The organism is Rathayibacter sp. AY1E3 (assembly GCF_002932235.1).
Lineage (GTDB): Bacteria > Actinomycetota > Actinomycetes > Actinomycetales > Microbacteriaceae > Rathayibacter.
On record NZ_PSVN01000008.1, the window covers coordinates 114,729 to 171,705 of the forward strand.

Genomic DNA, 56,977 nt, shown 5'->3' on the forward strand with positions numbered 1-56,977 from the left:
GCTCTGCTCGCTCCCGTAGTAGCGGCGCGGACCGCGGGCGCGGATCGCGCACAGACCGGGCCTGATCAGCTGGACGCCCGGGGTGATCTCCTCGAGCGCCTGGATGATCGGCTCGAACGCCCGGTGGTCGAGCACCGGGTCGTACGGGAGGACGGCGAGACCCGTGCAACGGGACTGCGCCTCGCGCACGCGCATGCCCCGCCGGACCCCCTCCGCCCGAGCAGCGGGGGAGGAGGCGAAGACCAGGCTCTTCTCCGTGAGGGCCAGGGGGTGCCCGGCGCCGAGGCCGGCGTCGGCGGCGGCCGCGAGGAGGGGCCAGTCGGGGCACCAGACGAGGATCGTCCGCCGCAGCTCGGGTGCGCTCGCCATCTCAGACCGCCCGCTCGTGCAGGCGGCCGTGCTCGACCCGGGAGCCGAAGGCGCTCTCGACGCCGGGCATGCTCATCCGCACCGTGCGCACCCGGGTGCCGGCCCGGCCGACCACATCGACCATCGCCTCCCGGGAGCGCAGGTAGCCGTGGCCGTCGCCGAGCCCCTCCCAGCGGCTGCTGCGGATGCTGAGCCGCGCCTCGGCCTGGGGCCACTCGCCGAGGACCACGAGCGCGGCACCCCGCTGGCGCAGTCGTGCTCCCAGACGCGAGACGTCGGCCGAGGAGACGGAGGCGGGCGGACGGGTGAGCACGACGGTCAGCACATCGACCAGAGCGGCGGTGACGGTGAGCCAGTGCTCGGCCGGTGCGGGCACGAGCACCAGGCGCTCGAGGTCGATCCCCATGCCGGCCGCGGCCTCGGCCCCGAACTCCGGGACGCCCACCACGCCGCACCACGAGCCCTCGGCGGACGGGCCGGCGAGCAGCCCCATCGCCAGACTCATCGAGCCCTCCACCGAGTAGGCGGCACCCTGCTTGAGCGAGCCGCCCGGGAGCACGGAGGAGAAGGCCGGCAGGGTGGCGAGGCTCCTGGTCTCGAGAGTGGTCGCCTGCATGTCCCGGATGCGGGACTGCAGCTCCTTCACCGACGCGAGCTGCCGCAGAAGGGGCTCTGCGGCCTCGGCCGTCTCCGCGGAGACGAGGGGTGAAGGGGGGCTCATCTGCCCATGTTCGAACATGTGTTCGAGTATGTCAATCGCCACCGACATCCACCGGCGAGCCGCTCGGACCCTTCCGCGACCGCCCGGCAAGGCGCACTGAGGAGGAGGTAACAGACGTCCCGGGCAGTCTCGCATCCGCCCCCGACATCCCCGTCCGGGGGCGTTCTCCACCGGGTCTCGGCGAGGAAGGGCCTCCTGCCGCGCCTCTACCATGGGAGCCATGTCCGACGCCCTGCTCGACCCCGCCGACTCCGACGCCACCGCCCCGGCCGCGCCGCGCAGAAGGACCCTCGTGGTCAAGATGGGGTCCAGCTCGGTCACCAAGCAGTCGGGTCCGGATCCCGTTCTCCTGGCCAGCGCGCTCGAGAGCGCCTTCGCCGCCCGCGCGCTGGGCTGGGACGTCGTGCTGGTCTCCTCCGGCGCCGTCTCCTCGGGTCGGGCGCTCTTCGCCCGCTCGCAGGAGGAGCCGATCAGCGCCCGCCTGGCGGCAGCGGTGGGCCAAACCGTCCTGATGGGCTTCTACCGCTCGGTGGCCGAGCTCTCGGGCGCCCTGATCGCGCAGATCCTCATCGGCGAGTCCGACCTCGCCTCTCCCCGGCAGATGGCACACGTCGCCGAGGCGATCCGCCACGCCCTCGACGCCGGAGTCGTGCCCGTGGTCAACGGCAACGACACGATCGACTCCGCCGGCTCGGACAACGACGGCGTCGCCGGCGGATTGGCGATGCTCCTCGGCGCGGACCTGCTGCTGCTGCTCACCGACGTCCCCGGCGTCTTCGCCGGCAGCATCGCCGAGGGCGTGCACCTCGAGGAGCTGGGCATCTCGGAGCTGCGCCGCATCGGCGTGCAGAAGGGCGGTACCGGCCGAGGGGGCATCCGCTCCAAGCTGCGGGCCGCCGAGCTCGCCGCGCACAACGGCGTCTCGACCAGGATCGCCGGGGCGCGCACCCCCGAGGTCATCCTGGGCGCCCTGGGAGGGCCGGGCCCGGGCACCCTCGTCCGCGCCGTGCACGCGCATCCGCCCGTGGAGCAGCGCTGGATCTCCGGAGTGGCCACCGGCCGCGGCCGCGTCGAGATCAACCTCGAGGCCGAGCGGAGCATCGGAGCCGGCTCGAGCCTGTTCGCCTCGGGCATCAAGCGCGTCTCCGGCGAGTTCGGCGGCGGCGACGTGATCGAGGTGCGCGCCCTCAGCGGAGAGCTCCTCGCGCGCGGCGTCTCCCGCGTCTCCTCGCGTCTGCTGACCCTGGTCCGCGCACTCCGGGTCGACGAGATCGCCCGCGTCTTCGTGGCGGTCCTCGGCCATGCCGCCACGACGGCGCCGTCGGCGAGTCCGGAGGGGGAGGAGAGGCCGCAGCTGACCCGCGCTCTGGAGTACGCGCGCACTCTCTCCTCCGAGCACGCGCGGGCCGTCGCGATGGAGATCGTCTCCCTCTTCCCCGCCGAGAGCATCTCGGCCCTGCTGGGGCAGGGCGCGGGGGAGGGCGAGCTCGTCGAGCGCTACACCCGCCTCGTCCGCACCCTCGCCATCGTGGAGAACGAGAACCTGGCCGTCTTCCGCTCCTGACCGCCGGTGGCGCGCCACGTCTCAGTGCATTTCGCGCCTTCGCGTCATGATCGCCGTTCTCCGGTGTCTTCCTGGTGATGGCGCCGCTCCTGGGCGCCCCCGACGGAACGGATCATCGATGAGCGTCCCCACTTCCACAGCCGGCCACTTCCGCGAGTCCGACATCACGCCCGAGAGCTTCGAGATCGAGCGGCTCGAGCGGCGGCTCGCCCTGCTCGAGGCCTCGATCGCCCAGGGGGAGCGGGCACTGCTGGGCCGGGTCGACCCGAGCACCGGAGATCCCCTCCCAGGCGCCTGCGGGGGGCACCGAGCCCAGCTGGTCAGCAACCTGACGACGGAGCGGGCCCTCGCCGACCGCATCCGGGAGATGCTTGCCGCTCGGAGCTGACGGGGTGCGTACGGCACCATGGGGCCATGGTCACCATCACCGTCGCCGGTCTCGCCCAGCACTTCCACCCCGCCGAGCGGGGCACCGTCCGCCTCGAGATCCGGCGCGAGTCGCGATCCCGACCCCAGGCGCTCGCCGAGGTCACCGCCCTGCACGCGCGGGTCCGTGAGGAGGCGGCCGCCGAGCAGGCGTCCGGCGCCGCCACCTGGTGGTCCTCCGATCAGATCTCGGTCTCCTCGATCCGCCGGTACATCAAGGACTCGGACGTCACGCAGCTGTTCCATGTCGCTGCCGCCGGGGTCCGGGTGAAGTACCGGGACTTCGCGGCTCTCGGGCGCTGGGTCGGCTCGATCTCGGAGGTGCCGGGGATCCAGATCTCGGGGGTCGACTGGGACGTGACGGCGGCACGACGTGCGGGCATCGAGCGCGAGGTCCGCACCGCTGCCGTCCGCGACGCGCGCGAGCGGGCCGAGGCCTATGCTGCGGCCCTGGGCCTGACCGAGGTGCGGGTGCTGACCCTCTTCGAGCCGGGACTGCGGCCGCACACGCGCATCGAGGGCGGCTCGGCGATGATGAGCCGCGCCAAGGCGTTCTCCTCTCCTGAGGAGCCGTTGGCCCTCAAGCCGGAGGACATCGAGGTCACCGCCTCGGTCTCCGCCGACTTCGAGGCGCACTGACGCGGAGACGCGACCGGGCGACCGTTTCCGCTGCGGACGGAGAGCGCCTGCCTGCACCTGCGACCCGCTTATCGTCTGCATGGCAACCCCGAGAGTCGCCCCGAGGCGACCGACCATCGGCTCCACGACGACCCCTCTCCGCCCCGATCAGCGGGCACGCGACCACCATACGTGTATTGAGTACTCCTCGGGAGCGCTGTCGCGGTTCGGCGACCGCCGTGCACACCCTCGGGGAATAGCGGGGGACCCCCGGGCGCTGAGGCAGGCATGGTCTCGCGCATCGGCTTCCTCTCCTTCGGCCACTACCAGTCCGTCCCCGGGTCTCAGACCCGCTCTGCTCGCGACGTCCTCCTCCAGACGATCGAGCTCGCGGAGGCGGCGGAGGAGATCGGCATCGACGGCGCCTACGTCCGCGTGCACCACTTCGCGCCGCAGCTCGCCTCGCCGTTCCCGCTGCTGGCGGCGATCGCCGCGCGCACCCGCCGCATCGAGATCGGCACCTGGGTCATCGACATGCGCTACGAGAACCCGCTCTACATGGCGGAGGAGGCGGCCGCCACCGACCTGATCTCCGATGGCCGGCTCGAGCTCGGGGTCAGCCGGGGATCGCCCGAGACGGCCCTGCGCGGGTCCGAGGCGTTCGGCTTCGTCCCCCCGGAGGGGATGACCGACGCCGACCTCGCCCGGCAGAAGGTGCGGATCCTCCGGGAGGCGCTCGCCGGAGCGCCGGTCGCGCAGTCGGATCCGGCGATGACGCGCCAGTCGCTCCCGCTCTCGATCGAGCCGCGCTCGCCCGGCCTCGAGGACCGGATCTGGTGGGGTGCCGGCAGCTTCGCGACCGCGCGCTGGGCAGCCGAGCAGGGCATGAACCTGCAGTCGTCGACCCTGCTCCTGGAGGAGGAGGGCGTGCCCTTCGACGAGCTGCAGGCCCGCCAGATCCGCGAGTACCGCGACGCGTGGAGCGAGGCGGGCTGGGAGCGCACCCCGCGCGTCTCCGTGTCGCGCAGCGTCCTTCCGATCACGACCGATCTCGACCGGCTGTACTTCGGCGGCCGCGGCGAGCAGGACCAGGTCGCCACCCTCGAGGGCGTCCGCGCCCGATTCGGCCGCAGCTACACGGGCGAGCCGGACGCCGTCGCCGCCGAGCTCGCTGCGGACGCCGCCGTGCAGGAGGCGGACACGCTGCTGCTCACCGTTCCCAACCAGCTCGGGGTCGAGTACAACGCGCGGCTCCTGCGCACTGTCGTGGAATCGATCGCTCCGGCTCTCGGCTGGTCTCCGGCAGCAGTGGGCGTCTGACACCGAGGCTCGGTCCGTGCGGGAGGGCCCTGCGGTGCAGGAGCGCCCGTCCGCTGCAGAAGCGCCCGTCCGATGCAGCAGCCGCCCCGTCTCCTCGTGAGGAGCCGGGGCGTCTGCACTCTCCGCCCACAGCATCCCTCCCGCCGGCGCGAGGAGGGGACGGTGCCGGGAACGACGGAACCCCCCGCCTCTCCGAAGAGAGACGAGGGGTTCCGATCAGTGTGTCCGAGGGGGGACTTGAACCCCCACGCCCTATACGGGCACTAGCACCTCAAGCTAGCGCGTCTGCCATTTCCGCCACCCGGACGAGTGTTTCCTTCGACCTGCGTTTCCGCGGCCGAAGAAGACATTAGCACGGTTCCGGGGCCTCTCACGCCACCTCCCGGCCCACCGTCCTCCGCGCGCCGTCGAGCCCGCGCCGGTACCGTTGCCCGCATGTCCGACAGCATCGACAGCGCGCCCGTGACCGACAGCACCCTCGACGAGACGGCGCTCATCGCGCGCGATCTCATCCGCTTCGACACCAGCAACTACGGCGACGGGAAGGCGGAGCCGGAGCGCCCGGCCGCGGAGTACGTCGCGGCGAAGCTGCGCGACCTCGGCCTCGAGCCCGAGCTGATCGACTCCGACCCGGGACGCACGAGCGTCGTGGCGCGGGTCGCGGGGGAGGACCGCGAGCGCGGCGCCCTCGTCGTCCACGGGCACCTCGACGTGGTGCCCGCCATCGCCGACAACTGGAGCGTCGACCCGTTCGGCGGCGAGATCAAGGACGGCATGCTCTGGGGCCGCGGCGCGGTCGACATGAAGAACATGGACGCGATGATCCTCGCCTCGCTCGGCGACATCCTCCGCGAGGGGAGGCGCCCCTCCCGCGACCTCGTCATCGCCTTCTTCGCCGACGAGGAGGCGGGCGGCGTGCGGGGATCGGGATTCCTGGCCCGTGAGCGGCCCGAGCTGTTCGCCGGAGCGACCGAGGCGATCAGCGAGGTCGGCGGCTACTCGATCGAGCTGGCCGGCAAGCGCGCCTATCTCGTGCAGACGGGCGAGAAGGCGCTGATGTGGCTGACCCTCCGCGCGCACGGCACGGCGGGGCACGGCTCGCAGATCAACTCCGAGAACGCCGTCACCCGGCTGGCGCAGGCGATCGCCCGCATCGGAAGCGAGGAGTGGCCCACCCGCCTCACCGACACCACGCGCGAGCTGCTCGACGAGGTCGCCCGCCTGCTCGGCCACGACCCTCAGCGCAGCACTCCGGAGGAGCTGGCACTCGCCACCGGCACCGCCTCGCGCTTCATCGCCGCGACGCTGCGCACCACCGCCAATCCGTCGATGCTGTCGGCCGGCTACAAGGCCAACGTCATCCCGGACACCGCGGAGGCCACCATCGACGTGCGCGTCCTCCCCGGCGAGGAGGATGCGGTGCTCGAGCGCCTGAAGGTCCTCGCGGGCGAGCACGTCGAGATCCTCGTCCAGCACCGCGACATCGGACTCGAGGTGCCCTTCGCCGGCCCCCTCGTCGAGAGCATGGCCGCCTCGATCCGCCGCTTCGATCCGGGCGCCGAGGTCCTCCCGTACCTGCTCTCCGGAGGCACCGACAACAAGGCGCTCTCGACGCTCGGCATCACCGGATACGGGTTCGCGCCGCTCCAGCTGCCGTCGTCCCTGGACTTCCCGGCGCTGTTCCACGGGGTCGACGAGCGCGTTCCACTGGACGCACTAGTGTTTGGCAGGAAGGTCCTGACCGATCTCCTGCTGAGCTCCTGACGGCGCCGCGGACCGGGTCAGCACCGACCGATCCCGACCGACTGCTGGCCGACGACGCCCCAGCCCTCCTCGAAAGTGACGCATGGGCCTGCTCGACGCGCTGATCCTGGGACTCGTCCAGGGTCTGACCGAATTCCTCCCCATCTCCTCCAGCGCCCACCTCCGGATCGTCAGCGAGCTGCTGCCCGGTCTCGGCGGCCGCGACACCGGAGCCGCGTTCACCGCGATCACGCAGCTGGGCACCGAGACCGCCGTCATCATCTACTTCTGGCGCGACATCGTGCGGATCGTGTCGCACTGGGCGCGCTCCCTCGTCGGCCGGATCCCGCGCTCGGACCCGGACGCCCGCATGGGCTGGCTCATCATCCTGGGCAGCCTCCCGATCATCGTCCTCGGCCTCGTCTTCCAGGACGCGATCGAGACGACCCTCCGCTCCCTGTGGGTGGTGGCCACCACCCTCATCCTCTTCGGCATCCTGCTCGGCATCGCCGACGCGGTCGGCGCGAAGAAGCGACGCCTGCGCGACCTGGGCGTCCGCGACGGCCTGATCTTCGGAGGCGCGCAGGCGCTCGCCCTGATCCCCGGCGTCTCGCGCTCGGGAGGCACCATCACCGCAGGCCTCTTCCTCGGGTACGAGCGCAAGGCGGCGGCGCGCTACTCCTTCCTCCTCGCGATCCCCGCGGTGTTCGGCAGCGGTCTCTACCAGCTGTACAAGAGCATCAGCGACCCGGTCGTGCTCCCGAACCAGGTCCAGGTCGGCGGGCTCGAGACCCTCGTGGCGACCATCGTCGCGTTCGTGGTCGGCTTCGTCGTGATCGCGTTCTTCATGAGCTACATCTCCCGCCGCAGCTTCCTCCCGTTCGTCGTGTACCGCATCGTCCTCGGCGTCGTCCTCATGGTCGCGCTCGCCACCGGCCTGATCGCCGCCTAGATGCGCGCCTGGACCGCCGCCGACGTCCCCGCCCTGCCCGGCCGGGGGAGCGCACCGCGCCTGCACGACACCGCGACCGCCGGCCCCGTCGAGCTCGACGCGCCCAGCGGAGTCGCGAGCCTCTACGTCTGCGGCATCACGCCCTACGACGCCACCCACCTCGGGCACGCGTCGACCTACCTCGCCTTCGACACGGTCCAGCGCGTCTGGCTCGACGCGGGCTACACGGTCGAGTACGCCCAGAACGTGACCGACGTCGACGACCCGCTGCTCGAGCGTGCGACGGCCACCGGTGTCGACTGGCGCGACCTCGCCGAGGAGCAGGTCGAGCTGTTCCGCGGCGACATGGCCGCCCTGCGCGTCCTGCCTCCGCAGCACTACGTCGGAGTCACCGAGACTGTGGATCCCATCGCGGAGGCGGTCGCCCGCCTGGAGCGCGACGGCGTCGCCTACCGCGTCGCTGCTCCGGACGCGGCGGAGGAGGGCGCGAGCGACCTCTACTACGACATCGCCACGGCCGAGAGCGCCGTCTGGCACCTGGGCAGCGAGAGCCGGCTCGACGCGGAGTCGATGGCCCGCTTCTCGGCGCTGCGCGGGGGCGACCCGGAGCGCGCCGGCAAGCGCGACCCCCTCGATCCGCTGCTCTGGCGGGCCGAGCGCGCCGGCGAGCCCGCCTGGGACGCCGAGGTCGGCCGCGGCCGTCCGGGCTGGCACATCGAGTGCTCGGTGATCGCCCTCGACCGGCTCGGACCCGAGTTCACCCTGCAGGGCGGCGGGAGCGACCTGGTCTTCCCGCACCACGAGTTCAGCGCCGGCCACGCCGCGTCGCTGTCCGGCCGTCCTCTGGCCCGCGCCTACGCGCACGCCGGGATGGTCGCCTACCAGGGCGAGAAGATGAGCAAGTCGCTCGGGAACCTGGTGCTGGTCTCACGTCTGCGGAGCGAGGGCGCGGACCCGCGGGCGATCCGCCTCGCGCTCCTCGCGCACCACTACCGCTCCGACTGGGAGTGGCTGCCCGAGGACCTGCCGTCGGCCGAGGCGCGCCTGGCGCGCTGGGAGGCGGCCCTCGCCGCCGTCGGACCGCGCTCGGCGCTCGAGGTGCTGGCGCAGCTGCGCGAGGCGCTGGCCGACGACCTCGGCACTCCGGCCGCCCTCGCCGTCGTCGACGCCGCACTGACCGAGGGCGTGGACGACCCGTCGCTCCTGCGCGACGCGGTCGACGCCCTGCTCGGGGTGCGCCCGGCCTGAACCCCGTCAGGCTCGAGTCCCGTAAGCCTCGAGTCCCGGACGGCTCGAGTCCCGTCAGGGGCGAGTCCCGTCAGGCGGCCGGGAGGGTCATCGGCCAGAGCGGTCCCGTGATCGACGACCGTCTCGGACGAGCGGGCGCCGGCGGAGGCTACGGGCGCCAGGGCTCCTCGCCGGAGCGGCCGTCGCCGCGGCGGCGCAGGTAGCGCTCGAACTCCTGGGCGATCGCCTCGCCGCTCGCCTCGGGCGAGTCGACGGTGTCGCGCGCCTGCTCGAGCTGGGCGATGTACGACGCCATCTCCTCGTCCTCGGCGGCGAGGGCGTCGATGCCGCGCTCCCACTCCTCCGCCTCCTCGACGAGGTCGCCGCGGGGGATCGCCAGGCCGACGACCTCCTCGAGCTTCTCGAGCAGCGCCAGCATCGCCTTGGGCGAGGGCGCGTTGTGCACGTAGTGCGGGACGGAGGCCCAGATCGAGACGGCGGGGATGCCGACCTTCTGTGCGGCCTCGCCGATCACGCTGAGGATGCCGACCGGCCCCTCGTAGCTGGAGCGCTCGAGCTCGAACGAGCTCCGCAGCTCCGCGTTCTCGCTCGAGGCGAAGATGGAGATCGGCCGGGTGTGCGGGACGTCGGCGAGCATCGCGCCGAGGAAGACGACGGCGGAGATGTCTATCGCGAGCATGGCGTCGACGACCTCGGCCGCGAAGCTCTTCCAGCTGCGCGAGGGCTCGGTGCCGATCATGAGGTACAGCGCGCTCTCGGCGTCGACCGAGGTGTCGGCCGGGCCGAAGATCTGGGTGCCGGGCCAGGCGAGGTTGCGGCGGCCGTCCTCGCCGATCGAGAGCATGGGGCGGGTGTACTGGAAGTCGTAGTACTGCTCGGCGTCGACGGCGAAGAGGGGCACGTACTCCCCGGCGTCCTTGACCAGCCGCAGCGCGCCGCTGGCGGCGTCCCCGGCGTCGTTCCAGCCCTCGAAGGCCACGACCAGGACGTTCCCCGTGATCACGTTCATAGGCAGGATCTCCGCGTTCGGCTCGATGTGCGGGGAGCGCACACCGCGCCTGTCCCTCCGTCCAGGATAGGACCGCCTCCGGCCGCGCCCGTCCCGTCCGGCGGGATCGGCCGCGCTGTTCGCTCTCGGCCCGCGGCCGGGGAGGGGCGCGGCCCTGCCGGTACCATGGTCGCTCGTGACTCCCGAGACCTCCGCCCGGCCGCTGTCCTCCGAGCCGCTCGGAGGAGCGTCCGCCCCCGCCGCCGTCCTCTGGGACATGGACGGGACGCTCGTCGACACCGAGCCGTACTGGATGGCGTCGGAGCACGCGCTCGTCTCCTCCTTCGGCGGAGTGTGGACCCACGAGGACGCGATGGGACTCGTCGGCTCGGGCCTGCCCGCCGCCGCCCGCATCCTGCAGGGCAAGGGCGTCGACCTCTCCGTCGACGCGATCATCGACCGGATGACCGACGAGGTCGTCGACCAGCTGGCCGTGAGCATCCCGTGGCGACCGGGCGCGCTCGAGCTGCTGCACGCGGTGTCCGAGGCGGGTGTGCCGCAGGCGCTGGTCACGATGTCGATCTCGCGGATGGCCGCGGCCGTCGTGGACCGGATCCCGTTCCCCGCCTTCGCCGCCGTCGTCAGCGGCGACATGGTCGAGCGCAGCAAGCCCCACCCCGAGGCGTACCTCCTCGCCGCGAGCACCCTCGGTGTCGACATCGCCGCCTGCGTCGCGATCGAGGACTCCCTCACGGGCCTCGGCGCGGCCGTCGCCTCCGGAGCCGCGGCGATCGGCGTCCCGCACCAGCTGGAGCTCGACCCCGCCGCCCCCTACGCCCTCTGGCCCACCCTCGCGGGCCGCACCGTCGCGGACCTCGCGACGGTGTCCTCCGAGCACCGCGGCTCCGGCCCGGCCACGACCGAGACGGAGGCCCGCCGATGACCGGTGAGGCACTGCAGCATTCCGGACCCTTCCGCGCGGGGGACCGCGTCCAGCTGACGGGACCCAAGGGGCGGATGAACACCATCACGCTCGTTCCCGGCAAGGTGTTCCACACGCACCGGGGCGGCATCGAGCACGACACGGTGATCGGGCTGCCCGACGGCTCGGTGGTGACCAACACCGTCGGCGTCGAGCACCTCGCGCTGCGACCCCTCCTCGCCGACTTCGTGATGTCGATGCCCCGCGGCGCGGCGATCGTGTACCCGAAGGACGCGGCCCAGATCCTCGCCCTCGCCGACGTCTTCCCCGGCGCCCGCGTGGTCGAGGCCGGTGTCGGCTCCGGCGCGCTCTCGCTCTGGCTGCTGCGGGCGGTGGGTCCGACCGGCCGGCTGTCGTCGTTCGAGCGGCGCGAGGAGTTCGCGGATGTCGCACGGGCGAACATCGAGACCTTCCTCGGCTACACGCCCGACAACTGGAGCGTCACCGTCGGCGACCTCGTCGAGGCGCTGCCCGGCACGGTCCCGTCCGGCGAAGCCGACCGCGTCGTGCTCGACATGCTCGCGCCCTGGGAGTGCCTCGACGTCGCCGCCGAGGCTCTCACGCCCGGGGGAGTGCTCCTCTGCTACGTGGCCACCGTCACGCAGCTCTCGCGGACGGCGGAGGCGATCCGCGCCTCGGGCCTGTTCACGAACCCGTCGTCGAACGAGACCATGGTCCGCGGCTGGCACGTCGAGGGCCTCGCGGTCCGGCCGGACCACCGGATGATCGGCCACACCGGCTTCCTCATCACCGCTCGCCGGCTCGCTCCGGACACCGTGCTCCCCGAGCTCAAGCGCCGCCCGTCGAAGACGGACTTCAGCGACGAGGACGTGGAGGCCTGGACCCCCGGCGCGCTCGGCGAGCGCGCCGTGAGCCCCAAGAGCCTGCGCAAGCGGGTCCGCGAGTCCGCCACCAGCGCCGGGCTCTCCCGGGCCCGCGGGTTCGGCGAGGAGACCGCGGAGCCCGACGACGAGGGCATCCTCTAAGCTGTTCCCGGCCTCCGGGCCGTCTCCACCCCGGGCGTCACCGCTCCCCTTCTCTCGAATCGAGGACCCGTGCGCAGGACCACCGCGCTCATCGCCGGCATCGGCATCGTCGCCGCTCTCACCGGATGCACCGCGTCCTCCTCGCAGGCGGACTGCGACGCTCCGTTCTCCTCCGGCGACTCCTCGGCGGCGGTCAGCGCCACGGGCGACTTCGGAGCGAAGCCGGACGTCAGCGTCCCGACGCCGCTGAAGGCGGACGGCACGCAGGTCAGCACCCTCATCGAGGGCTCGGGCGCACCGCTCGAGAAGGGCCAGCTCGTCACCATCGACTACACCCTGGTCAACGGAGCGGACGGCACGGTCCTCGAGACCTCGCCCTACGACGGGTCGAGCACCGCCCGCTTCGGCGTCGGCGGAGCCGGGCTCGTCGGCCTGAACGAGGGCCTCCTCTGCACGCAGGTCGGCTCGCGCGTCGCCATCGCGATCGCCCCCGAGGACGGCTTCGGCCAGTCCTCGTCGCAGCTCGGCATCTCGGAGGACGACACGCTCGTGCTCGTCGCGGACGTCCGCGAGGCCTCGCTGGCCCGCGCGAACGGCGCCGCCCAGCCCGCGCCCGACGGCTTCCCGACGGTGACGCTCGGCGACGACGGACGCCCGGGGCTCGCGAAGCCCTCGGGCGACGCACCGTCCGACCTCCGCATCGCCCAGCTCAAGAAGGGCGACGGCGACGTCGTCGCCGAGGGCGACCAGGTCGTCGTGGCCTACACCGGCTGGCAGTGGAGCGACGGGAAGGTGTTCGACTCCAGCTGGGAGAAGGGCGCTCCCGCCGTGTTCACGGCCGCCGACGGCTCGACCACCCAGGGCGGAGTCATCGCCGGATTCGCCGACGCCCTCATCGGCCAGCCCGTCGGATCCCAGGTCATCGCGGTCATCCCGCCGGACCAGGGCTACGGCGACCAGGGCTCCCCTCAGGGCGGGATCCCCGGCGGCGCGACGCTGATCTTCGTCGCCGACATCCTCGGAAAGGTCTGACCGGGCCCGGCCCTAGACTGGAGGGCGTGCCTTCCGACGCCCCGTCCTCGAGCCGCGTCCCGGCCGAGGAGCGTCTGTTCAACCTCGTGCTCGCGCTCGTCGCGGCCGAGAACGGACTGACGAAGGCCGACGTCCTCTCCACGGTGCAGGGCTACCGGCAGCGGGTCGGCCGGGGCGACCGGACCTCGCTCGAGCGCCAGTTCGAGCGCGACAAGGACGACCTGCGCGAGCTGGGCATCCCGATCGAGACGGTCGACGCCCCGGGCGACCCGGGCAACACCCAGACCGTCCGGTACCGCATCGCGAAGCGCAGCTACGACCTCCCTGCCGACCTGACCTTCGATCCGGAGGAGCTCGCGCTGCTCCGCCTGGCCGGGGCGGTCTGGCGCGAGGGGACGCTCTCGGCGGAGTCGCGGCGCGCGCTGATCAAGCTGCGCTCGATCGGGGTCGAGTCCGTCGACCCCGTCATCGGCATCAGCCCCTCGATCCGGGTCCGCGAGGCCTCGTTCGAGCCGCTCAACGCCGCGCTCGACCGCGGTCAGGTCGTCCGCTTCCCCTACCTGAAGCCCGGCGGCGAGGAGCCGCGCGTGCGCACCGTGCAGCCCCGCGCCCTGGTGAACCACCAGGGGCGCTGGCACCTCCACGGCTGGGACGAGGGCGCCGAGGGCACGCGGACCTTCCTCCTGTCGCGGATCGTCGGGCCGGTCGCGTCCACCGGCCGCACCGCGCCTCCCGCGGAGGGGGACCACGCGGCGACCGCTCTCGCCCAGCTCGACGAGATCCTGCAGCGCAACAGCGCGCTCCTGCGCGTCGCCCCCGACTCCGACGCCGCCCTCCGTCTCGGCGGGCGTGCCGAGGCCGAGGGCGAGGGCCAGGGCTTGCTGCGCCTGCACTACACCGACCCGGACGTGCTCGCGGACGAGCTCGCCGGTCACGGTCCCGAGGTGCGGGTGCTCGAGCCGGAGGAGCTCCGCCGACGCGTCCTCGACCGCCTCCGCCGCACCCTCGACGACCATGGAGGGGATCCCCGTGGCTAGACCCCGCTCCCTGCAGGCGCGCGACCGCCTGGCCGTCCTCCTCTCCCTCGTTCCCTACCTGCTCGACCGGGGCCGCGTCTCCGTCGCCGAGGTCGCCGCGCACTTCGAGATCCCGGAGGAGGAGGTGCGGCGCGCAGTGCGCCTCATCGCCGTCTCGGGCATCCCCGGCGAGACCGCGCAGTACCAGGCGAACGACCTCTTCGACATCGGCTGGGACGACTTCGAGGAGAACGACCACGTCGTCCTCACCCACCAGGTCGCGATCGACGACTCGCCGAGGTTCTCGGCGCGCGAGGCCGCCGCCCTCATCGCCGGCATGCAGTACCTCGCAGCCCTGCCCGAGAACCAGGGCAACGACCGGATCGCCTCGCTGATGGGGAAGCTCGCTCGCGGCGCCTCCTCGGCCCCGAGCGCGGTGGCGGTCTCGCGCGGCACGGGCGCGGACAGCGCTGTGGCGCTCCTGCGGACAGCGATGGGCTCGGCGACGCAGGTCGCTTTCGACTACCGCAGCGCCCGCGGCGAGACCGAGTCCCGGCTCGTCGACCCCTTCGTGCTCGAATCGGTCGACCGGGACTGGTACCTGCGCGGATGGGACCACCTCCGCGAGGGCGTCAGGACGTTCCGGGTCGACAGGATGCGCTCCCTCCGCGACACGGGGACGCCGATCGTCCGGCGCCGCAACGAGGTGACCCTCTCGGAACGGCTCTTCGAGGCCTCCGCCTCCGATCTCGTCGTGGACCTGCGCGTCGCCCCCAGCGCCGTCGTGCTGCTGGGCGACTACGCGGCCGACGCCGAGTTCCCCGATCCCGTGCCGGGGGAGGAGCACCACGGTGTCCTCGTCCGTCTCCGCGTCGCACATCTGGAGGGACTGACGCGCCTGGTGGCGTCGTTGGCGGGTCTCGTCACCGTGGTGGCACCCCCCGAGGCGCGCTCCGCGGTCGCGCACTGGGCGGCCTCCGCGCTCGCCGCGAACGAGGGGGAGCCGTCGTGACCTGGTGGTCGTGGATCCTGATCTGGCTCGGCCTCGCGCTGGGGGCTCTGACGATGCTGGTCCTCTTCGCCCTCTCCTACTGGCGCAAGGGGAAGGTGCTCCTCGGACAGCTGTCCGAGGTCACCGCGAAACTCGAGACACTGAGTCCTGGAGTGACGGACGACCTGCCGCCCCGGCCGTCCTCGTCGCTGTTCGCCGATCGCGACGACGTGAGGCGTGCGCACGAGGGCCGGCGTGACGCACGTCGCGACAGGATCGATATCCGCCGGTCAGAACGGGTCGAACGGGGTAAGCTCCTCGTACACCGCAACCGACAAGTGAAGTGAGTCTGCAATGTTCGCTGGCCTCCAGGGGTGGCACCTCCTCATCATCCTCGCCGTGATCCTCCTCCTGTTCGGTGCGCCCAAGCTCCCGCAGCTGGCCCGCAGTGTCGGGCAGTCGATGCGGATCTTCAAGAGCGAGGTCAAGACCATGAAGGACGAGGACGGCACCGAGCGCCGTGAGTCGACCGAGGGGACCACCGGCACCGTCGCCGGATCCACCGGCACGACCACCGGCACCGGCACCACCACGCCGCCCGAGTCCCCGCTCAAGTAATGACGTCCGTGGCACCGAAGAAGCCACGGACGAAGCGGACGAAGAACCCCGACGGGCGCATGTCGCTCGGGGCGCACCTCGTCGAGCTTCGCAACAGGCTCTTCAAGTCGGCGATCGCGATCGTCATCGCGTGCGTCGCGGGGTGGTTCGTCTCGGAGTGGGTCTTCGAGGCCCTCAAGGCTCCGATCTCCGAGGTGGCCTCCACCCAGGGCAAGGAGGCGATCCTCAACTTCCCGACGATCGCCGGTGCCTTCGACCTGCGGCTGCAGATCGCCATCACGGTGGGCATCGTACTGGCGAGCCCGGTCTGGCTCTACCAGATCTGGGCGTTCCTCGTCCCGGGCCTGACCCGCAAGGAGATGCGGTACGGCCTCGGCTTCATCCTCACCGCCATCCCGCTGTTCTTCGCGGGCTGCGCGGCCGGCTGGTTCGTGTTCCCGCACATCGTGGAGCTCCTGACGAGCTTCACCGGCAGCAACGCGGCGAGCTTCCTCGACGCCAAGATCTACTACGAGTTCGTTCTCAAGCTCGTGCTGGTCGTCGGCATCGCGTTCGTGCTGCCCGTCTTCCTGGTGCTCCTCAACTTCCTCGGCATCCTCCCCGGCATGCTGATCCTCAAGTCGTGGCGCATCGCGATCATGGCGATCGTGCTCTTCACGGCGATCGCGACCCCCGCGGCCGACCCGATCTCGATGTTCCTCCTGGCCATCCCGATCATCTTCCTGTTCTTCCTCGCCTGCGGGATCGCGATCCTGCACGACCGGCGCGCCGCCAAGCGCCAGCTGGTGTTCGACGGCAGCCCCTCCGACCTGCCCGCGTGACCGGACCGTCTCCCGCCGAGCGGTTCGCCGCGTTCCGGACGCGCCAGGGCCACGCGAGGGTCGAGGCGTTCCGCTCGACCCTCGCGTTCGACCTCGACCCCTTCCAGTACGAGGCCTGCAGCGCGCTCGACGACGGCCACAGTGTCCTCGTCGCCGCGCCCACCGGTGCCGGCAAGACCGCGGTGGCCGAGTTCGCGATCCACCTGGCCATGCAGGACCCGACGGCCAAGGTCTTCTACACGACGCCGATGAAGGCGCTGAGCAACCAGAAGTTCCAGGAGTTCGTCGAGGACTACGGAGCCTCCGAGGTCGGCCTGCTGACCGGCGACTCCAACGTCAACGCGCGCGCCCGCATCGTCGTGATGACGACCGAGGTGCTGCGCAACATGCTGTACGCCGACTCGGACCTCCTGCGCGACCTCGCCTACGTCGTGATGGACGAGGTGCACTACCTCGCCGACCGCTTCCGCGGCGCCGTCTGGGAGGAGGTCATCATCCACCTCCCGCAGCGCGTGCGGCTGGTCTCGCTCAGCGCGACCGTGTCGAACGCCGAGGAGTTCGGCGACTGGCTCCAGACCGTCCGGGGCGAGACCGAGGTCATCGTCTCCGAGGAGCGCCCCGTCCCGCTCGACCAGCACGTCCTGGTGGGCGGCAAGCTGGTCGACCTCTTCGACTCCTCCGGTCGGGCGGCGACGAACCGGGTGAACCCCGAGCTCGCCCGCATGGCCCAGGGCGGCTCCCGGGTCGAGCGCGGCGGCAGGGGCGGCCGCAACGGCCGAGGCGGTCGCGGCCGCTACCCGGAGCAGCGCACCGAGGAGCTCGTGCTGCGCTCGGAGGTCGTCGAGATCCTCCGCGGCAAGAACCTCCTCCCCGCGATCTTCTTCGTCTTCAGCCGTGCGGGCTGCGACCAGGCCGTGCGCCAGGTGCTGCGGTCGGGCGTGCGCCTCACCGAGCGCCACGAGCGCGACGAGATCCGCGCGATCGTCGAGGAGCGGTGCCGGACGATCCGCGACGAGGACCTCGCGGTGCTCGGCTACTGGGAGTGGCTCGACGGACTCCAGCGGGGCGTCGCCGCGCACCACGCCGGGATGCTCCCCGCCTTCAAGGAGGTCGTCGAGGAGCTGTTCCTGCGCCGGCTCGTGCGCGTGGTCTTCGCGACCGAGACGCTCGCGCTCGGCATCAACATGCCGGCCCGCACGGTCGTCCTCGAGAAGCTCGAGAAGTTCAACGGCGAGGCGCGCGTCCCGATCACACCGGGGGAGTACACCCAGCTCACCGGCCGGGCGGGCCGACGCGGCATCGACGTCGAGGGCCACTCGGTGATCCAGTGGCGCGGCGGGATGGACCCTCAGGCGGTCGCGTCCCTCGCCTCCCGGCGGACCTACCCGCTCAACTCCAGCTTCCGCCCCAGCTACAACATGGCCGCGAACCTGATCGAGCAGTTCGGGCGGGTGCGCACGCGCGAGATCCTCGAGTCGTCGTTCGCGCAGTTCCAGGCCGACCGGTCCGTCGTCGATCTCGCCCGCCGGGTCCGCCAGCAGGAGGAGTCGATGGCGGGCTACGTCACGGCGATGCAGTGCCACCTGGGCGACTTCGAGCAGTACGCGGCGATCCGCCGTGAGATCGGCGACCTCGAGCGCCGGGGCGCGGTGCGCGGCGAGTCGGCCTCCCACGCCGAGCGCGAGAAGCGCCAGGGACAGCTCACGAGCCTGCGGCGTCGGATGAAGGCGCACCCGTGCCACGCCTGCTCCGACCGCGAGCAGCACGCGCGCTGGGCCGAGCGCTGGTGGAAGCTGCGCCGCGAGACCGACGAGATCGAGCGCCAGATCCGCTCGCGCACCGGCGCCGTCGCCCGCATCTTCGACCACATCACGGACGTGCTGCTCGAGCTCGGCTACTTCCGCCGGGACGAGGTCGGCGAGCTCTCGCTGACGCCCAACGGTCGCACGCTCCGCCGGATCTACGGGGAGCGGGACCTGCTCGTCGCCGAGTGCCTCCGGAAGCAGGCGTGGACGGAGCTCGATCCGGCCGGCCTCGCGGCGATGGCGTGCTGCCTGGTCTTCGAGCCGCGACGCGAGGAGGGGACGCTCGGCGAGCAGTTCCTGCCCCGCGGTGCGTTCCCCGAGGCGCTGGAGAGGACCCAGCTTCTGTGGGCCCGGCTCGACGACGTCGAGCGGGAGCACCGCCTGCCGGGCAGCAACCCGATTTCGACGAGCCTGGCGCTGTCGATGAACATGTGGGCCAAGGGCATGCCGCTCGACATGGTGCTCCGCGAGTCCGACATGGCCGCCGGCGACTTCGTGCGCTGGGCGAAGCAGACCATCGACCTCCTCGACCAGCTCTCCGTCGTCGCCGAGGGCAAGGTCGGCCGCGCGGCCCGGACCGCCCTCGACCTGGTCCGCCGCGGCATCGTCGCGTACTCGACGGTCGCATGACTCCGATCGCTCCTCCGCCCGACGGGCGGACCGTTCCGCTGTGGGTGGCGCTGCCCCTCGCCGCCCTCGGCGGCGCCGTGCTCGACCGCGGCTTCCCCGACTCCGACGTCTGGCCGCTGGCGATCGTGGGCGCCGCGGCGATCCTGTTCGCTCTGGCGGGGCGCGGCTTCTGGAGCGGGAGCCTCGTCGGCCTCGTCGGCGGAGCGGTCTTCTGGGGCGTCCACATCGAGTGGCTGACCCTCTACCTCGGCCCGGTCCCGTGGGCGGCCCTCGCCGGCCTGCAGGCGATCTTCTTCGCGCTCTCCGCGGGGCTGATGGCGGTCGTCTCCACGCGCGGCCACCGCGTCTGGGCGGGACCGCTCGGCCGGATGGTCGGCCTCCCCGCCCTCCTGGCGGCGCTCTGGATCGGGCGCGAGTCGATCACCAGCGTCTGGCCCTACGGCGGCTTCGCCTGGGGCCGCCTCGCGATCTCGCAGTCCCTCGGCCCGCTCGCCGGTCTCGCGGCATGGATCGGCTTCGCCGGCCTCGGCTTCGTGGTGGCGTTCCTCGCGGCCGTGCTCGCGCAGGCCGTCCGCGAGATGTCCGTCCCGGCCTCCGCCCGGGTCAGCGCTCTCGCGGGCTTCGCGATCGTGGCGCTGGTGTTCCCCGCCTGGCCGGCACCGACGGAGGGCACGACCCGGATCGCCGCCGTCCAGGGCGACTCCGATGCGGGCCTCTTCTCGCAGAGCTACCGCGGGCAGATCCTCGAGGACCACACCTCGGCGACGCTGCCGATCCTCGATCAGGACGTCGACATGGTGGTGTGGCCCGAGAACGGCGTCGACATCGATCCGACCCGGAACGCCCAGTCGGCCGCCGTCCTCGACTACCTCAGCCGGACGATGGACGCGCCGTTCATCGTGGGCACGATCACGAACTCCTCGGACGACGTCTTCTACAACAGCTCGCTGCTCTGGAAGGCGGGGGAGGGGGCGACGCAGGTCTACGACAAGGTGCATCCCGTGCCGTTCGCCGAATACATGCCGGACCGGGCGTTCTGGCGGATGTTCGCTCCGGACCTGGTCGACCTGGTGAGCCGCGACTACTCGATCGGCACCCGTCCCAACGTCTTCGACGTGAACGGCGTCCTCGCAGGCATCGCGATCTGCTTCGACATCTCGGACGACGCGCTGACGAACGCGATGGTCGACGGGGGAGCCCAGGTCATCCTCGGGCAGACCAACAACGCCGACTTCGGCCGGACCGACGAGAGCGTCCAGCAGCTCGCGATCGCTCGCCTGCGGGCCATCGAGACCGGGCGCAGCGTGGTCAACATCTCGACCGTCGGGACGAGTGCGATCATCGGGCCGGACGGCACGACGATCGACTCCCTGACATGGTTCGAGCCGGGTGCCATGGTGGACGAGGTCCCCCTCAGCTCCACCACGACCCCGGCTCTGGTGTGGGCGCGAGACCTCGGCTGGTACTTCCTGGCCGCCGGTCTCATCGGCATGGTCTCGTTCGTCCTCAGGACGCGCGAGCCGCGACGCCGTTACGGCTGACCGGCGCTACGCGCCGATCTTGTGCTCGCCGCGCCTGGCGCGCAGATAGGCGAGCCGCTCCTCGAGCAGCTCCTCCAGCTCCGCGCGGGTCCGGCGCTCGAGCAGCATGTCCCAGTGGGTGCGCGGAGCCTTCTGCTCGCCCTTGTCCACGACGACCGGCTTCGAGTCCACCATCAGAGTGGCCTCGTGACCGCACGAGCGGCACTCCCAGGTCTCCGGTGCTTCCGCATCGGCCGAGAACACCATGTCGGTGTCGTGGCCGCAGTTCGCGCAGTGGTACTCGTACGTCGATCGCGGGGAGAAGACGACGCCTTCTTCGCTCTGCAGGCTCTGGGATCCGAGCCGCATTCCTCGCAAGCTTCGATCTGCCATTGTGTGGTCTCCTCTCGCTGTGCTTCCCCAGTGTCAACGTCGTACCTGGAGGTGGTCTTCCCGTCCCTGCCATTGCCAGAGAATCCTCAGGTCGGAGGCGTATTCCGCGGCTCCTGAGGGCGTGGCCGACGGGCGCTGAGGAAGGCGTCGACGGCCGCTCGGGCGAGGTCGGTGCGGTCGGTCACGAGCCCGTCGATCCCGAGCGCGAGGAGCTGCTCCATCCGCTCCGGATCGTCGATGGTCCAGAGGTGGATCTCGCAGCCGGTCACCCGCAGCCGGGCGAGGATCCGCGGCTCGGCGACGCGGAGGCCGAGCGCGCGCTCGGGCACCTGGAGCGCGTCGATGCCGCGGAGAGCGAGACGCACGGGGAGGGCGGCGCCGAGGTGGGCGGCGACCAGGGCGACGACGAAGCGGACCGCCGACGCCGAGGTCGCGGCGCCGGGAAGACGGCGGAGGGCCGCTGCTCGACGGATCTCGGAGAACGAGGTGATCAGGACGCGCTCCGCGGCGGCGGCGCCGGACACCGCCGCGACGACCGGGTCGATCGCGTCCCGCGACTTCACGTCGATGTTGAAGCGCGCGCGGGGGAGTGCGGCGAGGGCCTGCTCGAGAGAGGCGAGCCGGGCGCCGCCCGCCAGTCGGAGGTCGGCGAGCTCCTCCCACCGGGTGGCGGCGACGACGTGGCGGCGGCCGGAGCGGTCGATCACCTCGGCGTCGTGGACGAGCACGGCGACCCCGTCGAGGGAGGCGCGCGCGTCCGTCTCGAGGAGGTCCGCACCCGCGGCGAGGGCGCGTTCGAAGGCGGCGAGCGTGTTGCCCTCGGCCTGCGGGCCGAACCCGCGATGCGCGATCACCCGGGGGGTCGGCCCGCTCAGGGCGAGGGGTCGCTCAGGGGTGCGCATCGCGGACCGGGTCCGCGGCTAGACGGCCGGCGGCGGGGGAGTGGGCGCCGAGCCGGGGGCTCCGTCGGTCGTCGCGGGCGCCACGGGGGCGGACGTGTCGGATCCGGGCTCGACAGGAGTGGAGCCGACGGACCCGGATGCGGCAGGCGCGGACGCCGCAGGCGCCGACGGGGGTGCCGCGTCCTGCGGGCGGACCGCCGGGGCGGACTGGCCGCGCTGGCCGAGCGCGCCTCCGATGCCCTTCAGCGCCTCGGTGAGCTCGCTCGGGATGACCCAGAGCTTGTTCGCGCTGCCCTCGGCGATCTTGGGGAGTGTCTGGAGGTACTGGTACGCGAGGAGCTCGCTGTCGGGGCGGCCCTCGTGGATGGCGTGGAAGACGGTGGTGATCGCCTTGGCCTCACCCTCGGCCCGCAGGACCGCCGCCTTCGCCTGGCCCTCCGCAGCGAGGATCGCGGCCTGGCGCTGACCCTCGGCGTTCAGGATCTGGGACTGCTTGGTGCCCTCGGCGGTGAGGATCACGGCTCGACGGTCGCGCTCGGCGCGCATCTGCTTCTCCATCGAGTCCTGGATGGAGAGGGGCGGGTCGATGGCCTTGAGCTCCACGCGTCCGACGCGGATGCCCCACTTGCCGGTGGCCTCGTCGAGGACGATGCGCAGCTGCCCGTTGATGTTGTCGCGGGAGGTCAGCGCCTCCTCGAGGTTCAGGCCGCCGACGACGTTGCGGAGCGTGGTGGTGGTCAGCTGCTCGACCGCGCCGAGGTAGTTGGCGATCTCGTAGGTCGCCGCCCGGGCGTCCGTCACCTGGAAGTAGACGACCGTATCGATGGAGACGACGAGGTTGTCCTCCGTGATCACGGGCTGGGGCGGGAACGAGACGACCTGCTCGCGCAGGTCGATCAGCGGGCGGACCCGGTCGATGAACGGCACGACGAGATTGAGGCCCGGCAGCAGGGTCTTGTGGTACTTGCCGAGGCGCTCCACGACCCCGGCGGTGGCCTGGGGGATGATGCGGACCGCTCGGAAGAGGACGACCAGGGCGAAGAGGACGACGGCGGCGACGACGACGATCGTCACGACGGAGGACGGTGTCACGGTGTGCTCCTTTCGGCGGGGACGACGACCGCGGTCGCGCCCTCGATGGCGGTGACGACGACTCTCTCGCCGACTCCGAGTGTGCGGTCCTCGACGAGCGGGGACAGGCGGACGGTCCAGGTCTCGCCGTTGGCGAGCTTGACCTGGCCGGCTCCGGGGCCGGCGAGGACGACGCTGCCGGAGAGCCCGAGGAGAGCGTCCGCTCCGCTGGGGGTGGAATCGCCGCCCCGCTTCAGCAGCCGCAGCAGCGGCGGACGGACGGTGAACAGCAGGAGGGCGGCGAGGACGGCCGCGACGGGGACCTGGACCCAGAAGGGAGCCCCGACCAGCCCGGTCAGCAGTCCGCCGATGCTGCCGACGGCGAGCATCAGGAACGTGAACTCGAGAGTGATCATCTCGACGATCACGAAGATGAGGATCAGCGCGAGCCAGAGGATCCACGCGTACTGAGTGACAGCGTCCATGCTGTGTGCTCCTTCCCCTCGACGAGCATTCCCAGGCTATCAACGCCCCCCGGACGAGGGCTGGGAGAGGGGGTGCGCCGACGATCTCGAGGCCCTTGGTAGACTCCTCCGTCGGGCCGTGGCCCGTCATCGTGCCCGATCCGGTCTCCGAGCCGGCGTTCTGGAGGAATACCCGTGTCCAATCCCCTCGCCCCCGGCTCCTTCGACGGCAAGCGCGCTCTCGTCACCGGGTCGTCCCGCGGCATCGGCGCCGACACGGTCCGCTACCTGGCCGAGGCCGGAGCCCGCGTCGTCGTCAACTACCGCTCGAAGGCGCCGCGCGCCGACAAGCTCGTCGCGCAGATCGTCGAGGCCGGCGGCACCGCCATCGCCGTCGGCGCCGATCTCACCGACGCCGACTCGCGCGCCGAGCTCTTCTCCCGCATCGAGAAGGAGTACGGAGGACTGGACGTGCTCGTCCTGAACGCCTCCGGCGGCATGGAGAGCAACATGGGGGAGGACTACGCGATGGTCCTCAACCGCGACTCGCAGGTCGCCGTGCTCGACGCGGCGCTGCCGCTGCTCTCCGAGGGCTCCCGTGTCGTGTTCGTCACGAGCCACCAGGCGCACTTCATCCGGACCACGCCCACGATGCCCGAGTACGAGCCCGTCGCGCTCTCCAAGCGCGCCGGCGAGGACGCCCTGCGCGAGCGGATCGGTGAGCTCGCCGAGCGCGGGATCGAGTTCGTCGTCGTCTCGGGCGACATGATCGAGGGCACCATCACCGCGACCCTGCTGGAGCGCGCGAACCCGGGCGCGATCAGCTCGCGTCGCGAGTCGGCCGGCAAGCTCTACAACGTGCAGGAGTTCGCGGCCGAGGTCGCTCTGGCGGCCGTCGAGCCGATCCCCGCGGACAACACCCGCCTCGTCGGCGACATCTCCGACTTCGCCTGATCGCCTTCGCGGAATGACCCCGGGGCGCGGGTCTGCGCTCCTCGACGGATGGCCCCGGTGGACGGCAATGGACCGGCATCGGGGGAGTCCGACGCCGTCGTGGGCGCAGTCCGTCCGTCGGCGGACGCCGGGCGGCGTGAGCATCCTTCTCGATGCTGCCGCGGTGATGGTGAACCTGCGGGAGCGCTTGCAGGACCGCTGACGTGCGTTCCGGCGGGCGCCCGAAAGGATCGGGCCGACGACGGCGTCCGCGGAAAGGTGACCGTCGATCCGCGGCTGCGGCTGCGGCTGGTCACGCGCTTCGACACTCCGACCGAGACGTGCTGGTACGAGGACGTCGAGCCGTGGGTGGAGCATTCGCCGATCCGCTGATGACGTTTGGGACCGTCGGGCGGCCTCAATCCCGGTCCGTCCGGCCCTTCCGCCGTTATCCGATAATGCACATTATGTCAGTTCGACCGAAGTCCCGTTCTGCAGGGATGGCGATCGGCTCCCCTCAACGCTCCTGCGACAGGACGTCATCGATCGCCGCCGCGCTCCGATGGCAGACCGGGCGCTTCGACGGTGAGGCCTCGGATCACCGCGGCGACGACCATGCGCTGCGTGAGTTCGGCGCTGGTGTCCACGGGCCACTGGCTCACCGACCCGACGTGCGCCGCGACGACCGCCTTCGCCAGGACGGCGGACTCGACGGCGGGGACGCGGCCGTGCACGGCGGCGAGGGCGGCGAAGCGCTCGCCCAGCTCGCGCGAGACGCGGTCGTCGTCGATCATCATCCGCTCGGCGAACTCCGGGTCCGCGGCAGCGCGTGCCAGGAGCACCGACCGCAGGGAGAACCACTCGCGGCTGGACGGGAGCGCGTCGAGGAGGGAGCGGACGGCGCCGTCGAGGGTCGCCTCGCGGTGCTCCTCCTGCAGCTGGACGTCGAGGGCCTCCTGCAGGCTCCCCCACACTCTCGCGGCCTGCTCCTCGTGGAGTGCGAGGAAGAGCTGGTCGACGCCGGCGAAGTTCGAGTAGAACGCGCCGCGGGTGAAGCCCGCCTGCGCGCAGATGTCCTCGACGCGCTGGCCGATGGTGCCCGTGCTCTCGAAGAGCTCGGCGGCCGCGGCGAGGAGACGTCGTCGCGTCTCGCTCCTCCGCCGGACCGGAGCCTGCTCGCCTGTGACCACGCCCCCAGCCTATTCGGACCCTTGCGCTGAATGGGCCTTTTCAGTACGTTTCGTTCCCAATGCATACCGTATCGAGAACTGGAGCGCCCGAACCTCGACGGCGACGGTCCCGGTGGCTGCCGACCGCGACCGTCGTGCTCATCGGGGCGGTCCTCGCCTGGCTGAACCGGGTGGAGTGGTGGGGGTGGCTCGTCGTCGCGGCGGCCGCGGTCCTGATCGCGGCCGTCTCGAGGAGCTGGCGGCACCGGCACTGGATGCTGCGTACGGCGGCCTGGGTCGCGTCCGCAGGGCTCGTCGGAGCCGTCGCCCTCGCCGCGGGTCCTCTCCCGGCGACGCGGACGCTCGCCGGTCCGCACACCGCCCCGGTCACGACCCGGCAGGGCGACGTCGTCGGTGTGCACGACGCCGCGGCCGGGGTCGACGCCTTCGCGGGGATCCCCTACGCCGCTCCCCCGGTCGGCCCGCTGCGCTGGGAGGCGCCCCGCCCGGCCCCGCAGCGGTCGGCGACCCTCGTGGCCGACGACTTCGGCCCCTCCGCCGTTCAGCCGGAGCCGACGTTCCTCTCCCGAGCTGCGACCCGCGTGCTCGACCTGCCGCTGGAGGAGACGCTCCTCGGCGGGTATGCGACGGACGAGGACAGTCTCCGCCTGAACATCTGGACGCCGGCCGGCGGGGCGGGCGACTCCAGCCCGGTCCTCGTCTACCTCCACGGCGGCGCGTTCGTCTCGGGGTCCGGCGCCCTCCCCGCCTACGACGGCGCGGCGCTCGCCTCCCGGGGCGCGGTGGTCGTCACCGTCGCCTACCGTCTGGGCGTCCTCGGTTTCCTCGCCGGTGATGTGCTCGGCGGCGGCACCTCGGGGAATCAGGGACTGCTCGACCAGGTCGCCGCTCTGCAGTGGGTGCAGGACAATATCGCCGCTTTCGGCGGGGACCCGGGGCGGGTGACGGTCGCCGGCCAGTCCGCCGGCTCCGGCAGCGCCTGCATCCTCGGGGCCTCGCCCCTCGCGGCCGGCCTCCTCCACGGGATCATCGGGGAGAGCGGAGGATGCCTGGGGTCGGCGGGAGATCGCGAGGCCGGCGACCTCTACGACGACGCCGCCACCGCACGGGAGGCGGCTGCGCGCCTGAGCGAGGCGCTCGGCGGGGCGAGCCTCGCCGAGATGAGAGCCCTGCCGGCCGAGCGCGTCGTCGCGGCCGCCGCGGGCCTCTCGCAGCACTGGTGGCCCTCGATCGACGGCGTCGTCCTCCCCGACACGCCGCTCGCCGTCTACGAGGCCGGTCGGCAGAACGACGTCCCCCTCCTGCTCGGCAGCAACTCCGACGAGACCTCGCTCGATCTGCTGGGAGGCGTCGACCCGGATCCGAACGCCTACGAGCAGGAGGTGCGCCGGGAGCACGGAGACGACGCGGACCGATTCCTCGCGCTGTACCCGGGTGCCGTCGAGGACCAGGTCGTCGACTCCCGGCTGCGCGCCGGCAGCGACCGGACGATGACCGCCCCGATGCGGCTCTGGGCGCTGACGGCCGCCCGGACCGGGCGGGCGGGCGTCCACGCCTACATCTTCACGCGCACTCCCCCGGAGAGCGGACTCGAGCGGTTCGGCGCGTACCACGGCGCCGAGGTGATGTACGCGTACGGGAACCTCGGGGCGAACGGCGACGCCGACTACACGGACGTCGACCGCCGGCTCGAGCAGGAGATGACCGCGCGCTGGCTCGCGTTCGTCTCCCACGGCGATCCGGACGCCGCCGGCCGCGAGCGGTGGCCGGCCGTCCAGGAGGATCCGGACAGCGTGCTCGAGTTCGGCGACGTCGTCCGGGTCGCCGAACGCCCGGCCCCCGACGCGGTCGACTTCTGGCTCGAGGGGACGGGCTGACGCGGGGGCGCTCCTCGCGGCGGAACCTCCGGACAGCGGGGAGCCTTCGCTCAGAGCTGCCCGACGAGGTGCGCCTGCCGACCGTTGCGCGCGAAGACCGGGATGACGGCCAGGGGCGCGTCGGCGACGATCCACTGCCCGCCCTCGTGCTCGGCGCCCGTCGAGAGCTCCGTCCACCGCGCCCCGGCGGGCAGGTAGACCCGTCGGGAGACGGCTCCGGCGTGCGTGACCGGAGCCACGAGCAGGTCCGAGCCGAAGAGGTACTGGTCGGCCAGATCCCAGGCCTCCGGGTCCCCCGGGAACTCGTGGAACACCGCTCGCAGCACCGGCTGGCCCAGCTCGTGCGCCTCCCGCATCGCCTCGCGCGTGTACGGGCGCAGGGTCTCGCGAAGATGCAGCAGGCGGGTGAGGATCGGCGTGGCCTCCTCGCCGAAGCTCCACACCTCGTTCCCGGCTCCGGTCGCGGCGCGGCGGCTCCCGTCGGCGGCCGTGACCGGGGCCGACGGCGCGCGGTCGCCGTGCAAGCGCATCACGGGGCTGAACGCGCCGAACTGGAACCAGCGCACGAGGAGCTCACGGAACTCCGGATCCGACGGGTCTCCCCCGGCGAATCCTCCGATGTCGGTCGTGAACCACGGGATCCCCGCGACGCCCATGTGGATGCCGGCCGTGATCTGGTGGCGCAGGTCCGCGAAGGTCGAGTGGATGTCGCCCGACCACACGAGCGCGCCGTAGCGCTGACTGCCCGCCCACGCGGTGCGGACGAGGTTGACGATCGCGGTCTCCCCGCCCTCGCTCTGCCCCTCGAAGAAGCCGCGGGAGAACGCCTGCGGGTAGAGGTTGCCGACCTGGACGGCGGGGCCGGCGGCGTAGCGGTAGTTGTCGAAGTCGTAGACGCCGTACTCGGGCTCGGCCTCGTCGAGCCAGAAGAGCCGGATCCCGTGCTCGCCGTAGTTGCGCCGGCACGCCTCCCAGACGAACCTCCGGGCGGCGGGGCTCGTCGCATCGTAGAACGCGCTCGGACCCTCGAACTGCATGTGCAGGTCCAGGCCCCGCTCGGCCTTGACGAGGAGGTTCCCCTTCTTCATCGCGATGTAGTTCTCGGACTCGACCGACACCTGCGGCCAGACCGAGACCATCAGCTCGATCCCGAGCTCGCGCAGCTCGGCGACCATGGCGGACGGATCCGGCCAGAACTCCTCCTCGAAGCGGAAGTCGCCCATGTGCGGCCAGTGGAAGAAGTCGGCCACGATCACGTCCATCGGCAGGCCGCGGCGCCGGTGCTCGCGGGCGACCTCGAGCAGCTGCTCCTGGTTCCAGTAGCGCAGCTTGCACTGCCAGAAGCCGAGGCCGTGCTCGGGCATCATCGGGACGTGCCCGGTCGCGTCGGCGTAGGCCCGGGTGATGTCGGCCGGGGTCTCCCCCGCGGTCACCCAGTAGTCGAGCTGCTGGGAGGACTCGGCGGACCACTCCGTGCGGTTGGCTGCGAAAGTCGCGCGGCCGATCGCGGGGTTGTGCCAGAGGAACCCGTAGCCGCGGCTCGACAGCACGAACGGGACGCTCGACTGGGAGTTGCGGTGCGCGAGCTCGAGCGTGCAGCCCTTCAGATCGAGGATGTCCTGCTGGTACTGCCCCATCCCGTACAGCTTCTCGTCGGGGGACGTCTCGAACAGCGCGGTCAGCCGGAAGTCGCCGCCCAGGTGCGGACGCTGCTCGCGGGCGCGCAGCTTGAGCGCTCCCCCGCTCCCGAGCTCTCGGAAGAGCAGCTCCCCCCGACGGTCGTAGAAGGAGAGGGAGCAGGAGAGCTCGTGGTAGCCGGTCTGGTACCCGTAGCCCTCCTGCTGCTCGAGGACGACGGTGATGCCGCCGGCGCGCAGCGTCGCCCGCGGTCCCTCGATCGAGACCTCCGGCGCGCGGCGCTCGGGGGCGATCAGCGCCCAGTCGGTGTCGAGGACCTCCCCGGACCGGCGGGCGCGGACCCGGACACTGTCCCTCCCCCACGGCTCGACGACGACGGTCTCGCCGTCGCCGCGCCAGACGAGGCGGTCCCCCTCGAGCGCGAACGCGTCGGTGTCCATGTGCTCCTGCTTCCTCGAGTCGGGCACGGCGCTCAGTCCTTGACCGCGCCGGCGGTGACCCCGGCGGCGACGTAGCGCTGGGCCACGATCAGCAGCACGGCGGCCGGGATGGAGGCGATCACGGCGGTCGCCATGATCCCGTTCCAGTTGGTGGTGGTCGATCCGATGTAGCGGTAGAGGCCGAGGGTGAACGGCACGATGCTGTTGCCCGAGGTGAGCGAGTTCGCGTTGAGGAAGTCGGCCCAGGCGAACAGGAACGAGAACAGGCCCGCGGTCACGATCGAGTTCCGGCTCAGCGGGATGACGATCGAGACGAAGGAGCGCCAGTTGCTCGCACCGTCGATCCGCGCGGCCTCGATCAGCTCGTCGGGGATGCCGAGCATGAAGGCCCGGAGGATGATCACCGCGAACGGCACGGAGGCGGTCGCGTCGGCGAGGATCAGGCCCGGATACGTGTTGAGCAGCCCCAGCGCGTTGTAGATCGCGAACAGCGCGGTGACCAGGACGATCCCGGGGATCATCTGGGCGAGGAGGAACACGAACATCACGACGCCGGTCCCCCGCACCCGGAACTTCGCCATCGCGAAAGCGGCGGGCAGGGCGATCGCCAGCGTCAGGATCACGCAGCCGATCGAGATCACGAGGCTCGTGATGAGGTTCGGCAGCTGCGTCGAGAACGCCTGCACGTACCCGTCGAGGGTCGGGTCGCCGGGGAACAGGCTCGGCGGGGTCTGGATCAGGTTCTGCGGCTTGGTCAGCGAGACGTTGACCATCCAGTAGAGCGGGAAGAGGAGGAAGCCGCAGAGCACGATCGCGATGACCACGTCGATCCCGCGGCGCAGCCCTGTGGTGTGCCGGTTCATCCGAGGTCCTCCTTGCGCTGGGCGCGGATGTAGATCACGCCGAAGACGAGGGCGACGATCACGAGGATCTGGCCGGCCGCCGCACCGACTCCGAACTGCAGGTCGGTGAAGGACTGCTCGTAGGCCCAGGTCGCGAGGGTGTGCGAGCTGTTGGCCGGGCCTCCCTTGGTGAGGATCCAGATGACGTCGAACACCTTGATCGTGTAGACGAGGCCGAGGAGGAGCGTGACGGAGGTCACCGGTCGCAGCAGCGGCCAGGTGATGCTCCAGAAGGACCGCCAGCGCGAGGCGCCGTCCAGTGCCGCGGCCTCGTAGAGGCTCTCGGGGATGCCCTGCAGGCCTCCGTGCAGCAGCACCATGTTGAACGGGATGCCCAGCCAGATGTTGGCGATGATGACCGCCCACAGCGAGACGGACGGATCGGTCAGCCAGCCGACCGGCGTGCCGATCGCGGCGTTCAGGATGCCGAACTGCTGGTCGAAGATCCAGCGCCAGGCCGTCGCCGAGACGATCAGCGGCAGGAGCCACGGCAGCAGGATGAGGGAGCGGAACGTCGCCGAGAGCGGGAACCGGCGGCTGAAGAACAGCGCCAGGGCCATGCCGATCGTGAACTGGCCCACCAGCGAGACCACGGTGAAGACCACGGTGTGCCAGGCGATGCTCGCGAAGATCGGATCGGTGACGACCGTGACGTAGTTGTCGAAGCCGACGAAGGGGGCGATCCCGGTCACGAAGGACGACGGTCCGAAGTCCTGGAGGCTGAGGACGACGCCGCGGATGATCGGGTAGACGAAGAAGACGGCGAGGAAGATCACCACGGGCGCCATGAAGGCGGCGGCGGCGAGGCGGAGGTGGGAGCGGGGTCGGCGGCGGGCGGGCGGCCTGGTGGCCGCCCCGCCCGCGACCGGCGCCGTGAGCACGGCGGGGTCGGTCATGCGGCCGCTACTTCAGGCTCGCCGCGGCGTCGTCGAGGGCCGCCTGCGGCGTCTTCGAGCCGGTCAGCGACTCCTGGATCGCGGTCCAGAGCGCCTTCGAGGTGTCGGGGTAGGCGACGCCGAGGTCGCTGGTGCGTCCCTGCGCGACCGAGATGGCCTCCACCCACGGCTGGAGCGCGGGGTCCTCGGTCGCCTGTTCGGCGGCCGCGTCGGCGTACGGCATGATGTACGACTGGCCGGCCGCCCAGGCCTTCAGGCTGTCGGGCTGGATGACGCACTGCGCGAACTCCGTGGCGAGGGTCTGCTTCGCGGCGTCGGAGGCGACCACCTCGACGAACTCGCCGCCGAGCGGGCTCGGTGCCGCTCCCCCGTCCTTCGCCGGGATCGGCACGACGCCGTAGTCGATGCCCGCCTCGTCGAGGGCGGAGAGCTGCCAGGTGCCGTTGACCATCATCCCGAGCTTGCCCGCGAGGAACTGGTCGCGGACGTCCTGCTGGTTGGCGTTGACGTTCGCCTGCGAGGCCGAGCCGCTCTTCACCAGGTCGGTCCAGAGCGCGAGCGCCGAGACGGCGTCGTCGGAGGAGATGTCCTCGAGGGTCGCACCGGAGCCCCAGAAGAAGGGCAGGAACTGGAAGGTGCCCTCCTCGGTGCCGACCGCGGAGAAGCCGAGCCCGGTGACGTCGCCCGCGGTGAGGGCCTTCGCGGCGGTGGTCAGCTCGTCCCAGGTCGTCGGCGGAGTGACGCCGGCTGCCTCGAAGAGCGCCTTGTTGTAGAAGAGCGCGAGGGTGTTCGAGCCGATCGACGAGCCGTAGGTCTTCCCGTCCAGCTGGCCGGCGGCGAGCACGTTCGGGAGGACGTCGCTGGTGTCGAGCCCGGAGGCGGCGTTGTCGACGAGCAGGCCGGTGTCGGCGAACTTCGCGACGTTGGGGTTGTCGAGGACGACCAGGTTCGGCGTGGTCTTCGACGCGGCCGACTGCAGGAGCTTGGTGGTGAGGTCGGGGTCGGAGGTGCGCTCGAGGGTGATCCCGGTCGAGGCCTCGCAGCCGGCCAGGAGCTGGCCGTAGGGGGAGGACGCGTCGTACTGGGTGAAGCTGTCCCAGAGGGTGAGCGACTTCGACGAGTCGTCGCCCGCTCCCTGTGCGCTGCACGCGCTGAGGGCGACTCCGGCGATGAGGACGAGGGAGGCGGCGCCTGCGGCTCGTCGGATGCTGTTCTTCACGGTATTCCTCTCTGAATACGGTCGGAACGAGCGGAGCGCTCGCGCCGGGAAGACCCTCCGGGGGCGCCCGCTGGGGCGGTCCGTCCGGAAGTCGTGGCGAGCCTAACCGAGTCGGAGAACCGGTTCAATAGATTTCGGAGAACCGGTTCACCGATCGCCCGGGGAACGCTCCGGACGACCCGGCGACGTCAGCCGCGCGCCCGCCGCCACGAGGGGACGACGCCCCGGCTGGTGCCCGGCGAGAAGGGCGCGGTGGTGCCGAGTTCCACGACCACCGCGGGCAGCAGCTCCGTCACTCCCGGAGTCGCGGTGCCGGCGAGCTCGTCGAGCACCAGGTCGACCGCCCGCGAGACCATCTCGTCGCCGGGCAGGTCCACCACGGTGACCGGCTGGTCGGCGTGCCGCATCACCGCCTCCGGGGCGATGGTCATGATCGAGCAGTCCTCCGGGACGCGCAGGCCCAGGCCGCTGAGGCGCTGCAGGAACGGCTCGAGCACGCCCGGCCCGTGCGTGACCACGGCGCTCAGGCCGGGGAGCTGCTCCTGCGCCTGCTCGAACCAGTCGTCGACGTCGTCGGTGCTGGGGATGACGGCGCCCCGCACGCCGCGCAGGCGGCACTGGTCGAGGAAGCCCTCGCGGAACCGCAGGGCGAAGGCGTAGCCGCTCTCGTAGGCGTCGGGGCCAATCCCGAGGACCGCGATCTCGACGTGCCCGAGGTCGGCGAGGTGGTCGACGGCGACCCGCGCCGCGCCGTCGAAGTCGAGGTCGATCGCGCTGAACGGGCTGCCCTCGCCCGGGTAGCCGACCAGCGCGGTCGGCAGGCCGATGCTCGCGAGGACCGGCAGCCGGGGGTCGTCCCGGCGGATGTCCATCACGACGAGCGCATCGGCGAGGACGTCGCGCGCGAGCTCCCCCTCGCCCGTGCCCATCATCAGCAGGTCGAAGCCGCGGGCGCGGGCCGCGTACATCGCCGCCCGCACGAAGCGCATGAAGACGTCGACATCGGTCTGCCGCGACTCCGGATCGACGGAGGCGAAGAAGCCGAGGATGTTCGTGCGCCGCAGCGCCAGGGCCCGCGCCATCGGGTCGGGCCGGTAGCCGAGCCGCTCCACGCTCGCGAGCACGCGCAGGCGGGTCGCCTCCGGGAGCTTCTTGTTGCCGGAGAGCACGTAGGACACCGTGCTGCGGGCCACCCCCGCATCGGCCGCGACGTCGCGAATGGTCACCATGGGCTCAGCGTAGTGAGGGCCCGGCGACGGGAGGGCCCGCCGGCGACCCCCTCGACCGGTGGGCAGCAGCGTGCATACCAGGGCGGTCCGGCCGTTCCGCCGTGGGGGGAGAGCCGTCCGCCGCGAGCCGCGCGACGGCGCCGACGGACGCAGGCGGCGGACGAGCAGTCGGTCACGGTTGCGCGTGTATCGACGGGCACGTACGGTCGTCGGGTACCTCGTCGCGAGCCGCGACGTCGGTGCGGCCGCCACACCGGCCGATCCAGCGGCTCGCGGTCACGGGGGCTCCCCGCACGGAAGACGGACTCTTGCGCTCCAGCACCGGTACTGCGTCCACGACGCAGCAGCTGCTCTCGCACTGACGTCCCCCGTGCCCGCCCCTCAGGGGCGAGCCGTTGCTCCCTCGGAGTCCGGTGGTCGTCGTGCGCCGACACCGACCACTGGAGCACCGTGCCCTCCACTTCCCGCACCACCCCGCCCGCCGTCGTCCTCCACGACTGCACGTTCGCCTGGCCCGACGGCTCCGTCGTCCTCGACCGCGTCACCGCTGCGTTCGGACGCGGGCGCACCGGTCTCGTCGGCGCGAACGGCGCCGGCAAGTCGACCCTCGTCCGCCTCGTCACCGGCGGCCTCTCCCTCACCGCCGGGAGCGTCTCGACGACGGGACCCGTCGACCTGCTGCCCCAGCGCCTCCGGCGAGGGCCCGACGACACCGTCGCCGATCTCCTCGGGATCCGGCATCGCCTGGACGCTCTGCACGCGATCCTCCGCGGCGACGCGGATCCGCGGCACTTCGAGATGCTCGCGGACGACTGGGACCTCGAGGCCCGAGCGCTCGCCGCACTCGGCGACGCCGGTCTCGACCTGGAGGAGGCGGACCTGCTGCGGCCGGTCGCGACCCTCTCCGGAGGGCAGGCCGTCCTCACGGCCGTGACCGGCGTCCGGCTGCGCGGTCGGCCGATCGCCGTGCTCGACGAGCCGACGAACGACCTCGACCGGCGCTCCCGAGGGCTTCTGCTCGACCTGGTCGACCGGTGGCGCGGGACGCTCGTGCTCGTCAGCCACGACCGGGAGCTGCTCGAGCACGTCGACGAGATCGCGGAGCTGCGCGACGGGGCGGTCCGCACCTCGGGCGGGACGTTCTCGGCGTTCGAGGAGCGGCTCGCCCTCGAGCAGGCGGCCGCGGAGCGCGATCTGCGCGACGCCGACCGGCTTCTCCGCGCCGAGCGGCGGCAGCGCATCGAGGCCGAGACGACCATCGCCCGCCGGGCGCGGGCGGGGGCGCGATCGGCGGAGTCGATGCCCGCGATCCTCGCGAACGCGCGGGGAGGACGAGCCGAGGCGACCGCGGGACGGCTGCGCTCCGGGCACGGGGCCGCGGAGGCGCGGGCGCGCGAGCAGGTCGACGCAGCGTCGCGAGCAGTCCGGGACGACGACCGGGTCCGCCTCGACCTGCCGGACCCCGGGGTCGCGGCCGGGCGCCGTCTGGCGGAGGTGACGGTGCGCGGCCGGACGACGGTGCTCCAGGGGCCGGAGCGGATCGCCGTGGTCGGCGCGAACGGGACGGGGAAGACCACCCTGCTCGAGCACCTCGTCGGGGCGCCGGGTGCGCGGGAGCATCCGCTCGCCGGCACCACGGCCCGAGCGCTGACGGAGCGGGTCGGCTGGCTCCCCCAGCGCCGCGAGGGACTCCTCGACGAGGAGGCCACCGTGCGGGAGCACGTCTCCCGGGCCGCGCCGGATCGTCCGGCGGTCGAGCTGCGGAACGCCCTCGCGCGGCTCCTGGTGCGCGGCGACGTGGTCGATCGGAGGATCGCGTCGCTCTCGGGCGGCGAGCGGTTCCGCGTCGCGCTCGCCGGGCTCGTGCTGGCGCAGCCCGCTCCGCAGCTGCTCGTGCTCGACGAGCCGACGAACGATCTCGATCTCGCCACGACCGACCACCTCGTCGACGTTCTCGCCGTCTGGCGGGGCGGCCTGGTCGTCGTCAGCCACGACGAGGCGTTCCTCGACCGGCTCGGACTCCACTCCCGAGTGGTGCTCGACGCGGAGTGACGGCCGGTCCCCCGGCCCCCGGCGGTTCTGGCCTCGACCGGGCCCCTGCCGCCGGGGAGACTGGCCGGGCCCCTCCCGCCCCCAGCGAACGGACCGACGTGCTCACCGGACTCAGCGCCTTCCCCCTCACTCCGCTCCGCGACGACAGCATCGACGAGCGGTCGTTCGCCGCTCTCGTCGAGCGGCTCGCGCGGGCGGGAGTCGACTCGATCGGCGCACTGGGCTCGACCGGCTCGGCTCCGTACCTGGACCGCGGCGAGCGCCGGCGCGCCGCCGAGATCGCCGTCCGCAGCGCCGGCCCGGTGCCGGTCGTGGTCGGGATCGGGGCGCTGCGCACCTCGCAGGTGCTGGCGCTCGCCGAGGACGCGCAGAGCGCCGGGGCGAGCGCGGTGCTCCTGGCGCCGCTCGGCTACCAGCCGCTGACGGACGAGGACGTGCTGGGGCTCTACGAGGACGTGACGGCTCAGCTCTCGGTGCCGCTCGTCGTGTACGACAACCCCGGGACGACGCGCTTCTCCTTCTCCGACGACCTCTACGGGGCCGTCGCCCGGCTGCCGCAGGTCGCCTCCCTCAAGATCCCCGGCGTGCCGGAGGGACCGGGCGCCGCGGCGGCGCGCGTCAGCGAGATCCGGGCGCGGGTGCCGGAGGGGGTCACTGTCGGGGTCTCGGGGGACGCCGCGGGTGCGCGCGGGCTGCTCGGCGGCTGCGACGCCTGGTACTCGGTGATCGGCGGCATCTTCCCGCGGACGGCGCTGTCGATCGCCCGGGCGGCGCAGTCGGGCGATGAGGCGGCGGCGATCGCGGGATCGGCACGCCTGCAGCCCGTCTGGGACCTCTTCGCGGAGCACGGCGGCAGCTACCGCGTGGTCGCGGCGATGGCCGAGCAGCTCGGTCTCGCCGAGGCGCGCTGCCTCCCGCGTCCGATCCGCGGGCTCGGTGCACGGGCGCGGGCCCGGGTCGCGGAGGTCCTGGCGGAGCTGGGGCCGGTGCTGGAGTGATCCGCGGGCGGGTCGGCGGGAGGACGGCTCGGACGGCGTGGTCGTTCCGGACAGCCGGAGGGGCGGGCCGGGGATGTCCCCGACCCGCCCCTCCGGCGGAGCACGCGACCTCAGCAGGCCTTGGACGCGCGGTAGGTGTTGCGTCCCGCCGCCACGAACAGCGCGTCGAGGACTCGGGCCTTGCCCGGCGCCACGGAGTAGCAGCTGCCGTCGAAGTCGGCGATGATGTCGGCCTTGCGCTCGACCGTGCTCGACCCGCAGTTGCGGAAGACGAGAGCGCGCTGGCGCAGGACGCCCTCGGGTCCGAGGGTGGCGCCGGTGGCCACCTCCTGGGCTCCGCACGCGTAGTTCCCGGCGCTCACGTACTGTCCGTTCGCGACCTCGGCCGCGGAGGCGGGCGTCGCGACAGCGACGACGCCGACGGAGGCGATGGCGCCCGTGAGGGCGAGGGTGGCAAGAGTTCGTCGAAGAGTCATGGTCGTTTCTCCTTCTGCTTCTCGGTCCCTTCACGCTGGCACCGGTCCGCCGACGAGCGCGAGGAACCTGGGAGCCTTCACACCGGGGGGCCAGACCGGTGCGGGGAAGTGCTCCCGAACGGAGCGAAAGGGTCGGAACCGGTGGGGCGGGCGATCAGGAACGGGCCTCTCCTTCGCTTCCGGAGCGCCTCGATCCGCCGCCGAGGCGGTCGCCGAGCCGTGGATCGTTCCGCCCCTGCGGCGTCGTCCCTCCGCCGTCTCGCGACTGGCGCGCATCGACGGGTCGTCCGGCCGGTCCTCCGGCTAGCGTTGCAGGCACACCCCCCCCCCGCCGACCCGGACCGCTCCGCCGACCTCGTCGGTTCGCGGTCCCTGCACGAGGAGCCCCCGTGTCCCCCGACGATTCAGCAGTACCCCCCTCTCGAACTCCCGGCCTCCGGCGGCGCGCCGTCATCGGCGGCGCCCTCACGGGTGCTCTCGCTCTGGGCGCGGCGACGCTCCCGGCCGCCTCCGCCTCCGCCTCCCCCGTGCCCGGCCTGCCCGGGGAGAGGACCCGCACGATCAACGTGAGGACGAAGAACCGCGGCGTGCTCTACGACGTCCTCACGGTCTCGATCGCGGGCGACCTCGCGCGGATCTTCGTGCCGCAGACGGTGAAGCCGCGGCAGGCCGCGGCGGTACCGGTGATCTGGTTCATCCACTCCGCGCAGGCCGACCACACCTCGCTGTCCAGCGTCTTCGCGTACCCGGCCGAGCTCGCCGTCGAGCGGGGCGCCATCGCGATCTGCCAGACGCTCGGCGGAACGATCTGGACCAACGACACCGCGCAGAAGCACCAGCGGAACGGCTACGCCTACCTCTCCGGCCAGTTCCCGATCGCCGCGAGCTACCTCTGGGCGATGTCGGCCGGCGGTGCGCTCGCCTGCGAGGACTACGGCGCGCGGGTCTTCCCCGGCATCAACGGCGTCTACCTGGTCAACGGCGTCTACGACCTCCGCGACACCCACGACCGCACGACGCGGGGCCGCTTCTCGATCGGCGGTGCCTTCGGCGGCAGCACCGCTCAGATCGACTCCCACAACCCGAAGCGGCTGCCCGCCTCCGCCTGGGCCGGCGCGAACATCCGCGCGGTGGTGTCCGACACGGCCCACCCTGACCCGAGCGTGCCGCCGGCACTGCACGGGCTCGCCCTCGTGAAGAAGGCGACGGCCACGGCCAGGGAGGCGACCGTCCGGACGCACGCGCTCGGCCACAACGCACCGTCGTGGGTGAACCAGGACGGCATCGACGCGATCTTCCGCTGGCACGCCGGGCTGGCCGCCGCGCCGGCGCCGTCGGCGACGCCGACCCCGACGAAGACCCCCGTCGTCCGCCCGTCCACCGCGGGCCGCTGGGACTTCGACCAGGCGGACGCCCCGTACGCGGGAAGGTCGGGGTCCCCGTTCCGACCCCGCTGAGCGGTCAGGAGGCGACGGCGTCCCTCGGGATGCGCTGACCGTCACATGCGCTCGGCGCGGCGATCGGCGCAGCTGCGCGGGCCCGCCGCGGGACCGGGCGAGCACCCCTCCGCGGAGCTTCGCAGCGCCCTCTTCCGGACAGGGCCGCTAGAGGACATTGTCAGCGGCGGGACGGCCGTGCCACGGTTCGAGGACGGCCGATGGGGGCCGTCCCGATCGAAGGCAGCACATGCGCTCCAGCACCGTCCCTCGTCCGCCCGCCGTCCAGGACGGCACGTCGCAGCCGCGGGATCCAGGAGCGGCGCGGCGGCTCCGGCGGGGTCTGCTCGGGTTGACCGTGGCCGTCGCGCTCCTCGTCGGCACCGCCGTTCCTCTCGCGGCGGTCGCCGCTCCGTCCGCCCCTGTCCTCGGGGTGGCGGCCTGGGGAAGCGGCACCGACGGGAAGACCACGGTCCCGGCCGGGGTCGAGGGCGTCCTCTCCCTCGCCGCGGGCCGGACCCACAGCCTCGCCGCGAACGGCCACGGCGGGGTCGTCGCCTGGGGCCGCGGGTCGTACGGGCAGACCAGCGTCCCCGACGGTCTCACGGGGGTCGTCGCGGTCTCCGCCGGCGACTACAGCAGCCATGCGCTGAAGAGCGACGGGACCGTCGTCTCCTGGGGCTACGACGGCGACGGGCAGGTCTCGAGGAGTGCCGCGCTGACCGGGATCGTCGCGATCTCGTCCTCCCGCGACAACAGCCTCGCGCTCGGCAACGACGGCACCGTCACGTCGTGGGGCAGCAACGGGCTGGGCGAGGGCCTGGTCCCGGCCGGCCTCGGAGGCGTCACGGCCATCGCCGCGGGCCAGCGCCACAGCCTCGCCGTGTCCGGCGGGAGGGTGATCGCCTGGGGCTGGGACCTCTACGGGCAGACCGACGTCCCCGCGGGGCTCGAGGGCGTGGTGGCCGTCGCGGCGGGAGAGACCCACAGCCTCGCGCTGAAGGAGGACGGCACCGTCGTCGCCTGGGGCGCGAGCTCCGACTCGGTCGTCGTCGACTACGGCCAGACCACGGTGCCGGAAGGCCTGTCCGGGGTCGTGGCGATCGCCGCCGCGTCCGACTACAGCCTCGCGCTCAAGGGCGACGGCACGATCGTCGGCTGGGGCCGGAGCTCGGCCGGGCAGCTGCAGTCCCCCGCCGGCCTCGCCGGCACGACGGGTCTCGCAGCCGGACCCGATCACGTGCTCGCCCGGGGCCCGCGTCCGGTCCTGACGGCGGATGCTCCTCCCGCGTCCGGGCCGCTCGGAGCGGCCGCCTCGTACACCTTCGCGGCCGACCGCCCCGCCTCGTTCGCGATCGCCTCCGGCTCACTCCCCGACGGCCTGACCCTCAGCGCGTCCGGGCTCCTCTCCGGCACGCCGACGACCGCGGGCACGTCCACCTTCGCCGTCTCCGCGCGGAACCCCTTCGGCGCCACCGTCGGGGCCCCGCACACGTTCGCCGTGGCGGAGACGACGGTCGCGCCGACCCTGGCCGGCGACCCGCCCGCCGCGATGGTGGGCACCCCGTACGACTTCGACTACAGCGTGACGGGCACACCGGCGCCGACGGTCTCGCTCGTCTCCGGAACGCTCCCCGCCGGCCTGAGCCTCGATGATCGTGGCGGCCTGACCGGGACGCCGACGACCGCCGGCCGCTCCACCTTCACCCTGCGGGCTTCAAACGCTGCGGGGAGCGCGGAGACCACCAGCACCGTCGTCGTCTCCCCCGCCGCCGCTGCACCGGCGATCTCCGGCACCCCCGGGCCGGGCGTCGTCGGCACCCCCTACGACTTCGGCTACACCGTCTCCGGCTTCCCCGCGCCGTCGGTGGCCGTCTCCTCCGGTGCGCTCCCGTCCGGCCTCACCCTGACTCCGGCCGGGCGCCTGACCGGGACTCCGTCCGCGCCGGGCACCTTCACGTTCACGCTGGCGGCCCGCGCCGGCACCGCCTCCGCGGAGACCACCAGCACCGTCACCGTCTCGTCGCCGACGGTCGCGCCGACCCTCTCCGGGACGGTCGCGGCCGGCGTCGTCGGCTCGGCCTACGACTTCCGCTACGCGGTGAGCGGCACGCCCGCTCCGTCGGTCTCCCTGGTCTCCGGCGCACTGCCCGCCGGACTCACCCTCGACGCGACCGGGCGCCTCTCCGGGACGCCGACCACGGCCGGGACCACCACCTTCAGCATCCAGGCCGCGAACTCGGCGGGCACGGCTCGGGCGACGAGCACGCTGACGGTCTCGCCGAAGCAGGTCGCGACGAAGGCCGATCTGCGCGTCGACCTCTCCGGGCCGGCCTCGGCGGTGAAGGGGAGGACGCTCACCTACACCCTCATCACGACGAACGCCGGTCCGGCTGCGTCTGGGTCGGTCTTCTCGCAGGTCGTCCTGCCCGCGGGTGTGCAGTTCGTCTCGGCGACAGGCTCGTACACCAGGGTCGGGAACGTCGTGGGGTTCCAGCGGGCCGGCCTGGCGGACGGGCGGACCGTGTCGGAGAAGATCACGGTGAGGGCGGCCGTCTCGGGCACGGCGACCGCGCTGGCGGCGGCGTTCTCGACGAAGACGCCCGACCCGTCCATCCGCAGCAACGCGGACACGGCGAGCACGACGATCCGCTGACCGCGGGAGCGTGACGGCGGGCGGTCCCTCGCGGGCCGCCCGCCGTTCTCGATGCGGGAGCGTCGAGGTCCGCCGCGTCCGCGCCTCGTCTTCGACCGCTAGCCGGCCCGAGGGCGGTAGAAGCGCACGACCGGGAGGGCAGCCGTCGGAGCCTCGCGCACGACGATCTCGAGGCGCTGGATCAGGGCCGGGACGGTCGGCGTGGTCTCGAGCCGGCACTCGAGCTCTCCGTCGCGGCCCGGCAGGAGGAAGGCCGCCTGCGCCGCGGAGGCGCTCCAGAGCAGCCGCTCCACCAGCGGCCTCGCGGTCGGGTCCTCGGCGAGCCCGCCGATCTCCGCGATCGCCGTGGCGAGGCGGCGGGCGCGCACGTCGGCCGGCACATCGCTCAGCAGGTTGGGGCTGAACAGGGCGCCGCTGCCCGGCTCCCCCGCCCGGGTGAGGTCTCCCGCGACGATCGCGGCCTCGACGGCGGCGGCCGCGGCGAGCGTCCACGGGAGGAGGGTGATGGTCCGCGCCGGAGGAGCGGTGTCCTCGAGGGCGGCGCGGAGGAGTCCCGTCGCGGCGGCGGCGAGCTTCGCCCCGTTCGCGGTCGCGAAGACCACGGCCCCCAGGCCCGACTCCAGATGCCACCGCATGTTCGACGACCAGCCCGGCAGGCCGCCGGAGTGGTGGGCGATCCCGCCGAAGCGGACGTCGTGCTCGACGACGAGGCCGAACCCGTACGCGGAGCCGTCGAGCGTGCTCTCGACGGCGCGAGGGCTCAGCGCGGGGACCGGCGTCCAGCCGCGCTGCATCTCGCGGCGGGAGGCACGGCTCAGCACCGGGTCGTCGTCCGCGCCGTCCTCGCCCTCGAACGCGGAGGAGAGCCAGCCGCTCCAGCGGGCGATGTCGCCGACCGTGCTGAACATGCTCGCGGCGCAGGCGCCCGCTCCGGTGCCGGTCACGGGGCGGGGCACCCAGGTCGCTCCGTCGTCGAAGGTGCTGAAGCCGGCCGCCAGGTCGGTGCCGTCGGGGTAGTCGCCGCTGTCGTAGCGGGTGTCGTGGAGGCCGAGCGGCTCGAGGATCGTCCGCGTCGCGAAGGACGGGAAGTCCTCCCCGGTCACGTTCTCGACGAGCACGCCGAGCAGCCAGAAGCCGATGTTCGAGTACTGGTAGACCTCACCCGGCCGCTCCGTGAAGGTCAGCCCGCGGCCGACGACCTCGAGGAACTCCTCCCGCGTCAGAGCCATGACGTCGTCGGCCCAGCCGTTGTCCTCCGGGAGACCCGAGCAGTTGCTGAGGAGCATCCTGACCGTCACGGGCAGCGGTCGGCCCGCGGAGTCGAGCGGGTCGGTGAACTCCGGCACGTGGTCGGCGACGCGGTCGTCGAGGCGGAGCAGCCCGCGGTCGCGCAGGATCAGCACCGCCGCCGCCTCGAAGCTCTTCGACATGGAGGCGATGCGGTGCACGGTCCCGGGCCCGGGAGCGGCCCCGTCGAGGCGGTGCTCGCCGCGGCCGTGGTGGACAAGGAGCCCGCTGCGGTCGAACAGGGCCCAGCTCACCGAGGGGGCCGGCGGCGCCTTCTCGTCGAACCACCGGGCCAGCCGGTCCTGGAGCGGCGGGGAGAGGAGCGTCGGCGGAGGGAGCGTCATGCCCTCATCCTCCCGCACGCGGCACAGGCCGCCGCGGTCCCGCGGGTCACCGCGGGAGGACGCCGTCGGGGCTCAGCCAGTCCGGGCGGCTCCCCTCGACCGCGTCCAGGACGTCCTCCTGCGTGCCGGTAGCTGTTCTCCGCGGCGACGATGATCCGGTCGTCGACGGGAGCGGAGGGACCCGCCGTGCATCCGGCGAGCATCCCGATCAGCAGCACTTCCCCGGCGATGCGCGCCCGTCCGCTCACCGTCGAGCGTCGCGGCGACGGCCGCTCCGGCGGGCTGACGGGTCCCGGCGAGAGCCCGGAGCGACCGCCGTCACCTGCGAGCCGGACGAGGAACTTCTCAGGTCCTCTTGCGTGTCGCAGGCGCGGAACCTAGTTTTGTCGAACCGGTTCGAAGCACTGTTGCTCCGACCTCGGACCGACGCCCGCCGTCGTCCGGCCGGCTGTCCCCACAGAAAGTGACCAGCGTGACAACGATGTCCTCCCCGAGGCGCGGCACCCGCTCCCTCGCCCTCGCGCTGAGTGCCGCGACACTCGCCGCCCTCGCCGTCGCTCTCCCGAGCGCCGAGTCCGCCTCCGCGGCCGACACCTCCGTCCCCGCCGACGCGCTCATCCTCCAGTACGACTTCGAGCAGGGGCAGGTGTCCGGATCCACGGTCGCCGACCTCTCGTCGAAGAAGCTCGACGGCACCGTCGTCAACAGCGCGAGAGCGACGTACGTCGCGGGTCGGAAGGCCGGTACGACCGCGATCGACCTTCCCGGGGGCGCGGCGGACTCGACCTCCGCGCCGTACCTGACCGTGCCGAACGGGCTCTTCCAGGGCGTGACGCAGACCACCGTCTCCGCCTGGACGAAGTGGTCCGGCACCGGAGGCTTCCAGTGGCTGTGGTGCCTGGGCATCAGCCCCGACGCCGCGTCGGCCTTCGCTCCGTCGTTCGACGGCGGCAGCGCCCGCGCGATCATCAAGCAGCTGAAGGACGGCGGCGAGACCGGTGTCTCCAGCTCCTCGCCGCTGCAGAAGGACCAGTGGGTCAACGTCACCGCGACGATGGACGGCACGACCGTGACCCTGTACCTCAACGGTCTGCAGGTCGCGACGGCTCCCGCCTCCGTCGATCTCGCGAAGCAGCTCTACTCCGCCTCCGCCTCCAAGAGCGGCAACATCGGCCGGGCGCTCTGGAACGTGCACCCCTACTTCGATGGAGCGATCGACGACTTCCGCGTCTACGACCGGGCTCTGACCGCCGCTCAGGTCCGGGGTCTGGCGGGGGACGCCGCGCCGGCCGTCACCGGCGTTCTCTCGACGAGCGTCGCGGTCACCACCGGCATCGGCGTCGCGCCGGCCCTGCCGGGGGTCCCCGCCACCTACTCCGACGGCGTGAACCGCGACGCCCCGGTCACCTGGGAGAGCGTCCCCGCCTCCGCGTACGCGAAGCGCGGCACCTTCACCGTGAAGGGCACCGTCACCGGCCTCGGCACCGCGGTCACGGCGACCGTCACGGTGCGCGCACTCGACGAGATGACCATCGACCTCGGCACGAGCACCGGGGAGTTCATGGGCGGCGCGTCCGGCACCCTCTACGGGGTCTACGGCGAGGGCCTCCCCTCCGACAACCTCCTCGAGGGGATCGACCTGCGCACGGTCTCGACCAAGGCGCAGGACGGGCCGCAGCATCCGGGCGCCGACGCGCTCAGCGTCGCGAAGGCCGTCGCCGACACCTCGGACGGCGACACCTACATCTACATGACGGACATCTACCGCGGCTTCCCCTACGAGTGGCCGGGCAGCACTCCCCAGGAGAAGCTGGCCGACTACCAGGCGAAGATCGCCACGCAGGTCGACCAGGTGCTCGCGCTCCCCGAGGAGTACCAGGACAACATCGTGTTCGTGCCGTTCAACGAGCCCGAGGGCAACATGTTCGGCAACGGGAAGTGGAGCTACGACGGGAAGAGCTGGCTGGAGGACCCGACCGCGTTCTTCGCGGCCTGGGACAGCACCTACGCGCTGATCCGCGACAGGATGCCCGACGCCCGCATCGCCGGACCGAACACCAGCGTCCTCTACGACCAGGTCCGCGGGTTCATGACCCACACGCTCGAGCAGGACACCGTCCCCGACGTGATGACCTGGCACGAGCTGAGCGCCCCGGGTGAGATCCGCACCAACGTCGACCGCTTCCGGGCCTGGGAGGACGAGCTGTACGCGGGCACGTCCTACGCCGGGAAGCACCTGCCGGTGAACCTCAACGAGTACGCCTTCAACTACCACACCTCCGTGCCCGGCCAGATGGTCCAGTGGATCAGCGCGCTCGAGGACAAGAAGGTCGACGGCGACATCGCCTACTGGAACATCGACGGCAACCTCTCCGACTCCGCGGTGCAGGCCAACCGCGCCAACGGCCAGTGGTGGCTCCTCAACGCCTACGCCTCGATGACCGGCGACACCGTCGCGGTCACGCCGCCCAAGCCCGGCCAGAGCTACACCCTCCAGGGCGTCGCGACCCTCGACACCGCGGCCAAGCAGGCGAGAGCCCTCTTCGGAGGCGTCGGCGGCTCGCAGAAGGTCGCGTTCGAGCGCATCCCGGCCGCCACCTTCGGCTCGAAGGTCCACGTGGAGGTCAGCGAGATCCGCTGGACCGGCCAGGTCGGCGACTCGGGAGCCCCGCAGACGGTCAAGGAGTTCGACGCGTCCGTCGTGGACGGCGCCCTCTCGCTGGACTTCGGCGGATCCCTCCCCGCGCTCGACATCGACTCCGCCTACGAAGTCGTCCTGACCCCGGGCGCCAACGCGTCGTCGCCGTCCGCCTCGCCCGTCGACTTCCGCCAGAAGTACGAGGCCGAGGACGCCCGCTACACCGGATCGCGGAACCTCAACGGACCCGAGGGCTCGCCGACCAACGTCGGCGGCTTCTACACCTCGGGCGGACGCAACGTGGGCGGGATCCGCACCGGCGGTGACCTGAAGCTCGACTTCGCGGTCACCGTCCCGAAGGACGGCGAGTACGACCTCAGCGTCTTCGCCAACTCCCTCAACACCTACGCCGCCAACGCCCAGCAGGGTCCGATCAACGCGTTCCTGAGCGTCGACGGCGCTGCGGAGCAGGAGATCCTCCTTCCGCTGGCCTACAAGTTCGTGGTCTGGGACCACGCGGACACGAAGGTGAAGCTGACCGCCGGCACCCACACGATCTCGCTCGCCGCGAAGAACCTCGCCGGCACGAAGTCGACCGTGGGCGACGCGATCGTCGACAAGATCGAGCTCTCCCTCCCCAGCGCGGCCGCCACGACCTCGATCCACGAGGCCGAGACCGGCACGCTCGAGAACGGCGCGACGGCCGACTACTCCCGCGCCGGGGTCTCCGGATCGGGCACGGCGACGCTCACCAGCGGCGCCTCCACCACCGTCTGGGGCTACTCCGCGAAGGACGCGCCGTCCTCCGTGACGGTGGACACCCTGGGCGGCGGCACCGGCGACCTCTACGTCAACGACGTGAAGGTCGGGCCGGTGGGCGCGAGCTCGACCCGCCAGGTCTTCCTCTCGGGCGGCGTGAACAAGATCGAGGTCGTCGGCACGAGCGGCACGCTCCTCGTCGATCGGATCGTCGTCGGAGCGAGCGCGAACCCGCCCTCGACGACGAGCTACGAGGCGGAGGCGGCCACGATCACCGGCCCCGCCACGGTCCGCGACCTGTCCTTCGCGTCGGGCGGCAAGGCCGTCGGGAACATCGGCGGCGGACGCGACGGCGACTCGACCCTGACCTTCGGCGACGTGAAGGCCGAGCAGGACGGGACCTACGCGCTCACGCTGCGCTACTCCAACGAGGAGCAGTCCCCCGCGACGCACTACAACCCCGACCCGCTCGCCCGCCACGCGGACATCACGGTCAACGGAGTGACGCAGCGCGTGCTCTTCCCGCACACGTTCCACCAGAACCAGCTGTGGGACCTGAGCGTGCCGGTCACGCTCAGGAAGGGCTCGAACACCATCGCGATCACCTCGAAGGAGCTCCCGGGGTTCGACGGGACGACCTACCTCTCCGACACCTTCCCCGGCGTCCTGCTCACCTCGCAGTACGCGCCCAACATCGACAGGATCTCGGTCACGCCCTTCGTCGGGCGGACCACGGGCCTGACGGTGAGCGGCACGGCGGCCTCGCGCTGCACCGCGGGGAAGGTCACGATCACGGGGACGGCGACCAACACCAGCGCGGTCGCCGCTGACATCACGATCGGCTCGGCCTGGGGCACGAAGACCTTCACCGGGGTCGCTCCCGGCAAGACGGTCTCAGCCGCCTTCAGCACCCGCGCTGCGAGCGTCGGAGCCGGCGCTCTCGACGTGCGGATCGCGGGGACGGTCGACGGCGCTGCCGCGAGCGGATCCACGGCACCGGCCTACGGTGCGGCGCGCTGCGGCTGATCCGTCCAGAACGCCCTGACGCGGCCGGGCACCTCGTGCGCCCGGCCGCGTCGGCGTGTCGTCGGGACCGGACGTTCCCCGACGGGGACGGCCGCGCCGTGGACGAGCAGAGCGCCGGAGCCGCAGCGTCCGGTCCTCGCTCCGGGGACGCGGCGCCCGAGTTGCGTGCGCCGCGCCGCACTGCCACTCTCGACACGGTTCGAGCGGGGGTGGAGATGGCCACGATCGGAGACGTCGCGAAAGCGGCAGGGGTCTCTCGCAGCACTGTGTCGTACGTCCTCTCCGGCAAGCGCAGCATCTCCGCCGAGACGCGCAAGCGCATCGAGGACGCGATCGCCGAGCTCGACTTCACGGTCAACGCCGGAGCACGGGCGCTCGCGACGCGCCGCACCATGGCGCTCGGCCTGCTCGTCCACTTCGACCCGGACGAGTTCGCGCCCGCGATGGTCGAGTACGTGCTCCCCATCACGGCCCGCGCCCGCGAGCTCGGCTACGACGTGCTGCTGGCCACCGAGGCCGACGGGGCGGCTGCCGTCCGCCGACTCACGCGCTCCGGCCAGGTCGACGGACTGATCCTCCTGAGCGTCGCGGACGACGACGACCGGCTGCCCGTCCTGCGCGCCTCGCGGCGGCCCGGTGCCGCCCTCGGCGTGCCCGCGGACGCCTCCGGGGTGGACGTCTTCGACCTCGACTTCGGCGACGCGGCCCGCCTGCTGATCGAGCACCTGGGCGCCCTCGGGCATCGGAGCATCGGTCTCGTCACCCCTCCTGCGCGCGTCTTCGACCGCGGAGGGACCTACGGGCTCCGGTTCCGCGAGTCGGCTCTCGAGACCGCCGGTCGGCTCGGGATCGAGCTGGTGATGCGCCCGGCCGCCACCGCCGCCGACGCCGTCGAGCCGATGATCACGGCGTTCCTCGACGACAACCCCGGACTCACGGCGCTGGTCGTCCACAGCGACCGGACCATCGCGATGCTTCCCGCGATCCTGGGCCGACGCGCTGTCGCCGTGCCCGGGCAGCTGTCCGTCGTGAGCCTGTACTCGGCCGAGTTCGCCCGCGACTTCTCGCTCCCCTACAGCTACGTCGAGACGGGTGCCGCCGAGCTCGGCGCGCACCTGGTCGACACGCTCGTCGAGCGGATCGAGCAGCCGTCCCGCGGCGAGGAGCCGTCGATCCGCCTCCTGCCCGCGCGTCTCGTCGACCGCGGGAGCGCCCGCGCGGTCTGAGGACCGCTCCGGAGCCCCTAGGCCCGGTCAGAATCGCGAGGCGACCTCGTAGAGGACCTCGTCGTCGCCCGCGTAGACGCCGTCGCGCCGCGGCCAGTGCGCGATCACGTCCGTGAAGCCGAGCTCCTCCGCCCGGCCGGCCATGTCCTCGAACCGGGCGACGCTCTCGAGGGAGTAGTCGCCCCCGGAGTCGAGCGAGAGGTGGCGCTCGACGGTGCGCGGGTCGCGCCCGGCCGCCTCGAGCGCCGCATCGAGCCGCCGGGAGAGGGACGCGACCGCCCGCCACCACTCCTCGCTCGACACTCCCTCCGGGCCGGTCGTGACCCAGCCCTGCCCGCGCTCGGCGACGAGCGCGAGGCCCTTCGGCCCGTTCGCGGCGAGGACGAACGGGACGCGGGGGCGCTGCACGGGCTCGCCCACCATCCGCGCCGAGCGGGCGGTGAACCACTCCCCCTCGAGGTCCACTCCGCCCGAGCCGGGCTCCTCGAAGCGCAGCAGCGCGTCAAGGGCCGTGACGAACTCGGTGAAGCGCTCGTGCCGCTGCCGGGGCGAGTAGTCGGGCTGCCCGAGCACGCGCGCGTCGAAGCCCGTGCCGCCCGAGCCGACCCCGAGGATCGTCCGACCGCCCGAGATCTCGTCCAGCGTCGCGATCTCCTTCGCGAACGGCACCGGGTGGCGGAAGTTCGGGGAGGCCACGAACGTGCCCAGGCGGAGCGTCTCGGTCACCATCGCGGCAGCGGTGAGGGTGGGGACGGTCGCGTGCCACGGCTGGTCGGCGAGGGAGCGCCAGGAGAGGTGGTCGTAGGTCCACGCGTGGTCGAAGCCCAGGCCCTCGGCCGACTGCCACTTCCGGCGGGCCTCGGCCCACGGGTCCTGCGGGAGGATGACGATGCCGTGTCGCATCGTCCGAGTGTACGAGCGCCGTCGGGTCAGAGCGCGGCGGGCGGCACCGGGGGCGGATCGGGCACCTCGTCCACGACCGAGCGCGGGACCATCAGGGTCGGCATCCGCACGCGCAGGCGCAGCGGTTCCCGCTCCGACGCGCCGAGCAGCTCGCGGGCGGCGCTCCGCACCTGCCGCGCCAGCGCCGGGTGCACGGCCCCCGGATCCTCGAACGCGGCGACCAGCTCGCGCAGCACTCGGGTGGTGCTCCGCGGGTCGCCGTCCTGCCTGGGCATCGGATCGGCCCCTCACTCTCGGCACGGCCGTCAGGGTCCCGGCGGTGCAGCGGATGTCTCGCGCCGACGGTAGGGCCGGGACGGCGCCGTGGCACTGAGGTTGACAACGGGAGGACCCGGCCGATCGCGGTGCGCGGGGTGCGATCCGCGCGAGGGCGGTCCTGCTGGGGATCGACGGCCACCGCCGGGAGAACCCGCTTCCCACGATCGCGCCCGTCCGGTCGCGGCTGCTCTCGGGGCGTGATCACGACGACGGAGCGGGTGGACGACTGGGTCGAGGGCTGGTGCCGGGCACGCGGCGTGCAGCGCGTCCGCGAGGACGGGGCATGGCTGGTCGATGTCGGAGCGGAGTCGCGCACGCGGGAGCGGATCCTGGTCGATCCGTCGCCCTCCGCGCTGCAGGCGGGCGCCGAGCGGGTGGCCGGGCCCCAGGAGTGGCTGACGGTCATCGGCCTGGGCGAAGACGCCCGCCTCGCGCCCGCCGCCGGGCTGGAGCTCGTCGCGGGCGACGAGAGCCTGATGGCGGCGCTCCTCGGCCCGGGCCGCACCGCCGAGGGTGCCCTGCTCGCGGGAGCCGTGCTCGAGGCCGCCGACGGAGTGGCGAGCGTCCGGCTGCTGGTCGACGGAGTCGTCGCCGCTCAGGGCACCGCCGCCGTGCACGGGACGGTCGCGGTCCTGGACCGGATCGAGACCGATGCACGGTTCCGCAGACGCGGGCTGGGACGGCGGGTCGTCGACGCCCTCACCGCCTGGGCCCGGTCCGAGGGTGCACGGAGCGGTCTCCTCGTCGCCAGCACGGACGGCCGCCCCCTCTACCTCACCCTCGGCTGGGAGGTGGTCGCGCCGGTGCGCATCTGGCGCGGGGCCGCACTCCGAGATCCGGGACAGGGCTGCGCGGCCGCCGGGCGATGATCCCCCGCCGTACGGCCCTCCGGGAGCGCACGTCCGCCTGGGTACGGAATCCCGCGCAACGGATACAGGCGGCGGAGAACGGCGAAGCAGCCGTGAAGCGGCCGCCCGCCGATCTGTATTCAGCCGATAACACCACCCTCGAAAGAGGGACGCCCGCTATCGCTCGAACGGCCTTGTCCGAGAAGCGGATCATCCGCTTCTCGGACTCGTGTCACCGCCCTCGGGTCGTCACCCGAGAGCGCCCTTCTCGGCCGAGTAGAGCTGCTTCACCTGCTCCGCGGTCAGCGCCCGGTCCCACACCCGCAGTCGGGCGAGGGAGCCGGCGAAGCGGTTGATCATCGTGCCGTCCCGGCCGACCGCTCCGACCACGAAGTCGCCGGGAGCCGCGTTGAGGCCGTCGGAGTAGACGTAGGGGTTCTTGGCGTAGGTCGCGCCGAGCTTGTCGGTGTACACCGGGTACGCGGTGGCGGCGCCGTCGAGGTACGAGACCGCGACTGCGCCGTCGTACGTCCCGACGTGCAGCTGCCACACGCCGCGCGTGATCCGGCGGGGCTCCACCGAGTAGTCGCGCGAGTACGGGTAGCCGGGCGTCGGCCCGCCGAGCTTCGAGACGTGCATGCACACGCGCTCCCAGCCGCCGTACTCGGGGAGGTTGTTGAACAGCGCGTAGGAGCGCAGCGGCCCGACCGTCGACTCCTCCCAGACGCCCGCGATGCAGGCGCCGTCCGCGGCGGAGTTGAGCACCCACACCGCGATCGTCACCTGGCCGGTCGAGGCGCCCAGGTTGAGCGGGCCGACCTCGTCCTTGGGGACGACCAGGTGGTCCGTCGTCCCGTTGAGGGCGACTCCGGTGCCGAACGGCGTGGCGACGGCGCGGGCGGAGGAGCCCGCGCCCTGCCGGAGCGCCGGAGCGCCCGCGACGGCCGAGGCGAAGGGGGCGGCGCTCTCGGCGAAGGACCACTCCGCGATCGGCGTGGGCACGGTGACCGTGGGGACCGGAGCGGCGTCGCCGACCACGAACGCGTCGAGGATCAGGTTGGTGCCGCTCGAGGCCGGGTTGCGGCCGCTCCCGCGGCGGATGGTCACCGTGTGCGGCCCGGCCGCGAGCTGTCCGCTGCTCCAGACCGTCTGCTTCGACCGCGTCGCGGCGCTGTAGCGGTCGACGGACGCGACCTTGACTCCGTCGAGCTCGACCTCGTTGATGCCGGACGAGCCGGTGAGGCGGCTGATCCAGCTCACGCTGGTGCCCGTGAAGGCGAGGGTGGCGGAGGCGCCCGCGGTGGTCGAGTAGGCGATGCTGCCGCCGCTGTCCGTGCTCGCCTTCAACGTCGACCAGGTGCCGGTCGTGACGATCGGGGCGGCGCCGTTCTCGTAGGTGCCCGCTCCGGGCAGCGTCGTCGCCGGCGGAGGCGTCGCGTCGCCGACCACGAAGGAGTCGAGCAGCAGGTTGGTCCCGGTCGAGGCCGGATTGCGGCCGCTCCCCCGGCGGATCGTCAGCGTGTGCGGCCCGGCGGCGAGCTGTCCGCTGCTCCACACCGTCTGCTTCGAGCGGGTGGACGCGCTGTAGCGGTCGACGGAGGCGACCTTCACACCGTCGAGCTCGACGTCGTTGATCCCGGAGGACGACGTGAGTCGGCTGATCCAGGCGATGCTCGTGCCGGTGAAGGCGAGCGTCGCGGAGGCGCCGGAGCTGGTCGAGTAGGCGATGCTCCCGCCGCTGTCCGCGGTGGCCTTCAGCGTCGTCCAGGTGCCGGTGGTGACGATCTGCGCGGCGCCGTTCTCGTAGGTGCCCGCGCCGGGCAGCGTGGACACGGGCGGCGTCTCGGGCTCGGGCTCCGTCTGCGGCACGGGGCCCTCGGCGATCCAGCGCTGGAAGGTGTCGAGCATCTCCTTGTTGGTGAAGCTCGGGACCTTGTGCCCGTCGGTGCCCTCCCCCGGGTGGGTGCGGACCGTCGCCTCCTTCGCCAGGGGCAGGGCCGCGGCGTGGAGGGCGGCGCCGTGCAGGGCGAACGGCACGACCTTGTCGTCGGGCGATCCGGTGATCCTCAGCCGCGCACCGCGCCACACCGACGCGGGCAGCCGCGCCGGGTTGGTGGCGGCGATGGCCGCGGCGTCGGCGTACTCGGGGCCGATCCGGTCCGGTTCGCTCGCCGCCCGCTCCTCCATGTCGTAGGAGCTGTTGCAGAGGTACGCGCCCCGGATGTTCGGCACCATCCGCTTCCCGTAGGCCCAGGTCAGAAGCGGCCCGCCCCCGGAGTCGGAGCGCAGGAGGCTCGCGTCGATCCGCCACACCGACGAGGCCCAGGCGACGACAGCGGCCTGGATCTCGATCGCTCGCGGGCTCGACCAGATGCTGCCGCCGTAGGTCGGGCAGATGCTGACGATGCCGCGGTCCACGGCGAGGTCGGCCGAGTACGCGAAGGCGCTCGAGAGCGCCGTGTGGGTGCCGTTGCGGGCGTGGTAGTACCAGAGCATCGATGCGCCCCTGGTCTGCGACGGAGGCGTCGCGTGCGGCACGAACAGGCGCGCCCGGTCCCCCGCGACGACGACGTCGATGATCTCGTAGCGCTTCCCGCCCGTCTTCGACGTGGCGGTGGACAGGCGCGAGACCTCGCCGGGCAGTCGGGGCACCGCGGTGAGGTCGCCGGCCGCGAGGGCCGGCGTCGCGAAGGCGATCGCGCCCGCGCCGGCGACGGATCCGGCGAGGATCGTGCGGCGGGAGAGAGCGGAGAGGGCCTTGACGCCCGATCGGGAGCCGGTGCGGGAGGAGTCGGCGGAGTCGCCGACGGCAGTGTCCTGAGGAGTCACGGAAGAGAGAGCCTTTCCGATCGTCACCGTTCCGGGTACACCGATCGAAAGAGGAGGAGAAGGCGTTCAGTGAACGAGCGGCAGCGCTCGCGCTACTGATGCGGATCACCTTCTCCTCGAGAAGGAAAGGGAAGCCGGATCAGGCTAACAGAGGGGATGAGAAGGGGTTCAGTATTTCTACCCACCGTTTTATCGACCGGAGGAGAATGGGCGAGGAATCGCTTATCCGGCCGCTTATCGTCCCTTTTCCGGTGACACGACGCGTGCTGGACACCGCCGTCTGGCAGGATGCCCCCGTGTCGGAGACGGGTCGGCTGCAGCGGGGCGGCGCCCTCCCCGTGCTCCTCGTGTTCCTCCGCCTCGGGCTGACCTCGTTCGGCGGGCCGATCGCGCACCTCGGCTACTTTCGCGAGGAGTTCGTGGTGCGCCGCGGCTGGCTGACCGATCGCGCGTACGCCGACCTCGTCGCGCTGTGCCAGTTCCTCCCCGGACCCGCGTCCAGCCAGGTCGGGATGGCGGTCGGCCTGCAGCGCGCGGGACTCGCCGGACTGGTCGCCGCGTGGTGCGGATTCACGCTCCCCTCGGCGATCGCCCTGGTCCTCGTCGCCGGGCTCGTCGCCGGTACGGGCGATGTCGCCTCCGCCGGCTGGCTCCTGGGCCTCCAGGCGGCGGCGGCCGCGGTCGTCGCACAGGCCGTGCTCGGGATGGCGCGCTCGCTCGCACCGGACCGCCGACGCGCGACGATCGCCGGTGCGGCGGCCGTCGCCGTGCTCCTCGCCCCGGAGCCCGCGCTGCAAGTGGCGGTGATCGCGGCGGCGGGCCTGGCCGGCGTCCTGTGGCTCCGCCGTGAGGAGGCGGCTCCAGACGACGGCCCGGGCTTCGCGGTCCGAATCCCGACGGCGCTCGCGGTCTCGGCGCTCGCCCTCTGGGGACTCCTCCTGGCCGGCCTCCCCCTGCTGGACGCTCTCACGGGCGAGGGAGCGGCGGGTCTCGCCTCCGTCTTCTACCGCGCGGGCGCTCTGGTGTTCGGGGGCGGCCACGTCGTGCTGCCTCTGCTGGAGGCGCAGACGGTCGGCGCCGGCACGGTCGGGCAGAGCGAGTTCCTGGCCGGATACGGGGCGGCGCAGGCGGTGCCCGGCCCGCTCTTCACCTTCTCCGCGTTCCTCGGCGCGGTGGGCGCCGGGACGCCGGACGGTGTCGCGGGGGCGGCGATCGCGCTGGTCGCGATCTTCCTGCCGGGCGCTCTGCTCGTGGTCGGCGTGCTCCCGTTCTGGCAGCGGCTGCGGCACCTGCCGGTCGCGCAGAGGGCGCTGGCCGGCGTGAACGCCGGCGTGGTGGGACTGCTCGGCGGCGCCCTCTACGACCCGGTGCTGACCGAGGGCATCGGCTCGACCGGCGCTCTGGCGCTCGCGATCGGCGCCTTCGTGGCGCTGACGCGCTGGACCGTGCCCCCGTGGGTCGTCGTCCTCGCCGCCGCGGGCCTCGGCGCCCTGCTCCTCTGACTCCCTCCGGGGACGACGATCCGGACCAGCCCTGGCAGTCTGGACGCATGAGGGCTCGGGGGACGACAGCGGCAGTGGCGACGACGGCAGCGGCGGGGCTCCTGCTGCTGGGCGGGTGCACCGCCGGCGGCGGGGCCGAGGCGGGCGCCACGGCGTCCGCGCCCGCCTCGCGGACGCCGAGACCCGCCATCACCGACCTGATCACTCCGAGCCCGACCCCCTCCGCTCCGGCGACCGCCGAGCCGGTCGGAATCGTCGTCGACGCCGGGCCGGTCGGCGAGGGAGTCCCCGCCACCGTCTCGGGCACCGGCCCGGCCGACGTGTCGTTCCAGCGGCAGGGCGAGTTCGCGGTCGTCCTGAGCCTGGACTGCTCGGCCTGCACCGGCACGGCGATCGTCACCGCCGCGGGCCGGATGACGCCCTTCGGCGAGGCCGCCGCCCCGATGACGGGGTCGTTCCTGACCGGGATCTTCCGCGACGACCCCGTCGAGCAGCAGGTGATCGTCCGAGCCGACGGGCCGTGGACGCTCGGCCTGCAGAGCTGGAACGACCTCGCGACGGTGAGCGGTGCACAGTCCGGCACCGGCCCGGCCGTCCTGTTCTTCTCCGACGACGTCCCGCGCGTGACGGTCGACTACACGCCCGCGGGTCCGGACGACTCGTTCTCCGGCCGCGTGTTCACGACCTCCGATCAGCCGCAGCTGTTCGGCGACTCCGTCGCCTTCTCCGAGGTGTTCGAGGCCGACCTGCCCGGCGTCATGGCCGTCCAGACCGAGGGGACCTGGACCGTCACGCCGACGCCCTGACCCGGGGTCGCGACGCGCCGGCCGCGGAGTCGGGGAACGGGCGCCCCTCGGCCCAGACCCGCTGCACGCGGAGCGACGCGTCGAGCAGGACGACGTCGGCGCGGTACCCGGGGGCCAGCAGGCCGAGGTCGCCCCGGCCGAGCACGCGGGCGGGAACGGCGGTGAGGGCGGCGACGGACGCCTGCAGCCCGAGCCGGCCGGGCCCGACGGCCCGCCGCAGGGCCTCCTCCTGCGTGAGCGTGGATCCGGCGAGCACAGCGGTGCCCGCGAGCCGGGCGACTCCGCCGAGCACCTCGACGTCGAGCGGGCCGAGGCGGTGCACTCCGTCACCCGCCCCGGCCGCCGCCATCGCGTCGGTGACGAGCGCGATCCGCCCGGGAGCCGCCGCGAACGCGAGCCGCACCACCTCGACGTCCACGTGCCGGCCGTCGAGGATCAGCTCGAGCGCGACCCGCTCGTCCCCCAGGGCCACCGGGATCGGGCCCGGGGAGCGGTGGCCGATCCCGGGCATGGCGTTGAACGCGTGCGTGACCAGCCGGGCTCCGCGGTCGAACGCTGCCCGCGCCTGGTCGGCGTCCGCCTCGGTGTGGCCCACCGCGACCACCGTGCCGGCGCCGGCGAGCCGCTCCACCGCGGCGAGGGCTCCCGGCAGCTCGGGCGCGAGCGTGATCTGCGCGAGGCGTCCGCGGGCGGCGTCCAGCAGCCGGCCGACCGCGCCGGAGGAGGGGTGCACGAGAGCCGCGGGGTCGTGCGCTCCCCTGCGCGAGGGCGCGAGGAACGGGCCCTCGAGGTGCGCGCCGAGCACGAGCGGGTCGGTGGCCGCGAGGGCCGAGACCGCGTCCAGAGAGGACTCCAGCTGCTCCAGCGGCGCCGAGACCAGGCTGACCAGCGAGCGCGTGGTGCCACGGGAGCGGTGCAGCGCGAGGCCCGCGCGGATCGCCTCCGCTCCTCCGTCGAAGCCGTGACCGCCCCCTCCGTGCACATGGAGGTCGAGGAAGCCCGGGACAGCGGTGAGGCCCCGCGCGTCGTGCAGCTCCGCCCCCTCCGCCTGCGCCTGCCAGCCGGTGCCGGTGCCGGTCGCCGTGATCGCGCCGTCCCGCGCGAGGAGCCAGTGGTCCTCCACCGTCCCGGCCGCGTCGACCTTCCGTGCGCTGTGGATGATCAGCGCGGCGTGCGCCATGCGGTCGTCTCCTGGGTGTCGGTTCCGGATCGGCGGGGACTCCGCCCCCTCCCGACGATGGCACAGCCCTCGCCGGTCGCGCCGGTCCGACACCGATCACTGCGCCACCCCGAACGCATTCCGCGCCTCCGCGTCACGAACAGGGACCTCGCGCGTCTCCTGTGCATGCCTCCCCTGGACACCCGAACC

At 72.7% G+C, this 56,977-nt stretch carries 47 protein-coding genes and 1 tRNA gene (1 of these 48 running past the window's edge); 28 read left to right on the forward strand and 20 right to left on the reverse strand.

Translation table 11 applies throughout. The features are described from left to right. Positions 1–369, reverse strand: partial view of a DNA polymerase Y family protein gene (locus tag C5C53_RS08755; RefSeq protein ID WP_104267335.1) — the 5' portion only. Its footprint begins 1,230 nt before the window's first position; the window shows 369 of its 1,599 coding nt (coding positions 1–369); it begins with the start codon at positions 367–369; the stop codon falls past the left edge of the window. Between the two features lies 1 nt (position 370). Next, positions 371–1,090, reverse strand: a complete 720-nt coding sequence (locus C5C53_RS08760; protein WP_104225270.1) for a hypothetical protein — start codon at positions 1,088–1,090, stop codon at positions 371–373. A gap of 220 nt (positions 1,091–1,310) precedes the next feature. Between C5C53_RS08760 and proB the strand changes: the two genes are divergently transcribed. From proB to C5C53_RS08780, 4 genes are all read left to right on the forward strand, one after another. Next, a complete protein-coding gene (gene proB, locus C5C53_RS08765; RefSeq protein WP_181127736.1) occupies positions 1,311–2,654 on the forward strand; it encodes a glutamate 5-kinase in 1,344 nt (447 codons plus the stop codon). Positions 2,655–2,772: 118 nt separating this feature from the next. After that, a complete protein-coding gene (locus C5C53_RS08770; protein ID WP_104222002.1) occupies positions 2,773–3,042 on the forward strand; it encodes a hypothetical protein in 270 nt (89 codons plus the stop codon). A gap of 26 nt (positions 3,043–3,068) precedes the next feature. Next, positions 3,069–3,719 (forward strand): SIMPL domain-containing protein, encoded by a 651-nt coding sequence (locus C5C53_RS08775; RefSeq protein ID WP_104225267.1) that lies wholly within the window; start codon positions 3,069–3,071, stop codon positions 3,717–3,719. Between the two features lie 267 nt (positions 3,720–3,986). Next, positions 3,987–5,018, forward strand: coding sequence for an LLM class flavin-dependent oxidoreductase (locus C5C53_RS08780; protein ID WP_104267337.1), 1,032 nt, complete (start codon positions 3,987–3,989; stop codon positions 5,016–5,018). A 222-nt stretch (positions 5,019–5,240) separates the two neighbouring features. Here C5C53_RS08780 and C5C53_RS08785 read toward each other — a convergent pair. Then, positions 5,241–5,325 (reverse strand) — tRNA-Leu (locus C5C53_RS08785). 128 nt (positions 5,326–5,453) lie between these two features. Here C5C53_RS08785 and C5C53_RS08790 point away from each other — a divergent pair. The 3 genes from C5C53_RS08790 to mshC all read left to right on the forward strand — a co-directional run bounded on the left by C5C53_RS08790 (position 5,454) and on the right by mshC (position 8,961). Then, a complete protein-coding gene (locus tag C5C53_RS08790; RefSeq protein WP_181127737.1) occupies positions 5,454–6,782 on the forward strand; it encodes a M20/M25/M40 family metallo-hydrolase in 1,329 nt (442 codons plus the stop codon). Between the two features lie 82 nt (positions 6,783–6,864). Then, positions 6,865–7,713 carry an undecaprenyl-diphosphate phosphatase gene (locus C5C53_RS08795; protein WP_104222008.1) on the forward strand — a complete coding sequence of 283 codons (849 nt, stop codon included), beginning with the start codon at positions 6,865–6,867 and terminating at the stop codon, positions 7,711–7,713. Then, positions 7,714–8,961, forward strand: a complete 1,248-nt coding sequence (gene mshC / locus C5C53_RS08800; protein WP_104267338.1) for a cysteine--1-D-myo-inosityl 2-amino-2-deoxy-alpha-D-glucopyranoside ligase — start codon at positions 7,714–7,716, stop codon at positions 8,959–8,961. It abuts the gene before it with no gap. A gap of 148 nt (positions 8,962–9,109) precedes the next feature. Here the strand turns inward: mshC and C5C53_RS08805 are convergent, their stop codons facing one another. Further along, positions 9,110–9,970: a proteasome assembly chaperone family protein gene (locus C5C53_RS08805; protein WP_104246850.1), complete on the reverse strand. Its 861-nt coding sequence runs from the start codon at positions 9,968–9,970 to the stop codon at positions 9,110–9,112. A gap of 175 nt (positions 9,971–10,145) precedes the next feature. Here C5C53_RS08805 and C5C53_RS08810 point away from each other — a divergent pair, with 175 nt between their 5' ends. The 10 genes from C5C53_RS08810 to lnt all read left to right on the forward strand — a co-directional run bounded on the left by C5C53_RS08810 (position 10,146) and on the right by lnt (position 20,371). Further along, positions 10,146–10,892, forward strand: a complete 747-nt coding sequence (locus tag C5C53_RS08810) for an HAD family phosphatase (RefSeq protein WP_258059822.1) — start codon at positions 10,146–10,148, stop codon at positions 10,890–10,892. Beyond that, positions 10,889–11,917 (forward strand): tRNA (adenine-N1)-methyltransferase, encoded by a 1,029-nt coding sequence (locus C5C53_RS08815; RefSeq protein WP_104267339.1) that lies wholly within the window; start codon positions 10,889–10,891, stop codon positions 11,915–11,917. Before C5C53_RS08810 ends, C5C53_RS08815 begins: the two co-directional genes overlap by 4 nt. A gap of 69 nt (positions 11,918–11,986) precedes the next feature. Then, positions 11,987–12,949 carry an FKBP-type peptidyl-prolyl cis-trans isomerase gene (locus tag C5C53_RS08820; protein WP_104237455.1) on the forward strand — a complete coding sequence of 321 codons (963 nt, stop codon included), beginning with the start codon at positions 11,987–11,989 and terminating at the stop codon, positions 12,947–12,949. A gap of 26 nt (positions 12,950–12,975) precedes the next feature. Then, positions 12,976–13,986 carry a YafY family protein gene (locus C5C53_RS08825; RefSeq protein ID WP_104255002.1) on the forward strand — a complete coding sequence of 337 codons (1,011 nt, stop codon included), beginning with the start codon at positions 12,976–12,978 and terminating at the stop codon, positions 13,984–13,986. Beyond that, positions 13,979–14,977, forward strand: a complete 999-nt coding sequence (locus C5C53_RS08830; RefSeq protein ID WP_258067680.1) for a YafY family protein — start codon at positions 13,979–13,981, stop codon at positions 14,975–14,977. Before C5C53_RS08825 ends, C5C53_RS08830 begins: the two co-directional genes overlap by 8 nt. Next, a complete protein-coding gene (locus C5C53_RS08835) occupies positions 14,974–15,303 on the forward strand; it encodes a hypothetical protein (protein WP_104267341.1) in 330 nt (109 codons plus the stop codon). The genes C5C53_RS08830 and C5C53_RS08835 overlap by 4 nt, the downstream gene beginning before the upstream one ends. 7 nt (positions 15,304–15,310) lie before the next feature. Further along, on the forward strand, positions 15,311–15,574 hold the full coding sequence (gene tatA / locus C5C53_RS08840; RefSeq protein ID WP_104222022.1) for a Sec-independent protein translocase subunit TatA: 264 nt from the start codon (positions 15,311–15,313) through the stop codon (positions 15,572–15,574). Continuing rightward, positions 15,574–16,395, forward strand: coding sequence for a twin-arginine translocase subunit TatC (gene tatC / locus C5C53_RS08845; protein ID WP_374952911.1), 822 nt, complete (start codon positions 15,574–15,576; stop codon positions 16,393–16,395). Before tatA ends, tatC begins: the two co-directional genes overlap by 1 nt. Then, positions 16,392–18,830: an RNA helicase gene (locus tag C5C53_RS08850; RefSeq protein ID WP_104222026.1), complete on the forward strand. Its 2,439-nt coding sequence runs from the start codon at positions 16,392–16,394 to the stop codon at positions 18,828–18,830. Before tatC ends, C5C53_RS08850 begins: the two co-directional genes overlap by 4 nt. Further along, positions 18,827–20,371, forward strand: a complete 1,545-nt coding sequence (gene lnt / locus C5C53_RS08855; RefSeq protein WP_104267342.1) for an apolipoprotein N-acyltransferase — start codon at positions 18,827–18,829, stop codon at positions 20,369–20,371. The genes C5C53_RS08850 and lnt overlap by 4 nt, the downstream gene beginning before the upstream one ends. A 6-nt stretch (positions 20,372–20,377) precedes the next feature. Here the strand turns inward: lnt and C5C53_RS08860 are convergent, their stop codons facing one another. The 4 genes from C5C53_RS08860 to C5C53_RS08875 all read right to left on the reverse strand — a co-directional run bounded on the left by C5C53_RS08860 (position 20,378) and on the right by C5C53_RS08875 (position 23,201). Beyond that, the gene (locus tag C5C53_RS08860; RefSeq protein WP_068207052.1) at positions 20,378–20,743 is read right to left on the reverse strand and encodes an RNA polymerase-binding protein RbpA; all 366 of its coding nucleotides are present in this window, start codon (positions 20,741–20,743) and stop codon (positions 20,378–20,380) included. An 86-nt stretch (positions 20,744–20,829) separates the two neighbouring features. Next, a complete protein-coding gene (locus tag C5C53_RS08865; protein ID WP_104267343.1) occupies positions 20,830–21,645 on the reverse strand; it encodes a glycerophosphodiester phosphodiesterase family protein in 816 nt (271 codons plus the stop codon). Positions 21,646–21,663: 18 nt separating this feature from the next. After that, a complete protein-coding gene (locus C5C53_RS08870) occupies positions 21,664–22,719 on the reverse strand; it encodes an SPFH domain-containing protein (protein WP_374952912.1) in 1,056 nt (351 codons plus the stop codon). Positions 22,720–22,733: 14 nt separating this feature from the next. After that, entirely contained in the window at positions 22,734–23,201 is a 468-nt protein-coding gene (locus C5C53_RS08875) for an NfeD family protein (RefSeq protein WP_104267344.1), read from the reverse strand. Between the two features lie 174 nt (positions 23,202–23,375). Between C5C53_RS08875 and C5C53_RS08880 the strand changes: the two genes are divergently transcribed. Then, positions 23,376–24,134 (forward strand): SDR family oxidoreductase, encoded by a 759-nt coding sequence (locus C5C53_RS08880; RefSeq protein ID WP_104222036.1) that lies wholly within the window; start codon positions 23,376–23,378, stop codon positions 24,132–24,134. A gap of 518 nt (positions 24,135–24,652) precedes the next feature. Here the strand turns inward: C5C53_RS08880 and C5C53_RS08885 are convergent. After that, positions 24,653–25,303: a TetR/AcrR family transcriptional regulator gene (locus C5C53_RS08885; RefSeq protein WP_104232596.1), complete on the reverse strand. Its 651-nt coding sequence runs from the start codon at positions 25,301–25,303 to the stop codon at positions 24,653–24,655. 134 nt (positions 25,304–25,437) lie between these two features. Between C5C53_RS08885 and C5C53_RS08890 the strand changes: the two genes are divergently transcribed. After that, entirely contained in the window at positions 25,438–27,180 is a 1,743-nt protein-coding gene (locus C5C53_RS08890) for a carboxylesterase/lipase family protein (protein ID WP_219813968.1), read from the forward strand. Positions 27,181–27,230: 50 nt separating this feature from the next. On the opposite strand, the gene C5C53_RS08895 is transcribed toward C5C53_RS08890, so the two are convergent. The 5 genes from C5C53_RS08895 to C5C53_RS08915 form a co-directional block, all read right to left on the reverse strand. Further along, a complete protein-coding gene (locus C5C53_RS08895) occupies positions 27,231–29,258 on the reverse strand; it encodes a TIM-barrel domain-containing protein (protein ID WP_104267346.1) in 2,028 nt (675 codons plus the stop codon). 32 nt (positions 29,259–29,290) lie between these two features. Then, the gene (locus tag C5C53_RS08900; RefSeq protein ID WP_104222044.1) at positions 29,291–30,121 is read right to left on the reverse strand and encodes a carbohydrate ABC transporter permease; all 831 of its coding nucleotides are present in this window, start codon (positions 30,119–30,121) and stop codon (positions 29,291–29,293) included. After that, the gene (locus C5C53_RS08905) at positions 30,118–31,056 is read right to left on the reverse strand and encodes a carbohydrate ABC transporter permease (protein WP_104225253.1); all 939 of its coding nucleotides are present in this window, start codon (positions 31,054–31,056) and stop codon (positions 30,118–30,120) included. Before C5C53_RS08905 ends, C5C53_RS08900 begins: the two co-directional genes overlap by 4 nt. A gap of 7 nt (positions 31,057–31,063) precedes the next feature. Further along, positions 31,064–32,275: an extracellular solute-binding protein gene (locus tag C5C53_RS08910; RefSeq protein WP_104232593.1), complete on the reverse strand. Its 1,212-nt coding sequence runs from the start codon at positions 32,273–32,275 to the stop codon at positions 31,064–31,066. Between the two features lie 188 nt (positions 32,276–32,463). After that, the gene (locus C5C53_RS08915) at positions 32,464–33,504 is read right to left on the reverse strand and encodes a LacI family DNA-binding transcriptional regulator (protein WP_104267347.1); all 1,041 of its coding nucleotides are present in this window, start codon (positions 33,502–33,504) and stop codon (positions 32,464–32,466) included. A 450-nt stretch (positions 33,505–33,954) separates the two neighbouring features. Here C5C53_RS08915 and C5C53_RS08920 point away from each other — a divergent pair, with 450 nt between their 5' ends. Together C5C53_RS08920 and C5C53_RS08925 are read left to right on the forward strand one after the other, a co-directional pair. Continuing rightward, a complete protein-coding gene (locus C5C53_RS08920) occupies positions 33,955–35,556 on the forward strand; it encodes an ATP-binding cassette domain-containing protein (protein ID WP_104267348.1) in 1,602 nt (533 codons plus the stop codon). A 98-nt stretch (positions 35,557–35,654) separates the two neighbouring features. Next, entirely contained in the window at positions 35,655–36,554 is a 900-nt protein-coding gene (locus tag C5C53_RS08925; RefSeq protein WP_104267349.1) for a dihydrodipicolinate synthase family protein, read from the forward strand. Between the two features lie 110 nt (positions 36,555–36,664). On the opposite strand, the gene C5C53_RS08930 is transcribed toward C5C53_RS08925, so the two are convergent. Then, positions 36,665–37,030, reverse strand: coding sequence for a hypothetical protein (locus tag C5C53_RS08930; protein WP_104222056.1), 366 nt, complete (start codon positions 37,028–37,030; stop codon positions 36,665–36,667). A gap of 389 nt (positions 37,031–37,419) precedes the next feature. Here C5C53_RS08930 and C5C53_RS08935 point away from each other — a divergent pair, with 389 nt between their 5' ends. Together C5C53_RS08935 and C5C53_RS08940 are read left to right on the forward strand one after the other, a co-directional pair. Continuing rightward, complete coding sequence (locus C5C53_RS08935) at positions 37,420–38,487, forward strand: hypothetical protein (protein WP_104267350.1); 1,068 nt, start codon at positions 37,420–37,422, stop codon at positions 38,485–38,487. Between the two features lie 337 nt (positions 38,488–38,824). Further along, on the forward strand, positions 38,825–41,122 hold the full coding sequence (locus C5C53_RS08940) for a putative Ig domain-containing protein (RefSeq protein WP_181127738.1): 2,298 nt from the start codon (positions 38,825–38,827) through the stop codon (positions 41,120–41,122). Between the two features lie 98 nt (positions 41,123–41,220). Here the strand turns inward: C5C53_RS08940 and C5C53_RS08945 are convergent, their stop codons facing one another. Beyond that, a complete protein-coding gene (locus tag C5C53_RS08945) occupies positions 41,221–42,753 on the reverse strand; it encodes a serine hydrolase (RefSeq protein ID WP_104267352.1) in 1,533 nt (510 codons plus the stop codon). Between the two features lie 481 nt (positions 42,754–43,234). On the opposite strand from C5C53_RS08945, the gene C5C53_RS08950 reads away from it, so the two are divergent. Both C5C53_RS08950 and C5C53_RS08955 read left to right on the forward strand, forming a co-directional pair. Further along, complete coding sequence (locus tag C5C53_RS08950) at positions 43,235–47,176, forward strand: LamG-like jellyroll fold domain-containing protein (RefSeq protein ID WP_104267353.1); 3,942 nt, start codon at positions 43,235–43,237, stop codon at positions 47,174–47,176. Positions 47,177–47,391: 215 nt separating this feature from the next. Then, the gene (locus C5C53_RS08955) at positions 47,392–48,402 is read left to right on the forward strand and encodes a LacI family DNA-binding transcriptional regulator (protein ID WP_104267363.1); all 1,011 of its coding nucleotides are present in this window, start codon (positions 47,392–47,394) and stop codon (positions 48,400–48,402) included. Positions 48,403–48,429: 27 nt separating this feature from the next. Here the strand turns inward: C5C53_RS08955 and C5C53_RS08960 are convergent, their stop codons facing one another. Beyond that, positions 48,430–49,305 (reverse strand): LLM class flavin-dependent oxidoreductase, encoded by an 876-nt coding sequence (locus C5C53_RS08960; RefSeq protein WP_104257531.1) that lies wholly within the window; start codon positions 49,303–49,305, stop codon positions 48,430–48,432. Between the two features lie 26 nt (positions 49,306–49,331). Continuing rightward, positions 49,332–49,580: a hypothetical protein gene (locus C5C53_RS08965; RefSeq protein ID WP_146078454.1), complete on the reverse strand. Its 249-nt coding sequence runs from the start codon at positions 49,578–49,580 to the stop codon at positions 49,332–49,334. 240 nt (positions 49,581–49,820) lie between these two features. Here C5C53_RS08965 and C5C53_RS17300 point away from each other — a divergent pair, with 240 nt between their 5' ends. Then, entirely contained in the window at positions 49,821–50,492 is a 672-nt protein-coding gene (locus C5C53_RS17300; protein ID WP_219813969.1) for a GNAT family N-acetyltransferase, read from the forward strand. Positions 50,493–50,720: 228 nt separating this feature from the next. On the opposite strand, the gene C5C53_RS08975 is transcribed toward C5C53_RS17300, so the two are convergent. Beyond that, the gene (locus C5C53_RS08975) at positions 50,721–53,300 is read right to left on the reverse strand and encodes a LamG-like jellyroll fold domain-containing protein (RefSeq protein ID WP_104267354.1); all 2,580 of its coding nucleotides are present in this window, start codon (positions 53,298–53,300) and stop codon (positions 50,721–50,723) included. A 296-nt stretch (positions 53,301–53,596) separates the two neighbouring features. Here C5C53_RS08975 and chrA point away from each other — a divergent pair, with 296 nt between their 5' ends. After that, positions 53,597–54,802, forward strand: a complete 1,206-nt coding sequence (chrA, locus tag C5C53_RS08980; protein WP_258075401.1) for a chromate efflux transporter — start codon at positions 53,597–53,599, stop codon at positions 54,800–54,802. Between the two features lie 74 nt (positions 54,803–54,876). Further along, on the forward strand, positions 54,877–55,608 hold the full coding sequence (locus C5C53_RS08985; RefSeq protein ID WP_104267356.1) for a hypothetical protein: 732 nt from the start codon (positions 54,877–54,879) through the stop codon (positions 55,606–55,608). Here the strand turns inward: C5C53_RS08985 and C5C53_RS08990 are convergent. Continuing rightward, positions 55,592–56,788 carry an N-acetylglucosamine-6-phosphate deacetylase gene (locus C5C53_RS08990; RefSeq protein ID WP_104267357.1) on the reverse strand — a complete coding sequence of 399 codons (1,197 nt, stop codon included), beginning with the start codon at positions 56,786–56,788 and terminating at the stop codon, positions 55,592–55,594. The two genes, C5C53_RS08985 and C5C53_RS08990, sit on opposite strands and share 17 nt — an antisense overlap. Positions 56,789–56,977 lie beyond the last annotated feature (189 nt).

What these genes read in the sequence shown, in the direction of transcription:
- C5C53_RS08760 (WP_104225270.1), bottom strand. Translation starts at nt 1,090, where the DNA reads ATGAGCCCCCCTTCACCCCTCGTCTCCGCGGAGACGGCCGAGGCCGCA.
- proB (WP_181127736.1), top strand. Translation starts at nt 1,311, where the DNA reads ATGTCCGACGCCCTGCTCGACCCCGCCGACTCCGACGCCACCGCCCCG.
- C5C53_RS08770 (WP_104222002.1), top strand. Translation starts at nt 2,773, where the DNA reads ATGAGCGTCCCCACTTCCACAGCCGGCCACTTCCGCGAGTCCGACATC.
- C5C53_RS08775 (WP_104225267.1), top strand. Translation starts at nt 3,069, where the DNA reads ATGGTCACCATCACCGTCGCCGGTCTCGCCCAGCACTTCCACCCCGCC.
- C5C53_RS08780 (WP_104267337.1), top strand. Translation starts at nt 3,987, where the DNA reads ATGGTCTCGCGCATCGGCTTCCTCTCCTTCGGCCACTACCAGTCCGTC.
- C5C53_RS08790 (WP_181127737.1), top strand. Translation starts at nt 5,454, where the DNA reads ATGTCCGACAGCATCGACAGCGCGCCCGTGACCGACAGCACCCTCGAC.
- C5C53_RS08795 (WP_104222008.1), top strand. Translation starts at nt 6,865, where the DNA reads ATGGGCCTGCTCGACGCGCTGATCCTGGGACTCGTCCAGGGTCTGACC.
- mshC (WP_104267338.1), top strand. Translation starts at nt 7,714, where the DNA reads ATGCGCGCCTGGACCGCCGCCGACGTCCCCGCCCTGCCCGGCCGGGGG.
- C5C53_RS08805 (WP_104246850.1), bottom strand. Translation starts at nt 9,970, where the DNA reads ATGAACGTGATCACGGGGAACGTCCTGGTCGTGGCCTTCGAGGGCTGG.
- C5C53_RS08815 (WP_104267339.1), top strand. Translation starts at nt 10,889, where the DNA reads ATGACCGGTGAGGCACTGCAGCATTCCGGACCCTTCCGCGCGGGGGAC.
- tatA (WP_104222022.1), top strand. Translation starts at nt 15,311, where the DNA reads ATGTTCGCTGGCCTCCAGGGGTGGCACCTCCTCATCATCCTCGCCGTG.
- tatC (WP_374952911.1), top strand. Translation starts at nt 15,574, where the DNA reads ATGACGTCCGTGGCACCGAAGAAGCCACGGACGAAGCGGACGAAGAAC.
- lnt (WP_104267342.1), top strand. Translation starts at nt 18,827, where the DNA reads ATGACTCCGATCGCTCCTCCGCCCGACGGGCGGACCGTTCCGCTGTGG.
- C5C53_RS08860 (WP_068207052.1), bottom strand. Translation starts at nt 20,743, where the DNA reads ATGGCAGATCGAAGCTTGCGAGGAATGCGGCTCGGATCCCAGAGCCTG.
- C5C53_RS08865 (WP_104267343.1), bottom strand. Translation starts at nt 21,645, where the DNA reads ATGCGCACCCCTGAGCGACCCCTCGCCCTGAGCGGGCCGACCCCCCGG.
- C5C53_RS08875 (WP_104267344.1), bottom strand. Translation starts at nt 23,201, where the DNA reads ATGGACGCTGTCACTCAGTACGCGTGGATCCTCTGGCTCGCGCTGATC.
- C5C53_RS08895 (WP_104267346.1), bottom strand. Translation starts at nt 29,258, where the DNA reads ATGGACACCGACGCGTTCGCGCTCGAGGGGGACCGCCTCGTCTGGCGC.
- C5C53_RS08900 (WP_104222044.1), bottom strand. Translation starts at nt 30,121, where the DNA reads ATGAACCGGCACACCACAGGGCTGCGCCGCGGGATCGACGTGGTCATC.
- C5C53_RS08905 (WP_104225253.1), bottom strand. Translation starts at nt 31,056, where the DNA reads ATGACCGACCCCGCCGTGCTCACGGCGCCGGTCGCGGGCGGGGCGGCC.
- C5C53_RS08915 (WP_104267347.1), bottom strand. Translation starts at nt 33,504, where the DNA reads ATGGTGACCATTCGCGACGTCGCGGCCGATGCGGGGGTGGCCCGCAGC.
- C5C53_RS08930 (WP_104222056.1), bottom strand. Translation starts at nt 37,030, where the DNA reads ATGACTCTTCGACGAACTCTTGCCACCCTCGCCCTCACGGGCGCCATC.
- C5C53_RS08945 (WP_104267352.1), bottom strand. Translation starts at nt 42,753, where the DNA reads ATGACGCTCCCTCCGCCGACGCTCCTCTCCCCGCCGCTCCAGGACCGG.
- C5C53_RS08950 (WP_104267353.1), top strand. Translation starts at nt 43,235, where the DNA reads ATGTCCTCCCCGAGGCGCGGCACCCGCTCCCTCGCCCTCGCGCTGAGT.
- C5C53_RS08955 (WP_104267363.1), top strand. Translation starts at nt 47,392, where the DNA reads ATGGCCACGATCGGAGACGTCGCGAAAGCGGCAGGGGTCTCTCGCAGC.
- C5C53_RS08960 (WP_104257531.1), bottom strand. Translation starts at nt 49,305, where the DNA reads ATGCGACACGGCATCGTCATCCTCCCGCAGGACCCGTGGGCCGAGGCC.
- C5C53_RS08965 (WP_146078454.1), bottom strand. Translation starts at nt 49,580, where the DNA reads ATGCCCAGGCAGGACGGCGACCCGCGGAGCACCACCCGAGTGCTGCGC.
- C5C53_RS08990 (WP_104267357.1), bottom strand. Translation starts at nt 56,788, where the DNA reads ATGGCGCACGCCGCGCTGATCATCCACAGCGCACGGAAGGTCGACGCG.